We start from the raw sequence: 56,447 nt of genomic DNA, 5'->3' as shown, positions 1-56,447 counted from the left end.
GTCGAGCGGGCGGCCCAGGCGTCCGAGGGCGTACAGGGTCACGGCGGTGGTGTCCGCGTCGGGCAGCAGGCCCGCTCCGGTGGCGGCACCGGCGGGGCCGACCGCGTCGGCCAGGCCCGCGAGGACCGCCTCCGGTGGTCGCACCCGGATGCCGGCCCGGGACAGCCAACTCAGGACCCAGGCACGTTCGAAGACGGTGATCGGCGTAGGGCAGGGCACCGGCCCGCCGCCCTCGCTGATGAGCCGTTCCAGGAAGACGCGGGCCGCAGGCGCGTCGGCGTCCGGACCGGCGGTGGCCAGCCACGCGGCGGTAGCTGCTGGCGAGGCCCCGACAGTGGTCGGCTCGGCGGCGCGCGGCCGCGGCCACCGCCGGGCCGGCCCGTCGAGCAGCTCGCCGAAGTGCGCCAGCTTCGGGTGCAGCTCGGTGCCCGCGGCGTGCGCCGCCCGCACCGCGGTCAACCGTCGACGGTCCGTCCCGGTGGGCAGGCTCAGCGGGTGGTCGACCGACAGGGCGGCGTCCGGCCCGGACGTCCGCGCGTTGATCGAATCCACCAGGGCCGGCACGATGAGGTCGGCGGCGGGCGTGTCCGGCACGGCGGAGCCCGCCGCGAGCAGGGTGGCCAGGGCTCGCAGTCCGCGCCCGGCCGCGGCGGTCGAAGCCGGGCGGGCGTCCGCCGGCAGGCCCTCGTCGGCCAGCGCCGCCAGCAGCGCGTCCGTGGCGCTCAACGTCGGCACCAGCGCGTAGCCCTCCGGGGGTCCCCACGCGCCGTCGGCGCGCTGGTGCCGGAGTAGGAACGCGACCCGTTCGGCGTGCCGGGCGAGCAGGGGCGCGACGGCGACCAGCCGGCCGGTCTCGTAGACGGAGGGAGCAACCTCGCCCCACGGTCTGCGCGCCATCGCGTCGACGAGTTCCCCGGCCAGGCTCCCGCAGTCGTCCGAACCGCGGCCGGTACGCGGCGCGGCTGCCGCGACCGCCCGGGATCCGCCGCGGCTCATCGCGTCCCCCAGAAGTCGGAGACCTGGTAGAAGCCGGCGGTGAAGGAGAGCTGCCGGCGCATGTAGTCGGCCTGCCGGGGATCGCGCTCTGCCAGCAGGTCGAGCAGCCCGTGGCAGCGCTGCGTGAGCTGGGCCAACCGGTCGCGCACGAGGATCGGGTCGGGAACCAGCATGAGCGCGTTGAGGTCGCCCCACTCCACGTCCCGCTGATGGGTGGCCAGATCGTTGATCAGGCGCAGCACCCGTTGCACCTCGCGGCCCACCGTCAGCAGTTCGGCCAGGTGCCGCAGACAGTTCCCGTCGCCCGTGGCGACCCAGTGCGTGACGTTGACGAAGGAACAGGCCAGGTTGTCGGCATTGTCGAGGTACCGATCGAGGGTGGGCAGGGATCCGCCCGGGGCGCCCGACGCGTTCTTCCAGTCCCACTCGCGGGCCACCGCGGTGAACATCCGCTCCAGTTCGTCGCGCCACACCGGCCGGAGCCGGTCGAACGCCGGCACGGTCGCCAGTTCGTCGCGGATGTCGGCCAGCAGCCGGGCCAGGTGTCGCCCCGCCGGCGGATCGGCGCCGTCGGCGACCGCGAGGCACTCCGCCACCAGCGCGCGCACGTCGTCGGCGGACGTCGCGAGGTAGTCGACCTGCCAGTCGGCGGCGAAGACCCAGAGCAGCGTACGGGTGGTGATCCGCAGCTCGTCGGCGCTGTGCCAGGGAGCGGTGAAGGCGATGGCGGTGGCGACGGACCCGAGCATCGCGGAGTCGAACGTGTCGGCGGAGAAGAGTCCAGGGTGCGCGGCGGTGACCTTCTGCAGGTCGCGCACACCTCGCGTGGCCAGGGCGCAGATCCTGCCCTGTTCGGCCACGTCGGCCTGGCCGGCCCTCGACCCCGCGTCCGTTGCGCTCACGGGGCGACCGGGCGCTGCACCGGCGACAGGGTCACCCGCAGCCGTTGCCGGGGCGAGAGCGAGGCGCCCATCCGGGGGGTCAGGTCGGCCGGCGCGGTCGGGCGGAACCGGAAGCGACTCAGCACCGTGCTCACGATGAGCTGCGCCTCCAGGAGGAACAGGTACTGCCCGAGGCACTGGTGCGGGCCCCCGCCGAAGGGGTAGTAGGAGTAGCGGTAGCGGCGACGGGGCCGATCCGGCGAGAAGCGTTCGGGGTCGAAGCGCTCCGGGTCGTCCCAGAACATCGGCATCCGTTGGGTCACGTACGGGCTGATCAGCACCGTCGCGCCCGCCTTGATCCGCACCCCGCCGAGCACGTCGTCGGCGACCGCCGTGCGGGGCACCATCCAGCCGGCGGGATACAGCCGCAACATCTCGTCCAGCACCATGCGCTCGTAGCGCAGTTCGGCGAGGTGCTCCCGCCGGACCCGGCCGCCGCCCACCACCCGGTCCACCTCGGCGTAGAGCCGCTCGGCGACCTCGGGTTGGGTCTCCAGCACCGGCCAGAGCCAGGACAGCAGCGCGATGGTGGTCTCGGTGGCGGTGGAGAACATGGCCACGACATCGCCGCGGATCTGGTACTCGTCCGGCATGCTGCCGTCCGGACGGGGCCGGCAGAGGATGGAGATGATGTCGTCGTCGTCGCCCGGGCGCGCCCGCGCCTCACGGATGATCGGCAGCACGACCTCGTCGATGGTCCGCACGGCCGCCCGGAACGCGCGGTCGCCGGGCATGGGCACCGAGTAGGGCACGAAGGGCACCAGCAGGCGGGCGATCATCGAGGTGGTGACGGTGTCGAGCGCGGCGCTGATCCGCTCGGCCTCCGGCACGGAGATCCGGTCGGCGAAGAGCACCCGCATGGTGGTGCGCAGGACGATCCGGGTCAGCTCGGCGGCCGTGTCGATCGGCCGCCCCTGCCGGGCCGGCTCGTCCCACTCGTCGACCGCCTCGCTGATCACCTCGGCCATCCGGTCCACCAGGGTCTCGACCCGCTTCGCCGTGAACAGGGGTAGCAGGGCGCCACGGCTGGACTCCCACACCTCCCCCTCGGCGACCAGGATGGCCTCCCCGACGACCCGACGGACCGGACGCCACAGCAGCCCCTGACCGTCCCGGATGTAGTTGTCCGCGCGGTCGCGTAGCACGTACTGCAGGTGTTCGGGGTGGCTGACCAGGTACGGGCGGAACGACCCGAGGTTGAGCCGGACGACCTCCCCACCGGATCCCTCCGCGAAGCCGACCAGCGCGCCGAGTGGATCCCGGAGCAGGGCGGGCAGCGCCCGCCGCAGCGGGATCGTGCGCGGGTTCGCGGGGAGGGCGACGCCGTGGCCGTCACGCAAGCTGGACATGCGTACCAGGTCTCCTCGTCGTCTCGACAGTGGTCCCCGGGCGGTCCCACGTGGAACTTCCACCGCCCGAATGCGGAAGCATCTCACCAATGAGGACAGCAGTTCCAGTGTTTGTGCTGCGAAATGTCCCACTGTCAACAGTGGACGGTCAGCGACGAGGCAACTCCCGCAGGTAGCGCCACTCGGCGGCAACCGGCCGGTATCCGAACCACGCGTTGACCGTCCGCATCGTGTCGTTGCCGGCGTCGTTGATCGTGGACGCCCACCGGAGGCCCGCCGACCGGGCCGCCCGCAGCGACGCGTGCTTGACCGCCCGGGCGAGGCCCCGGCCCCGCCACCCGCTGCGGGTGCCCGTCATCCCCGACAGGTAGCGGTCCCGGCGGTCGGTCAGCGCGAGGCTGAACGCCACCACCACACCGTCGGCCGTCGCCACCGTGCTCAGCGCCCGGTCCAGGTCCGGCCGGTCCCAGTATGCGGCCCGCCACTCGTCGAAGCTGATCTCGTCCATCCCGACGTCGCCCGGCTCGTCCGCGGCGGCGGCCAGGTCCGCCTCGTACAGCGGACGCGGGTCGACCAGGTCCGCGACCGTGCCCAGCCGCACCCCGGCCGGCGGGGCGGGCGCGGCCGGCAGCGCCGCCGCCAGGTCCAGGCCCAGGATCACGCTGCGCCGGCCGGGCCGGTAGCCGCGCCGCTCGGCGAAGGCGAGCGCCGCCGGCTCGTCGACGACCCGCGCGTACGCCCGGCGCACCCCGAGCCCGGCGAGTCGCTCCTCGGCGGCGGCGAGCAGCGCCGACCCGACGCCCCGCCCCCGCCCCTCGGGGCGCACGACCAGGTTGACGAAGCCGAGCCCGGGCTCGGCGCTCTCGTACAGCAGCCCCGTCCGGGCGACGCCGGCGATCCCGTCGCCCGTCTCGGCGACGAGCATCCCGAAGCGCTCGGCCGGCTTGCCGGTCGCCTGCCAGGCGAGCAGTTCCGGCGTGACCACCAGGTGGGGCCGGGCGGCGCGGAGCAGGTCGGCGACCGGCGCCAGGTCGCGGGGGCCGGCGGCCCGGAGGGTGGGGACCATGGCTGGGCAACCTACCGCAGCGGCGGGGGGCGGCGGCGGAACCCGGGCCGCGCCCGGCTGGCCTGTGCCAGGCTCAGGGCATGGACGACAAGACCATCCTGAACCGGATTTCCGAGCTGGTCGACGAGGAGCACCGGTTGCGTGCCGACGCGCAGGCCGGCGAGTCGGGCACGGACGACGACGCCCGCACCCGGCTGCGCGAGCTGGAGGAGTCCCTCGACCAGTGCTGGGACCTGCTGCGCCGGCGGCGGGCCGCCCGGCAGACCCACGGCGACCCGGACGCCCAGGGAGCGCGCCCCAAGCCGGCGGTCGAGCGCTACCTCCAGTGACCCGGGGTCCCGGGCGGCCGGTGCCTGGCCGCCCGGGACGTCGAGGTCAGCGGATCCCCGCCTCCCGCAGCAGCAGCGCCGTCAGCGCGGCCGGGTCGGCGTCCGCCGCGGGCAGGCCCCGGGCCGCGAACCAGGTGGCGACCACCCGCACGTCGCGGGCCAGGAACTCCGGCCCCTGCGGGTTGGCCACCACGTCGACCACCTGCGGCAGGTCGATCAGCACCAGCCGCCCCGCGTGCACCAGCAGGTTGTACGGCGACAGGTCGCCGTGCGCGAGGCCGGCGCGGGCGAGCACCACGAGGGCGTCGACGAGCTGCCCCCACAGCTCGCGCAGCTCCCCCGCCTCCGGCCGCAACTGGGCCAGCCGGGGCGCGGCCAGCCCCTCGTCCTGGTCGCCGAGGAACTCCAGCATCAGCTCCGTGCCGCGCAGCTGCACGGGGTAGGGGACGGTGATCGTGCCGTAGCGGGCGCCGACCTCCCAGAGCCGGGCCAGCGCGGCGAACTCGGCCGCCGCCCACTGCCCGGCGATCATCTGCCGGCCGAACGCGGTCCGGCCGGCCATCGCCCGGTTCTCCCGGGACCGGCGGACCCGGCGGCCCTCCAGGTAGCCGGCGTCGCGGTGGAACAGCCGGTGCTGGGCGTCCCGGTACCGCTTGACCGCCAGCAGGCAGGACCGGTAGGTGCCGGGCACCGCCCGACGGACCAGGTGGACGTCCGCCTCCTTGCCGGTCTTGAGCACGCCCAGCTCGGTGTCCTTGGCGGCCAGCTCGGTGATCAGCCAGTCGGGGTGGGGCTCCGGGCCATGCACGGCGTCGTCCCAGGAGGACCAGCGCTCCCCCGTGTCGGGGTCGGGCTCGGCGTCGGGGTCGGCGGGGACGGGCTCGGCGGCCCGGCCACGCTTCAGGAAGAGCTGTTCGTCGTCGTCGAAGCGGCGCTTGCCGCGGGTACGGCGCTCGCGCGCCGGAAGGTCGTGATCGCGCACTGCGGTGGTGATCCCTTGCTCGAGGCTGGTGGGGGCAGGTGGAAGTGACCTGCGAAGACGGCCATGACCGACCCCCTCTCCTCGACCGGGCGCGGACCCGGTTGCACGATGCGCCGACCATGCTCACGGGCCGACGCCACCCCGGTCAACCGAATTACGCCCGGTCCGGCACCCCGCCCGACCCCGGCCCGGCGCAGGAACCCGTGGCCCGGCCACCGCGTCGGCGGTCGGGCGGCGGGCTGCGCTCGTGTCAGCCGGCGAGCACCGTCGCGACGGCGGCGATCACGCCGTCCGCCGTGCGGGTGGGGGCGAACCGGTCGTCGACCCAGCTCCGCCCCCGGTGCAGCCAGACGCTGGGCAGGCCCACCGCGGCGGCGCCGCCGATGTCCACCTCCGGGCCGTCGCCGACCACCCAGGCGCCGCGCAGGGGCAGCCGTACCCGCCGGGCGGCCAGCGCGAAGATCCTCGGGTTGGGCTTGCTGACGCCGACATCCTCGGAGATGACCCAGTCGGCGACGTAGCGGTCCAGCCCGGTACGCCGGATCATGGCCTCCTGCTGGCGTACCCCGCCGTTGCTGACCACCACCGGCGTCCAGCCGGCCTCGTCGGCGATCCGCAGCGCGCACGCGACCAGCGGGTCGAGCCGGATGTTGGCCACCACGCCGTCGTGCAGCTCCTCGACGAGGTCGATGGACGGGATCCGCAGCCCGTACCGGTCACGCACGGCGTCGGCGACGTCCCACCGGTCGGTCAGCCCATCGGCGTCGATGGACAGCAGCCAGTCGATGTCGGTCGGCGGCGCGCCGACACCGGCCAGGAATCGCTCCCCCCAGGCGCGGAACGGACCGGCCCTGTCGAGCAGCGTGTTGTCCAGGTCCAGCAGGAGCAGCGGCACTCGGGCACCCTACGGGAGCACGGCCGCCCGCCGACAGTGCCGGCCCCTCCCGGCGCCGTCAGGCCGGCAGCGCCGAACGGGCGCCGCCCTGATGGGGCAGGCGGTCGAGCAGCATGCAGTGGGCGGCCCGGGTCGCCGCGAGCGCCTCGGGGGCGAGCGCGACGACCAGCACGGCCTCGCCGGTGTCCGCGCCCCGGGCCAGCGGCCGGCCCTCCGGGTCGTAGACCGCCGCGCCGCCGTTGAACCGCCACGGGTCGGCGCCGCCGACGAGGTTGGCGAACACCACGTACATCGTGTTGTCCAGCGCGCGGGCGGCGTAGTAGAGGTCGCGGCGGTGCTCGGAGCCGGCCAGGTAGCCGCTCGGGCAGAGGTAGCCGTGCGCCCCGTCGGCCGCCGCGGCCCGGCCGTGCTCGGGGAAGCAGCCGTCGTAGCAGATGCCGATCCCGAGCCGCCAGTCGTCGACGAGCAGGGTGGCACCCCGGTCGCCGGCGACGAACAGCTCCCGCTCGCCGCTCCACAGCTGCTGCTTGTCGTATCCGACGCGAACCTCGCCGACGCGGTCGACCAGCAGGGCGGAGATCGTCCGCCGGCCGTCCGGGTGCCGGACCGCGGCGCCGACCACCACGGCGCCGCCGCCGTCGCGGGCCGCCTCGCGCAGCGGGTCCAGCCGCGGGTCGGCCACCGCGCCCGCCGCGTCGGCCGCGACGTCGGTGCCGGCCGGATCGGCCGCGAGCGTCGGCAGGTGGTACGCGGGCAGGAAGAGCTCGGGCAGCACGGTCACCCGCGCGCCCCGCTGCGTGGCGTGGCGGACCAGCCGGGCGGCGCTCGCCGAATTGCCGGCCACGTCGCCGGGGACGGGCTCGGCCTGCACGGCCGCGACGGTCAGCGGTGCGGCGGGGACCGCGACGGCGGTGGGGAGTGGCGTCACGGGCCGATCCTAACCGGCGCGCCGCAGACTCATGATCATCTGCACAGCCAAACCAAGCCGTACGTACGGTTTGCACAGCGGGGGGCGAGCTGTCACGATCGACCCGTGCCCAGAGTAAGTCAGGACCAGCTCGACGCGCGCCGGCAGGAGATCCTCGCCGCCGCGCGGGCGTGTTTCGCCCGGCACGGCTACGAGGGCGCCACCGTCCGCAGGCTGGAGGAGGCCACCCGGCTGTCCCGGGGCGCGATCTTCCACCACTTCCGCGACAAGGACTCGCTCTTCCTCGCCGTGGCCGAGGACGACGCCGCGGCCATGGTGGAGACGGTGGCCCGCAACGGCCTGGTCCAGGTCATGCGGGACCTGCTGGCCGGCGCGGTCTCCCCCGACACCACCGGCTGGCTGGGCAGCCAGCTTGAGGTGTCCCGCCGGCTGCGGACCGACCCGGCGTTCGCCAAGCGGTGGGCGGAGCGGTCGGCGGCGATTGCCGAGGCGACCCGCGACCGACTGGCCCGGCAGCGGGAGGCGGGCGTGCTCCGCGAGGACGTGCCGATCGACGTGCTGGCCCAGTTCCTCGAACTCGCCTACGACGGCCTGGTGCTGCACCTGGCGATGGGCCGTCCCGCCGGCGACCTCGGCCCGGTGCTCGACCTGGTCGAGGAGGCCGTCCGCCGCCGCTGACCTGCCCCACCGGCCGCTTTCGCGCCGCTGCGTATCGGTCCGGTAACTCGGTCCACGCGGTGGGTCCACCCTGGCGGGCCTGCTCCACAATTGGGTCGCGATCCCCCTCGCCCGACAGGAGCAGCACATGACCGTCCTCGCCGCACCTGGTGACACCTGGGGCATCCCCGGTCCCGCCTTCCTCGGGGTCTATCTCCTCGCCGCCGTCGTGATCGTCGTCGGCACGGTCGTCCACCGGCTCTCGGTCCTCGCCGGGCCGCAGGTGGGCGACGTGGGTCAGCTCGGCCCGCAGCAGGTCGCCTACCTCAACGGCGGGCAGCAGCTGGCGATCTGGGCCTCGCTCGGCGGGCTGCGCAGCAGCGGGGCCATCGGCGTACGCCCGGACCGGCGGCTCACCACCGGCGGTCCGCTGCCGGTCGGGATCACGCCGCTCGACCAGGCCGTCCACCTGGCCGCCGGACGCAACGCCACCACCCGGGAACTGGCCCGTGACGAGTGGGTCCGCCGGGCGCTCGACCAGCTCAGGACGAGCCTGGAGCAGCGCGGGCTCGCGCTCGCACCGGCCGACCGGGCCGCGCTGCGCCGGGGCGCGTTCCTGCTCTGGGCCCTGCTGCTGGTCGGGGTGCTGCGCATCTTCGCGGGTCTGGGCAACGACCGCCCGGTGGGCTGGCTCGTGCTGAGCCAGGTCCCGCTGATCGTCGTGGCCGTCCTCCTGCACCGGGTGCCGTGGCGCACCCGCGCCGCCACCCGGGCCCTGCGCGACCTGCGGCGTCAGCACACCTACCTCGCGCCCGCCTCGGCCCCCGCCTACGCCACCTACGGCCCGGCGGGCGCCGCGATGGGGGTCGCGTTGTTCGGCACCGCGTCGCTCTACGCCATGGACCCCGGCTTCGCCAGCCAGGCCGAGATCCAGCGCCAGGCGATCAGCGGCTCCGGCGCCTCCTCCTCCGGCGGCGGGGGCAGCTCGTGCAGCGGGGGCAGCTCGTGCGGCGGAGGCGGGGGCTGCGGCGGAGGCGGGTGCGGCGGATGACCGGCCCCGCCGGCGTGGGCATCGGCTGGCGGCCCGAGATCGCCGGGTTCGTCGCCGACCTGCCCGGGCTGCGCTTCGTGGAGGTGGTCGCGGAGAGCGTCGCCGCGACGGGACCCCCGCCCGCCGGGCTGGCCGCGCTGCGCGAGCGCGGCGTGACGGTCGTACCGCACGGCGTGCGGCTCTCCCTCGGCGGCGCGGAACCGGTCGACCCGGCGCGCGTCGCCCACCTGGGCGCGGTGGCGGAGCTGGTCGGGGCGCCGCTGGTCAGCGAGCACATCGCCTTCGTCCGGGCCGGCGGCGTCGAGGCCGGTCACCTGCTGCCGCTGCCCCGCAGCCGGGAGGCGGTCGACGCGGTCTGCGCCAACGTCGCCCGCGCGCAGGCCGCACTGCCGGTGCCGCTCGCGCTGGAACCGATCGCGGCCCTGTTCGACTGGCCCGACGACGAGCTGGACGAGGCCGACTTCCTCACCGAGATCCTGGACCGCACCGGCGCGTTCCTGCTGCTCGACGTCGCCAACGTGTACGCCAACGCCCGCAACCGGGGCACCGACCCGCTCGCCCTGCTCGACCGGCTGCCGCTGGAGCGGGTCTCCTACGCGCACGTGGCGGGCGGCGCCGACCACGGCGGCTACTACCACGACACGCACACCGACCCGGTGCCCCCGGCGGTGCTCGACCTGCTGCGCGAGCTGTGCGCCCGCCGCCGGCCGCCGGCCCTCCTGCTGGAGCGCGACGGGCACTACCCGCCCGCCCCGGTGCTCCGCGCCGAGCTGGACGCCCTCGCCGCCGCGTCCGGCTTCCCGGTGGTGACGTGAGCGGCGACCTGGCCGAGCGGCAGGCGGCGCTGGTGGCGGCGCTGGTCGCCGGCGGCCCGGTGCCGGCCGGCTTCGACCCGGCGGCGGTCGCCGCCGCCGGGGCCGCGCTGCTACGCAAGCGCGCCGGGGAGGTGGCCCGGCACTGGCCGCTGCTCGCCGCCGGGCTCGGCCCCCGGTGGCCGGATACCTTCGCCCGGTGGGCGGCGGGGCGGCCGACCGGCGGCTCGCTGCGCGACGGCTGGGACCTGGCCCGCGACCTGCGCGACCGGGGCGCGCTGCCGCCGCTCGGCGCGGAGGAGCTGGCCGCGCGCGAGGCCGCCCACCGCTACGACGGGCAGGCAGCGCCGCGCCCGCGTCGGCTGCCGGCGTGGGGGCGCGCCGGCGGCGCCGTCGCGGTCCAGGTCGCCGGTCGGGTACGCCTGCTGCGTCCCGCCCGCCGCTGACCGCCCGCCACGCACCGGCCCGAGGGCCCCGCTGGCGGATCCGGCCGGGTGCGGCAGGATCGACGACATGGATCTCGGACTGACCGATCGGGTGTACGTACTGACCGGCGCCTCCCGGGGGCTGGGCTTCGCCACCGCGCAGTGCCTCGTCGCCGACGGCGCCCGCGTGGTGCTCTCCGCCCGCGACGCCGACGCGGTGGCCGCCGCCGCGCAGCGCCTCGGCGGGCCGGAGCGGGCGGTCGGGCTCACCGCCGACCTGGCCGACGCCCAGACGCCGGAGCGCCTCGTGGCGGCGGCCCGCGAGCACTTCGGACGGCTCGACGGGGCGCTGGTCTCGGTCGGCGGGCCGCCGCCGGGCAGCGCCGCCTCGGTCACCGACGAGCAGTGGCGCCGCTCCTTCGAGACGGTCTTCCTCGGCACCGTACGCATGGTCCGCACCGTCGCCGAGAACCTGGCCGGAGGCGACGGCGGGGCGGTCGGGCTGGTGCTGTCGACCTCGGCGCGCGGGCCGGTGCCCGGCCTGGGCATCTCCAACGGCCTGCGGCCCGGCCTGGCGGGCATGGCCAAGGACGTCGCCGACGAGTACGGGCCCCGGGGCGTGCGGGTGGTCGGCCTGCTGCCCGGGCGGATCATGACCGACCGCAACGTGGAGCTTTTCGCCGCCACCGGCGACCCCGAACGGGCCCGCGCGGAGGCCGAGGCGGCCATCCCGCTGCGCCGCATCGGCGCGCCGGCCGAGTTCGGTCGGGTAGCCGCGTTCGTGCTCTCCCCCGCCGCGAGCTACCTGACCGGCGTCACCGTGCCGGTCGACGGCGGCGTGCTGCGGGGCCTGTGATGGCCGACTCCGCCGGCAGGCCGGGTTCCGGCTCCCCCGCCCGGCGGCGGGGGCGGGCGGCGGAGGCCGGGCGGTATCCGCGGCCCACACGGGAGGAACTCGCCGCGGCGGCCGAGCGCACCATCCCCGACGTCATCGCCCCCGGCCTGGACGTGCTCTTCGTGGGCATCAATCCGGGCCTGTGGTCGGCCGCGACCGGGTGGCACTTCGCCCGGCCGGGCAACCGGTTCTGGCCCGCGCTGCACCGGGGCGGCTTCACGCCCCGGCTGCTGCATCCCAGCGAGCAGGACGAGCTGCCCGGGTACGGGCTGGGCATCAGCAACATGGTCGCGCGGGCCAGCGCCCGCGCCGACGAGCTGACCCCGGCCGAGCTGGTCGAGGGGGCGGAGATCCTCACCGGCAAGGTCGAGCGTCACCGCCCCCGGTGGGTGGCCGTGGTCGGGGTGACCGCGTACCGGATCGGGTTCGCCCGGCCGAAGGCCGCCTTCGGGCCGCAGGCGCAGCGGCTGGCCGCCGCCCGGCTCTGGGTGCTGCCCAACCCCAGCGGCCTGAACGCGCACTTCACCCCCGAGACGCTCGGCGCCGCCTTCGGGGAGTTGCGGGCGGCGGTCGCCGCCAGCTGAGACGCGCGTCAGTCGGCCGCGCGGTAGCCGGCAGTCGGCCGCGTCAGCGTCAGCGTCAGCGTCAGTTGGCCGCGGTTGGCGGCAGCGCCTCGTCGGCGAGGTAGGGCCGCAGCGGCGGCACGGCCACCGGCTCGGGCCCGGTCGCGTCGGCGTACGGGGTGGGCGAGTCGGCGACCGCGAACTGGGTGCGGTAGAGCTCGGCGTAGAGCCCGCCCACGGCCACCAGTTCCTCGTGCCGCCCCCGCTCGACGATCCGCCCGTCGTCGAGCACCAGGATCTGGTCGGCGTCGCGGACGGTCGAGAGCCGGTGCGCGATCACCAGCGCGGTACGCCCGGTCAGCGCCACCGACAGCGCCCGCTGCACGGCGGCCTCGCTCTCCGAGTCGAGGTGCGCCGTCGCCTCGTCGAGGATCACGATCGACGGGGCCTTGAGCAGCAGCCGGGCGATGGCGATGCGCTGCTTCTCGCCTCCCGAGAAGCGGTAGCCGCGCTCGCCGACGAGGGTCTCCAGCCCCTCCGGCAGCGACCGGACCAGGTCGGCGACCTGCGCCCCGGCCAGGGCCGCCCAGATCTCGTCGTCGGTGGCGTCGGGCCTGGCGTAGCGCAGGTTCTCGGCGATGGTCTCGTGGAAGAGGTGCGAATCCTGGGTGACCACGCCGATCTCGTCGCGCAGCGAGGCGAGGGTGGCGTCGCGGACGTCGACCCCGCCGACCAGCACCTGCCCGTCGGTGACGTCGTAGATGCGGGAGATCAGCATCGACAGCGTCGACTTGCCGGCGCCGGAGGGGCCGACCAGCGCCACCATCTGCCCCGGCTCCACCGCGAACGAGACGCCCTTGAGCACGGGCTCGTTGACCGTACGGTCGAGGGCGGCGACCTCCTCCAGGGAAGCGAGCGAGATCTCGGCGGCGCTGGGGTAGCGGAACCGGACGTCGCGGAACTCGACGCGGCCGCTGGCCCGGGGCACCGGCACGGCGTCGGGCTTCTCCTCAATCGTCGGCTTCAGGTCCAGCACCTCGAAGACCCGGTCGAAGGAGACCAGCGCGCTCATCACGTCGACCCGGACGTTGGACAGCGCGGTCAGCGGGCCGTAGAGGCGGGTGAGCAGCAGGGCGAGGGTCACGACGGTGCCGGCGCTGACGTTGCCGGTGACCGCCAGCCAGCCGCCGAGGCCGTAGGTGAGCGCCTGGGCCAGCGAGGCGACCAGCAGCATCGCCACGAAGAAGGTCCGGGAGTACATCGCGGACTGGATGCCGATGTCGCGCACCCGCTCGGCCCGCCCGGCGAACCGGCGGGCCTCCACCTCGGGCTGGCCGAAGAGCTTCACCAGCAACGCGCCCGAGACGCCGAACCGCTCGGTCATCGTCGCGTTCATCTTCGCGTCGAGGTTGTAGGACTCCCGGGTGATCTCGGCGAGCCGCTTGCCGACCCGGCGGGCCGGGATGATGAAGACCGGCAGCAGCACCAGCGAGAGCGCGGTGATCTGCCAGGAGAGGGTGAACATCACCGCGGCCGTGAGCACGAGCTGGATGACGTTGCTGACCACCCCGGACAGGGTCGAGGTGAACGCCCGCTGCGCGCCGAGCACGTCATTGTTGAGCCGGCTGACCAGCGCGCCGGTCTGCGTGCGGGTGAAGAACTGCAGCGGCATCCGCTGGACGTGGTCGTAGACCCGGGTGCGCAGGTCGAGGATGATGCCCTCGCCGATGCGGGCCGAATACCACCGCTGGGCGAGGGAGAGCAGCGCGTCGGCCACCGCGAGCCCGGCGATGACGAGGGCCAGCCGGACCACCGCGTTGCCGGCGTCGGTGCCGCCCCGGGTGATCGTGTCGATCACGTCGCCGGCGAGCACCGGGGTGGCGACGCCGATGACCGCTGCCAGCACCACCGTGACCAGGAAGACGACGATGTCCCGCCGGTAGGGACCGGCGAAGGCCACGATCCGGCGGGCCACCCCGCGCTTGAGCCGGTGGGTCGAGATCTCGTCGCGGTTGCGCATCGACCGGAGCATGCTCCAACCGGCCATGCCGCCGCCCGACATCGAGTTGGACACGTTCACCTCCGGGTCGTCGGGCTGACCGCACCGTCAGGTCAATTCTCCCGACGACTCTGACAACCTCGGCCGTAACCCCGATCTTCCCGAACGGTCCTTACTGCTTACTCTCCCCGCCCGGCGAGATCACGCAGCCGGCGGGTCTGCGCCTCCCGCTCGGCCCGCTGCTGGTCCGCGGCGGACCGACCGGTCGCGCCGGCCAGCAGGGCCTTGATCTCCACCACGGCGTTGCGGTCGTTGGCCAGCAGCCCGGCGGTCAGGTCACGCACCGCGGCGTCCAGCTCGGCGTTCGGCACCACCAGGGTGGCCAGGCCGATCCGGTCCGCCTCGGCGGCGTCCATCCGCCGGCCGGTCGCGCAGATCTCCAGCGCACGGCTGTAGCCGACCAGGTCGACCAGGCGGCCGGTGCCGGCGAGATCCGGGACCAGGCCGAGCGTCACCTCGGCCATGGAGAGCTTCGCGTCCTCGGCGAGCACGCGCAGGTCGCAGGCGAGCGCCAGCTGGAAGCCGGCGCCGATCGCGTGCCCCTGCACGGCGGCGACGGAGACGACGTCGGGACGGTGCAGCCAGGTGAAGCCGCCCTGGTACTCCGCGATCCGGTCGGCGCACTCCTGCTCGGGCAGGGTGGCCAGCTCGGCGAACGAGCCCGGGCCGGAGGCTCCGGCCACCGACAGGTCGAGGCCGGCGGAGAACGCCCGCCCCTCGCCGCGTACGACCACGACGCGGACGTCGCCGGGAAGGTCCCGCGAGAAGTCACTCATCGCGCGCCACATCGCCGGGGTCTGCGCGTTGAGCACGTCGGGCCGGCACAACGTGACCGTCGCGACCGGCCCGTCGCATTCCAGCCGGACCCCGGTCGTCTCGGCGGTCACCGGACGACCCGGGGAGCGGCGCTGATGGACGACGCTGGTGGGCGGGTCACGCCTTCTTGCGGCGTCGGGCGCCGCCACGCTGCCGCAGCTGAACCCCGGACTCGGTGAGCACCCGGTGGATGAACCCGTAGGAACGGCCGGTCGAGGCCGCGAGCGCGCGGATGCTCTCACCCGAGGTGTACCGCTTTACCAGGTCCTTGGCGAGCGTCTGACGCTCGGCTCCGACGATCCGGCGACCCTTCTCAGTGCTGGTGGCTGTGCCAGTGGCTGCCATGCTGTGTCCTCACGTCCCAGACTGTGCGGTTCGGATACGGTCCCACCTATTAGACCGCCTCGAACGATCATGCGCCAGATATCAACTCTTCGCCAACCGACACGCTATGCAATGTCAGCTTCCCGATAGCGTGATGCTTCCGACCTCCGGAACGCCCGCCCCGACACGCGCGGCGGACCCGGCCTGCGCGGCCGACTCGGCGGGCGCGGCGGGGCGGCCCGCCCGTACCCTGCTGGCGTGACCGACCTGTTGGGCACCGCCGCCGGCGCCGCCGTGGTGTTCGCCGCCACCGACATCGACGACATCGTCGTCCTGACGCTGCTCTTCGTCGCCGCCCGCACCACCGGCCGCCCCCGGCCCTGGCAGATCGTCGCCGGGCAGTACCTGGGCATCGGCGCCCTCTCCCTGGCCAGCGCCGTGGTCGCGGCCGGGCTCCTGGTGGTACCCGACCCCTGGACGGGGCTGCTCGGCCTGTTGCCTGTCGCTCTCGGCGTCCGCGCGCTGCTCGACCGCGACGCCGACGAGACACCCGCGGTGGTGGGCTCCACCGTCGGCGTCGCCGGGGTGACGATCGCCAACGGCGCCGACAACATCGCCGTCTACGTGCCGGTGTTCCGGGCGCTCGGCCCGGCGGACAGCGCGGTCTTCCTGCTGGTCTTCGTGGTGCTCATCGCGCTGTGGTGCGCGGCCGGCGCCTGGCTCGGCAACCACCCCCGGGTGACGGGGCTGGTCGGGCGCGCGGGCCACTGGCTCGTTCCGGCGATCTTCATCGCCATCGGCGTGGTCATCCTGGCCACCTCGGGCATCCTGCCCCACCTACGCGACCTCCTGCGCTGACGGCACGACCCCCTCTGACCCACCCCCCACCGGGGGCGGGTCAGAGGGGGTGGGTCACGCCAGTTCGACGAGTTCGAGCAGGTCGTCGCTCCAGGCGTCCTCGTCGCCGTCGGGCAGCAGGATGGCACGGTCGGGCTTCAGCGCCATGACCGCGCCGGGGTCGTGGGTGACCAGCACGATCGCGCCCGGGTAGCGGGCGATGGCGTCGAGCACCTGCTCCCGGCTGACCGGGTCGAGGTTGTTCGTCGGCTCGTCGAGCAGCAGCACGTTCGCCCCGGAGCAGACCAGGGTGGCCAGCGCGAGCCGGGTCTTCTCGCCACCGGAGAGCACCCCGGCCGGCTTGTCCACGTCGTCGCCGGAGAACAGGAACGCCCCGAGGATCTTGCGCAGGTCGGTGTCGGTCTGCTCGATGGCGGCGCTGCGCATGTGCTCCAGCACCGTACGGTCCACGTCGAGCGTCTCGTGCTCCTGCGCGTAGTAGCCGAGCCGCAGGCCGTGGCCGGCGTGCACCTCGCCGGTGTCCGGCTCCAGCAGGCCGCCGAGCATCCGCAGCAAGGTGGTCTTGCCGGCGCCGTTGAGCCCCAGGATGGCCACCCGGGAGCCCCGGTCGACCGCCACGTTCACGTCGGTGAAGATCTCCAGCGAGCCGTACGACTTCGACAGGCCGGTCGCGGTGAGCGGGGTCTTGCCGCACGGGGCCGGGCTCGGGAAGCGCACCTTCGCCACCTTGTCGGCGACGCGCACCTCCTCCAGGCCGGAGATGAGCTTCTCGGCCCGCCGGGCCATGTTCTGCGCGGCGACGGTCTTGGTGGCCTTGGCCCGCATCTTGTCGGCCTGCGCCATCAGCGCGCCGGCCTTCTTCTCGGCGTTGGCCCGCTCCCGGCGGCGGCGCCGCTCGTCGGTCTCGCGGGCCTCCAGGTACGCCTTCCAGCCCAGGTTGTAGACGTCGACCACGGAGCGGGTGGCGTCGAGGAACCACACCTTGTTGACCACCGACTCCAGCAGCGAGCCGTCGTGGGAGATCACGATCAGGCCGCCCTTGTGGTTGGCGAGGAAGCTGCGCAGCCAGGTGATCGAGTCGGCGTCGAGGTGGTTGGTCGGCTCGTCGAGCAGCAGGATGCCGCCGCCGTTCTCGCCCGCGTCGCGGAACAGGATCCGGGCCAGCTCGATGCGGCGGCGCTGACCGCCGGAGAGCGTGCCGATGGTCTGGGCCAGCGCGCGGTCCGGCAGGCCGAGGTTGGCGCAGATCCGGGCGGCCTCGGCCTCGGCGGCGTACCCGCCGAGGGAGGCGAACTGGTCCTCCAGCGCGCCGTAGCGGCGGACCAGCTTGTCGTCGGCGCCGTCGGCGAGCCTGGCCTCGATCTCCTTCATCTGGGCCATCAGCACGTCCAGGCCCCGGGCGGAGAGCACCCGGTCGCGGCCGGTGACCTCCAGGTCGCCGGTCCGGGGGTCCTGCGGGAGATAGCCGATGGCGCTGCGCCGGTCGATCTGACCGGCGTACGGCTGGCCCTCGCCGGCGAGCACCTTCAGCGTGGTGGTCTTGCCGGCGCCGTTGCGGCCGACCAGGCCGATCCGGTCACCCGGCTGCACCCGCAGCGTGGTGTCGGACAGCAGGATGCGGGCGCCGGCGCGCAGCTCCAGGCCGGTGGCAGTGATCATGTCGGAGGACTCGCTCTCGGGGTCTGGAAGGGCTGGCTCAGGGCACGCGAAAGCGCCGGCGAGCACGAGGCCCGTCGGCGCGGGGCGGTTCAGCCTTCGCAGAGCAGCACGGGGCAAGTGTACCGGGCGTCGCCGGGCCGCCCCGCCGGATTACCGATCAAGATCATCGGGTACCGGAACGCCGTCCGGACCCGGTCCGGTACCGCAACCACCAAAACGGATCAAATCGGTGATCGGGGTTGACATGGAGCTGAACGAGAACGCGCGGATCGACACCAGCCAGGTGGACGACCGGCGAGGATCCGGCGGGGGCGGCGGGCTGGGCGGCATCCCCATTCCGATCGGCGGCGGCCGGGGCGGCATCGTCGGCCTCGTCATCGCGGTGCTCGTCGCGCTCGTCGGCGGCGGCTTCGGCCTGAACGCGGCCACCAACGGCGGCGACGAGCCGCAGGGCGACAACACGTCGCTGGAGCAGAAGTGCTCGGCCGAGGACGCGCTCCAGAAGCTCGACTGCCGCAACGCCCTCTACGTCAACTCCATCCAGGCGTACTGGCAGAAGGCCCTGCCCGAGGCGTTCGGCGAGCAGTACCGCCCGTCGAAGACGGTGTTCTTCAGCCAGGGCGTCAACACCGCCTGCGGGCAGGCCGACTCCGGCGTCGGCCCGTTCTACTGCCCCGCCGACGACCAGGTCTACATCGACCTCACCTTCTACCAGGTGCTCGCCCAGCAGCTCGGCGCTTCCGGCGAGTTCGCCCAGCCGTACGTGCTCGCCCACGAGTACGGCCACCACGTGCAGGACCTGCTCGGCACCGAGGCCCAGATGCGCCGCCAGCAGCAGCGCGACCCGGACAGCGCCAACGCGCTCTCGGTGAAGCTGGAGTTGCAGGCCGACTGCTACGCGGGCGCCTGGGCGAAGAACGCCACCGGCACCGCCGACGCGAGCGGCCAGAAGATCTTCACCAGCATCAGCGAGCAGGACATCCAGCAGGCCGTCGACGCCGCCGAGAAGATCGGCGACGACGCCATCTCGGAGCGGGCGAACCGGCCGGTCAACCCCGACGAGTTCACCCACGGCTCCTCCGCCCAGCGCAAGGAGTGGTTCACCCGGGGCTACTCCACCGGCGACCCGAAGTCCTGCGACACCTTCCGCGGCAGCCTCTGAGCACGCAGGACACCGTCCCTGACGGACGACGCCACGGGCCCGGTCGGTGACCGGGCCCGTGGCGTACGCGTGCGGAGCGGCGGCGGTCAGACCCGCTGCCAGAGCGCCGGCACGTTCGGCGGCTCCCAGCCCGGCTGGGCGGTGTGTCCCTGCAGGCAGCGGTACGACTGGCCCGCGTAGCTCACCGTCGCGCCGGCGGCGTACCCGGTGCCGACCTGCCAGGTCGTGCCGCCGGGCGGGTTGCCGGTCGAGGTCGGGGTGGGGGTCGGGCCGGGGCCGCCGGCGGTGACGAGGGTCAGCCCGTACGCCGCGAGGATCGCGTTGACCGGCTGGAAGTACATCGTCCCGCCGGTGGTGCAGTTGCCGGAGCCGCCCGAGGTGACCCCCTGGGCCTGGTCGCCGGAGAGCCACGAGCCGCCGGAGTCGCCCGGCTCGGCGCAGGCGTTGCTCCGGGTCAGCCCGGTGACCGTGCCCTCCGGATAGGTCACCGAGGCGTTCTTCTGCTGGATGGTGCCGCAGCGCCAGCCGGTGGTGGAGCCGGACCGGCAGACCGCCGCCCCCACGGCTGCCTCGACGCTGCCCGCCACCGGGACCGTGCCGCCGCGGTAGTCGTTCACCAGCCCGCGCGGGGTGTTCCCGGCGTCCACCTGCACCCAGGCGTAGTCACGACCCGGGAAGGTGGAGCCGCGGACGGTGCCACCGGGTTGGGAGGTGCGGGCGCCGGTCCGGCCGCAGTGCCCGGCGGTGACGAACCCGCCGTTGACGGAGAACCCGACCGAGCACCGGCTGCTGCCGGTGTAGTAGGCGTTGCCACCGATCACGTCGGCGTACGGCCTCGGGTTCTCGGAGCTGGCCTGGACCCGCACCGCGCCGGCCGGCACACCCGCCGCGGCGGCGAAGGACCGGGCCGCGGCCGAGCCGCCGTCGCGGGCCAGCACCACGACGGAGTTGCCGGGAAGGTCGGCGTACCAGCCGACCACGGTGGCCGGCGCGGCGGCGGCCCGGCGGTTCAGCCGGTCGACCGCCGCGTGCAGGGTGTCCTCGCCGTAGGTGACCGGGACCGGGACAGCGCCGAGGGCGCGGACGGGACCGGCGTCGGCGGCGGGGGTGACGCCGACCGCCACGGCGGCACCTCCGGCGGTGACCCAGGTGCCGCCGTAGCCGGCGCCGAGTGTGCTCCGCAGCACCTGCTGCGCGCGGCTGGCGCGATCGTCGACCGCCAGGCGGGCGCGGGCCTGGTCCGGGGTCAGCCGGAGGTCCCGTTGCAGGGCGGCGAACATCTCCGGCGCGACGTTGCCGGAACCGGCGGCCGGCGTGGTCGAGGTGGGGGTGGTGTCGGCGCCGGCCTGGGTGGCCAGGGCCATGGTCAGCACCAGAGCGGCAGCACTCAGGGTAGTTGCCGCCACGGTGGCTGGACGTCGGAGCATGGGGGTCTCCTCGCGGTCAGGACGATGTGGAGGGTCGGTTCAGGCCCGCCTGATCAGGCACGGAAGTGCCGGACAGCGGGATCGCGCGGTGCGCTACAGACGGAACAACAAATGTTGTTAACTGTGTTGCGCTCACCGTAGGTTAGACATCCGACGCCGTCAATACAGGCAGCGATCGATCGCCATCCGTCCCTCCACTGCGAACGGAGCCGCCCGTGTCCCCGCCGCGCCCGTACGACCGCCAGACCCGGACCGTCCCGGCACGACCCACCCCCGGGCCGGCCACCCCCTCCCCGGCGCCCAGCTCCGTGACCGGCCCGGCACCGGCGCTGCCCCGGCACGACCTGGCGGTACCCGCCCCGGACGAGCTGCCCTTCGCCGTCGGGTCCTTCGAGGAGATCGGCCCGCTCTCCCGCGCCGACTTCCCGCACCGGCACGTCTTCTACGAGCTGGTGTACGTGACCCACGGGCGGGCCACGCACGTCATCGACCTCGACGCCCACCCCGTCCGGCCGCCACACCTGTTCGTCGTCACGCCCGGCCAGGTGCACCACTGGCAGGACCAGCGCGACCTACGCGGGCACGTGCTGCTCTGCGCCGCCGAGTTCCTGCTGACCTTTTCGGCCGACCGCGACGCGCTGCACCGCTCGAGGCACCGCTCCTGGCGCCCGCGCGACGACGCGCAGGCGAGACGGATCGCCACCCTGATGCGCTGGACGACGGCCGAGTACCGCCGGGGCGGGCCCGGCCGGGCGAGCACCCTGCGCGCCTACCTGCACCTGCTGCTCACCGAGGTGCACCGGTCCCGACCCACGGGTCCGCCCCCCGGCCCGCCGCCCGAGCCGGGGACCCGCAACCAGCGCGCCGTCGCGATCGCCCGCCGCTTCGAGGAGCTGCTCGGCGAACCGGACCTCGTCGGCGAGCCTCCCCGCGCGTACGCCCGTCGCATCGGCGTGTCGGTGCGCCACCTCAACGACGCGGTCCCACTGGCCACCGGCGCCACCCCCGCCCGGCTGATCCGCCGGGCCCGGGTCCTGGAGGCGAAGCGCCTGCTGACCCGCACCGACCTCACCGTGGCCGCGATCGCCGACCGGCTCGGCTTCGCCGACCCCGCCTACTTCTGCCGGTTCTTCCGCAGGGAGGCCGGCGACTCCCCCGGCGCGTTCCGCCGGCACGGCGGAAAACACCACGATCCCGCCGGCTGACACATCGACGCACCCCGACGTCCGTCAATAGCGTCGGGTCGCCGGCCGTGCCGGCCCGCCCGGGTGTGCCGGGAGTTCCCGGGCCGGCCGGGCCCCGACACCCGTTGCCCACGAGAGGAACGCCATGAACGGTGCAGCCAGCGACGCACGGGAGCCAGACGATGCCCGCCCCCACGGCGGCGTGACGCGCAAGAGCGTGCTGCGGGCGGCGGCACTCGCCCTGCCCGCCCCGTTCCTCGTCGCCGGCGCCTCCCGGGCGATGGGCGCGAGGACGGCCGACCCCGCGTCGGCGCCGCCCCTCACCCCGTACTGCGACGACGGCGACGACCCGACGCCGGCGCAGATGGAGGGTCCCTACTTCAAGCCGAACTCACCACGGCGCGCCTCGCTGGTCGAGGCCGGCACGGTCGGCACCCGACTCACCGTCACCGGTCACGTCTTCGGACTCGACTGCCGGCCGCTGCCCGACGTGCTGCTGGACTTCTGGCAGGCCGACACCAACGGCGGCTACGACAACGTCGGCTACCGGCTGCGCGGCCACCAGTTCACCGACGCGTCGGGCGCGTACCGGCTCAGCACGATCGTGCCGGGCCTCTATCCCGGGCGGACGCGGCACATCCACGTCAAGGCGCAGGCGCCGAACCGGCCGGTGCTCACCACCCAGCTGTACTTCCCCGGCGAGCCCCGCAACAGCACGGACACGCTCTTCGACCCCGCGCTGCTGATGACGGTACGCACGGTGAACGGCGTCCGGGAGGCGAGTTTCGACTTCGTCCTCAACGTGACCTCCGGTCCCACTCCCACCCCGACCGGCACCGCCCCCGGCGGCACGTGGGCGGCCGGCACCGCGTACCCGGCCGGGGCCCGGGTCACCTACGGCGGCGTCGGTTACCGCTGTCTGCAGGCGCACACCGCCCAGCCCGGCTGGGAGCCGCCGAACGCGCCGGCGCTCTGGGCCCGGGACTGACGCACGAACGTGGACCGGTCGCCCGCCCGCCGAGGGGATGACGAACGGGCGGCGACCGGCCCGCAGACGGGCCGGCCCGGCGGCCCGGCGGAAGGGCCCCCGGCGGCGTACCCGTCGCCGGGGGCTCAGGCCGTGGCGCGCGGCACCGCGACCCGCTCGCCGAGCTGCTCCACCTGGTGCAGCCCCTCGCGGAGCAGGTCGAGCGCGTCGTCGGGGCGGCCCCACGCCTGCATCCGGTCGGCCAGCAGCAGGACCACCGACGCCAGCTCCCGGCGCCGCCCGGCCGCCCGGTAGCCGGCGAGCGCCGCCCGCAGGTGCCGCTCGGCACCCGCCCGGTCGCTGTCGTCGTCGCGCAGCAGGCCGCGCACCCGGTCGGCGCGGGCCGCCACCACCGGGTCGCCGCCGAGGTCGACGGCGTCGCGCAACAGGGCCTCGGCCCGCGCCGGCTGGCCCAGCGCGTGGTAGACCTCCGCCAGCTCCACCCCGACCTCGCAGGCCAGCGCCGGCTGCCCGGCGTCCGTCAGCACCGCGTGCGCCCGCGCCAGGTCGGCGAGGGCACCGGCCAGGTCGCCGGCCGCCCGGCGCCCCTGCCCCCGCGCCCGGTGACAGCACGCCAGCAGCCACCGCATGGCGACCTGCCGGGCCGCCTGGCGGGCCTGCTCGGCGGCGACGGCCGCCTCCGCCGTCCATCCCGACGCGAGCAACGAGGACGCGACGCTCAGGTGCAGACCGGCGACCGGGGCCGGCGCGGGAAGCACCGCCAGGGCGAGGGCCCGCGTGGCGGCCTCCGCCGCCGCCCCCTCGTCGCCGAGCGCGACGTGGCAGCGCACCAGCTCGGCGTGCAGGACCAGCAGGACCGACGGATCCGGGTACCCGGCGCGCAGCAGCGCGTCCCGCGCCTCGGTGAGCAGGTAGCGGGCGTAGCGCGGGTCACCGGCCTGGTAGGCCAGCCCGGCCCGGCCTACCGCCGCCTCGGCGCGCACGTGCGGGGGCGCCCCCGCCAGGAGAGCCTCCGCACGGTCGAGCTGGGCCGACGCGGCACCGCGTTCGTCGCGGCGCAGTGCCACGCCCGCCAGGCCGAGCCGCGCCCGGGCTTCCAGCACCGGCTCGGCCAGCTCGGCGGCGGCCCCGGCCACCTCGCGGCAGACGGCGGCCGTCTCCTCGACCGACCCGGCCAGGTCGGCCTCGGCCAGCCGCAGCCGCAGGCGCACCACCTCCGCCGGCGAGCGGCCGGTGGCCAGGTCCGAGGACGTGACGCCGAGCCGCTCGGCGAAGTGGGCGACGGCCTCGGCGGAGGGCACCCGGCGACCGCTCTCCACGGCGGAGACGTAGGCCGCGGTGTAGCGGGGCTCGGCCAGGGCGCGCTGCGTGAGCCCCCGTTCCGCGCGCAGCCGCTGCACCCGCGCGCCCAGCCCGCTCGCCGCCGCACCCGCCACGACGGGCTCCGGCCGGCTCACGACAGCCGCTCCGCCGCGCGCAGGCCGCGGCGCAGCACCGCCGCCGCCTCGTCCCGCTCCGCCCGGGCCAGCAACAGCTCCGCGAGATGGCGGCAGGTGATCACCACGTCGCCCATCAGTCCTGCCCGCTCGTACCGGTCGACGGCCCGCAGCAGCAGCCGCCGGGCCTGGTCGCCGTCGCCCTGGGCGGCCCGCACCAGCCCGCGTACCCGGTCGGCCTCGGCCATGATCTCGCGGTGGTCGCTGGCGGTCGCCGCCCGGGCCGCCTCCTCGGCCAGGTCGGCCGCCTCGTCCAGCGCGCCCTCGCGCCGGCGCGCTTCGGCCAGCTCCAGCGTCGCCCCGGCGTGGTCGAGCACCGCGCCGACGTCGCCCAGCGTCTCCCGGGCGCGCCGCAGCTGCGCCCCCGCCTCCCCCGGCCGCCCGGCCCGCAGCAGGACGTAGCCACGGGCCCAGTGACACAGGCCGATCTCCCGGGTGAGCCCCAGTTCGGTGTAGCGGCGGACGGCCTCCCGCAGGTGCCGGTCCGCCTCGTCCAGCTCGCCGTCGCGACGCAACTGCCCGGCGACGGCGTGGAACTGCGCCACCCACTCCCGGTTGGTCGCCCGGGTGAGCAGGGGCGTCACCTCCCGCTCCAACCGCCGGGCCCGCTCCCGCCAGCTCAGCTCGAGGAACGTGTACATCAACGCGTTGGTCAACCGCAGTTCGGCGTCGGCGTCCACCGGCGGCGCCGCCCGCAGGGCCCGCAGGCCGCCCTCCAGGAGCGCCACCGCCCGCGGCGCGTCCCCGGCGACCAGCAGGCAGTACGCCTGCCGGGCCAGCACCGCCGCGCGCAGCGCCGGGCAGTCGTCGGGCAGTTGGTCGGCAAGCTCGTCGTACCGGGTGGCGGCGTCCTCGGTGCGCCCCCGGTGCAGTTGGGCCTCCGCCAGGTGGTATCCGGCCCAACCGGCCAGCTCGGACAGTCGGTAGCGCTCCGCGCGGCGGCGTATCCCGGTCAACGTCCGCTCGGCGGCGTCCAACCTGCCGGCGGAGAGCTCTCGGCGGGCCGCCGCCTGCTCGGCGGCGAGCTGGGCGGCCGCGTTGGCCGGCCGACCGTGGCGCAGGTCGTCCACCGCCAACCCGAGGCGGTCGGCGAAGTGGGCCAGCGCCTCGGGGCTGGGCATCCGGGCCCCCGACTCCACGGCGCCCAGGTAGGCGCGGGTGTAGCGGGAGCCGACGACCTGTTGCTGGGTGAGGCCACGGGCCAGGCGCAGCCGTCTGATCCGGTCACCCAGGCTCTCCCCGACCGCGTCGTCGCGGGAGTCGACGTCCCCGGCTGCGGCGTCGTGGGGGTCGGCGCTGCCGACCACGGCGACGTCGGCCGCCGTCTCCGCCATCCTGGCCCCCTCCCCGACCGTCACGCCCAGCCTAGTGCGCCGGGTCAGGACGGTGCGGGGTCGCGCACCAGGATCCGGACCGCCCGGGCCGCGGGGATCGCGTCGACGAGCACGGCGTGGCGGGGCTCGGGCACGTCGAGCAGCCGCTCGGCCCGCAGCGCCGCCAGCGGGGCGAGGCGCCGGTCGGTCAGCACGGTGTCGACGGCCCGCCGGTCGCCGCCGCAGACCAGCGCACTGAGCGACGCGGCCTCCGGCAGCAGCAGTCGTACGGCCAGGTCGGCGGCGTCGCCCAGCGCCGCCTTCGCCTGGTTGTCGCGCCGCCGGGCGAAGCGCTGCTGGGACCAGCCCCCGGCGGCGGTGCGCCCCTGCACGTAGCGGGTGTCCACCTTGGAGACGGTCAGCTTCTCCCCCGCCGCCACGCCGACCGCCACCGCGCCCTTGCGGGCCAGCAGCAGGCCGAGCCGCCGGGGCGCGGTCGCGGCAACCACGAAGCCCGGCAGGTCGGCGGCGGCGGGCGCGCCGGGCGGGATGTGCAGCTCGGCGGTCGCGCCGTCGGCGGCGGCGAGCAGCAGCCCGTACGCCTGGACGGTGGTGGTGGGCGGGCCGTGCCGGTCGGCGAAGCCCTCGACCCAGCGGGCGACCCGGGCCGGGTCGACCTCGACCCAGCGGCCGCCTCCGGCTGCGGGTCGGCTGCTCATACGCCGAACCTACGGCACGGCAACGCCGGTCCACCGCCGTGGGTGGGCTCGCGGCGGCGGGCCGCCGCCCGGCCGGGCGGCGGCGACCGACCCGGGCTCAGCCGGGCAGCAGCATCGCCACGGCCAGGGCGGCGATGATCGCGCTGGAGAGCAGCGCCGTCACGAGCCGACCGCGCGGGCCGGTGAGCACCCGGCCGACCAGGGAGCCCCCGCCGGCGACCAGCAGCTGCCAGCTCGCCGAGGCGACGAACGCGCCGAGCACGAAGAGACCGGCGGCGAGCGGATCCGCCCCGGCGCGGTCGGTGCGGCCCAGCACGAGCGCGGCGAAGTAGACCACGGTCGTGGGGTTCAGCAGGGTCAGCGCGAGCACGCCGGTGAAGGCGCGGACCGGGGTGTCCATGCCCCGGCGGACGCCGGCGGCACCGGTCGCGGCGCGGGGACGCAGCGCGCGCCAGGCGCCGTGGCCGGCGAGAAGGAGCAGCACCAGCGCGGCGGCCAGCCGCAGCGGCCCGGCGACCGGGGCGATGAACCCGGCGACGGCGGCCCCGCCGAGGGCCGCCACGGCGGCGTAGAGCCCGTCGGCGGTGGCCACCCCGAACGCGGCGGCGGCGCCGACCCGGAACGACGTGCGGGCGCTGAGCCCGAGGATGAGGACGGCGATCGCGCCGACCGGGATGGCGACGCCGTAGCCGGCGACCAGGCCGGCCAGGAACGCGCCGGTCACGACGGTCGGCTGCGGACCGGGACGCGGCCGGACGACGTCCGCTGTCGGCGCGCGGCGGTGGCCGCGGCGACGGGGAGGTTGTGCACCGGGTACGTCTCGATCACGCGCCGATCCTGCTTCACCGCCCCGCCCGCCGCCACCGGTTTCCCGGCGTTCGCCGGCTACGACGGGTGCCGGCGGTGGGCGTTCAGGCCAGCTGGTGCGTCGCGACCGCGCTCGAGCAGTCGGCGATGGTGGTGGGCTCCGAGACGTTCAGGGCGTCCAGCCGGGACCATCCGTTGACCCCGGTGGTGGTGTTACGGAGGAAGATCCAGAGCGCGTTGGTGTAGGTGGCGCAGTGGACGTCGATCCCCTGGCTCGGGTAACCGAGTCCGCGACTGCCGCAGTCGACGTGCGGATAGGCGCGGATGTTGGTTCCGTTTCCGAACGAGATGGCACCCCCGCTGTACAGATCCGGGTGGGTGCCGTGCCCGCTGCAGTGCGCACTGGCCGGGCCGGCCGGCAGCAACGCCAGCGCCGAGCCACCCGTGACGAGCGCCAGCGCGGACGCGACGGAGATCAACCGAGATCGCATGTGCCGTCTCCTCAACATGAACGGTGACAACTGTCGATTGAGAATGTCACGCGGATCACACCTGGTGTCGGCTCCGCCCGAACACGCAACGTGGAAGAAACGTCGTCCCCGCACACGCCGGGTCATCTGCGGCAGTGGGACACCCTCGTCGTCATCGGCGAAGTGGCCGCAGTCGTCGGTCGGCAGAAGCGCGTCGAGCGCGCCGCCCCTGGAAGGGGACGGCGCGCTCGACGGGTACCGGCTCGGGGCCGGTCAGACGTTGAAGCCGAGGGAGCGGAGCTGGTCGCGCCCCTCGTCGGTGATCTTGTCCGGCCCCCACGGCGGGAGCCACACCCAGTTGATCCGGATGTCGTCGACCAGGCCGCCGCCCGGTCCGGTGGTCAGCGCCTGCCGGGCCTGGTCCTCGATCACGTCGGTCAGCGGGCACGCCGCCGAGGTCAGCGTCATGTCCAGGGTGGCGACGTTGTCGTCGCCGATGTGCACGCCGTACACCAGGCCGAGGTCGACCACGTTGATGCCCAGCTCGGGGTCGACGACGTCCTTCATCGCCTCCTCGACGTCGGCGACAGCGGCCTTGCCCTTGGCCGCCGACGCGGCGGCCTCCCCGACCGGGGCGCCCGCGCCCTCGGTCGCCGGGGTCGCCGCGGTGGCGGTGTCCTCGCTGCTCATGCCTCAACCTCCGTCGGGCTCACGCCCACACCGGCGCGTGCCGCGGCGTCCTTGAACGCCATCCACGGCAACAGCGCGCACTTGACCCGGGCGGGGTAGCGGGCGACGCCCGCGAACGCGACCCCGTCACCGAGCACGTCCTCGTCCGGCGTGACCTGGCCACGGCCGGACATCAACTCGACGAACGCCTCGTGCACCCGGAACGCGTCGCCCGCGCCCCGGCCCACCAGCAGCTCGTGCAGCACGCTCGCCGACGCCTGGCTGATCGAGCAGCCCATGCCGTCGTACGAGACGTCGTGCAGCACGTCACCGTCGGTCGCCACCCGGACGGTGACCTCGTCACCGCAGGTCGGGTTGACGTGGTGCGCCTCGGCGACCCGGGCGTCCGGGGCGTCCGCATCGCGCAGGCCGCGACCGTGCGGGTGCTTGTAGTGGTCCAGGATGATCTCCTGGTAAAGAGATTCAAGCTGCATCAGGCTGAACTCCCGTCGATCCGCGGGCTCCTGCGTCGCCGCTCACTCGAACACCTTCCGCACCTGCTCCAGGCCCGCCACCAAGGCGTCGATCTCCCCGGTGGTGGTGTAGAGGTAGAACGAGGCCCGCGTCATGGCCGGCACGCCGAACCGGGTGCAGACCGGCTTGGCGCAGTGGTGGCCGACGCGCACCTGCACGCCGAGCGAGTCGAGCACCTGCCCGACGTCGTGCGGGTGGATGTCGCCGAGGGCGAACGAGATGGTGCCGCCCCGGCCCACCGGCACGGCCGGCCCGAAGATCCGCAGGCCGGGCACCGTGGCGAGGGCGTCCAGCGCGTACGCCGTCAGCTCCTTCTCGTGCCACTGGATGGCCCGCATCCCGATGCCGGCGAGATAGTCGACGGCCGCGCCGAGCGCGACCGCCTCGGCGATCGGCGGGGTGCCCGCCTCGAACCGGGCCGGCGGCGCGGCGAACGTCGAGCGGGCCATGGTGACCGTCTCGATCATCGACCCGCCGCCCAGCACCGGCGGCATCGCCGCCAGCAGCTCCGCCCGGCCCCAGAGCACGCCGATGCCGGTCGGGCCGCACATCTTGTGGCCGGTGAAGACGATGAAGTCGGCGTCGTAGTCGACCACGTCCATCGGCATGTGCGGCACCGACTGGGAGCAGTCGAGCAGCAGCAGCGCGCCCACCTCGCGCACCCGCGCGGTGATCCGCGAGGTGGCGTTGACCGTGCCGAGGATGTTGGACGTGTGCACCAGCGAGACGATCTTCGTCCGCTCGGTGACCAGGTCCTCCAGCCCCGACTCGTCCAGGCGCCCCTGGTCGGTGACCGGGAACCAGCGCAGGGTCGCGCCGGTGCGCTCGCAGAGCAGCTGCCACGGCACGATGTTCGAGTGGTGCTCCATCTCGGAGATCACCACCTCGTCGCCGGGGCCCAGCCGGAACCGGGGGTCGGCGTCGGGCCGCAGCGACGCGTTGGAGAACGCGTACGCCACGATGTTGATCGCCTCGGTGGAGTTCTTGGTGAACACCACCTCGTCCACGCTCGGCGCGTTGATGAACGCGGCGATCTTCGCCCGCGCGCCCTCGTACGCCTCGGTGGCCTCGGTGCCCAGGGTGTGCACCGAGCGGGACACGTTGGCGTTGTGCATCGCGTAGTGCTCGCCGAGCACGTCGAGCACCTGCCGCGGCTTGTGCGAGGTGTTGGCGCTGTCGAGGTAGACCAGCCGGTGCCCGTTGATCTCCCGGTCGAGGATCGGGAAGTCGGCGCGCACCTTCGCCACGTCGTAACGCGGCACGTCGTCGTACTGCGGCATCCCCGACGGGATCGCGATGGAAGTCATGTCGACCGGCCCACCCATTCTTTCGAGAGGACTCAGGCCCGCGCCGCGCCGGCTCCGGCGGCGTACCGCTCGTAGCCCTCTTCCTCGAGCTTGTCGGCCAGCTCCGGGCCACCCTGCTCGACGATCCGGCCGGCGACGAAGACGTGCACGAAGTCCGGCTTGATGTAGCGCAGGATCCGGGTGTAGTGGGTGATCAGCAGCATCCCGGTGTCGCCGTTGTCGCGCACGCGGTTCACGCCCTCGCTGACCACGCGCAGCGCGTCCACGTCGAGGCCGGAGTCGGTCTCGTCGAGGATCGCGATCTTCGGCTTGAGCAGCTCCAGCTGCACGATCTCGTGTCGCTTCTTCTCACCGCCGGAGAAGCCCTCGTTGACGTTGCGCTGCGCGAACGCCGGGTCCATCTGGAGACGCTCCATGGCCCCGCGCAGCTCGCCGCCCCAGGTGCGCAGCTTGGGCGCCTGGCCATCGATGGCGGTCTTGGCGGTACGCAGGAAGTTCGCCACCGAGACGCCGGGGACCTCGACCGGGTACTGCATGGCCAGGAAGAGGCCGGCGCGCGCCCGCTCGTCCACGGAAAGGGCCAGCACGTCCTCGCCGTCGAGGGTCACCGAGCCGCCGGTGATCTCGTACTTGGGGTGGCCGGCGATCGAGTAGGCCAGGGTGGACTTGCCGGAGCCGTTCGGGCCCATGATCGCGTGGGTCTCGCCCGAGCGGACGGTCAGGTCGACACCGGCCAGGATCGGCTTGAGCTCACCCTCGGGCAGCTTGACCGACACCTTCAGGTCGCGGATCTCCAGGGTGCTCATTATCGGGTCACTCCATTGCTCGGCGTGAGACTGACGTAGATGTCGCCGTCTCGGACTTCGACGGGATAGACGGGAACGGGTTCGGTGGCGGGCAGCCCGGTCGGCTCGCCGGTCCTCAGGTCGAAACGGGATCCGTGCAGCCAGCATTCCAGCGTGCAGCCGGAGACCTCCCCCTCGGAGAGGGCGACCGCGGCGTGCGAGCACTCGTCGTAGGCGGCGTAGAAGACGCCGTCCTCGCCGTGCACCAGCGCGATCGGGGTGCCGTCGACGTCCGCGCTGACCACCGTGCCCTTCGGCACGTCCTCGGTGGAGCAGAGGCGGATCATCAGGCGCCGGCCTTGCTGAGCCGGGCCTCGATGGCGTCCCCCAGGCGCTCACGCAGCGACTCGACCGGGATCTTGTTGATCAGCTCGGCGAAGAAGCCGCGCACCACCAGGCGCCGCGCCTCGGACTCCGGGATGCCCCGGGCCATCAGGTAGAACAGCTGCTCGTCGTCGAAGCGGCCGGTCGCGCTCGCGTGACCGGCGCCGGCGATCTCGCCGGTCTCGATCTCCAGATTGGGTACGGAGTCCGCCCGCGCGCCGTCGGTCAGCAGCAGGTTCCGGTTGATCTCGTACGTGTCGGTGCCGGTCGCCTCGGCGCGGATCAGCACGTCGCCCACCCAGACGGTGCGCGCGCTCTCGCCCTGCAGGGCGCCCCGGTAGCCGACGTAGCTGCGGCAGTCCGGCACGGTGTGGTCGACCAGCTGGCGGTGCTCCAGGTGCTGCCCCGAGTCGGCGAAGTAGAGGCCGTACAGCTCGGCCTCGCCGCCCCGGTCGGTGTATTCCACCGAGGTGTACTGCCGGACCAGGTCGCCGCCGAGGGAGACCTGGACGTGCACCACCTTCGCGTCGCGGCCCAGCCGGACCCGCAGGTGCTGGGCCTGGACGGCGTCGTCGGCCCAGTCGGCGACGGTGACCAGGGTCAGCTTCGCCCCGTCGGCCACGGCCACCTCGACGTTGTCGGCCAGCGTGGCCGAACCGACGTGCTCCACCACCAGGGTCACCTCGGCGAACCGGCCCACCTCGACGAAGGTGTGCCCGAAGGCCAGGCCCTCGGCGCTCTCGCCGACCACCCGCAGGCTCACCGGCTCGGCGACCACGGCGTCGCGGGCGACCTGGACCAGCAGGGCCTGACCGGCCCCGCCGTAGGCCAGCGCGCTGACCCGGTCGACCGGGGTGAGCACGCTGCCCACCCGGGGGTCGTCGGAGCCGATTCGCCCGACGGTCACGCCCTCGGGCAGGTCGCCGTGCTCGTGGCGGACCGTGCCGGTGGCGGCCTGCGCCGCGCCAACCAGCCCGCGCAGGCGCTTGAGCGGGGTGAAGCGCCACTCCTCCTCCAGGCCCGTGAGGGCCGGGAAGTCGGCGACGTCGTACGAGCGGAGCGCCTGCGACTTGGTGCTGGGCGGCGCGGAAGCCTGGGTAGTCATCTCTTCCTTGGTCTGTTCTGCGACGACGGTGTCCTGAACTGGGCCGGGCCGGCGTCAGCCGACCGCGCCCTCCATCTGGAGCTCGATCAGGCGGTTGAGTTCCAGGGCGTACTCCATCGGGAGCTCCTTGGCGATCGGCTCGATGAAGCCGCGAACGATCATCGCCATCGCCTCGTCCTCGCTCAGGCCCCGGCTCATCAGGTAGAAGAGCTGGTCGTCACTGATCTTGGAGACGGTCGCCTCGTGCCCCATCGACACGTCGTCCTCGCGGATGTCGACGTACGGGTAGGTGTCCGAGCGGGAGATGGTGTCGACCAGCAGCGCGTCGCACTTGACCGTGCTCCGGCTGCTGTGCGAGCCCTCCAGCACCTGCACCAGGCCCCGGTACGACGTGCGGCCGCCGCCGCGGGCGATCGACTTCGAGATGATGGTCGAGGAGGTGTGCGGCGCGGCGTGCACCATCTTGGCGCCCGCGTCCTGGTGCTGCCCCTCGCCGGCCATGGCCACCGAGAGCACCTCGCCCTTGGCGTGCTCGCCGGTCATGTAGACCGCCGGGTACTTCATGGTGACCTTGGAGCCGATGTTGCCGTCGACCCACTCCATGGTCGCGCCCTCGTGGCAGACGGCACGCTTGGTGACCAGGTTGTAGACGTTGTTCGACCAGTTCTGGATGGTCGTGTAGCGGCACCGGGCGTTCTTCTTGACGATGATCTCCACGACCGCGCTGTGCAGCGAGTCGGAGGAGTACAGCGGCGCGGTGCAGCCCTCGACGTAGTGCACGTACGCGCCCTCGTCGACGATGATCAGCGTCCGCTCGAACTGGCCCATGTTCTCCGTGTTGATCCGGAAGTAGGCCTGCAGCGGGATCTCCACGTGCACGCCCTTCGGCACGTAGATGAACGAGCCGCCGGACCACACGGAGGTGTTCAGCGCGGCGAACTTGTTGTCGCCGACCGGGATCACCGTGCCGAAGTACTCCTTGAAGACGTCCTCGTGCTCGCGCAGCGCGGTGTCGGTGTCGAGGAAGACGACGCCCTGCTCCTCGAGGTCCTCGCGGATCTTGTGGTAGACGACCTCGGACTCGTACTGCGCCGCGACACCGGCGACCAGCCGCTGCTTCTCCGCCTCGGGGATGCCCAGCCGGTCGTAGGTGTTCTTGATGTCCTCGGGCAGGTCCTCCCAGCTGGTGGCCTGCTTCTCCGTGGACCGCACGAAGTACTTGATGTTGTCGAAGTCGATCCCGGTGAGGTCGGCGCCCCAGGCCGGCATCGGCTTGCGGCCGAACAGCCGCAGGCCCTTGAGCCGCAGGTCGAGCATCCAGGCCGGCTCGTTCTTCTTGGCCGAGATGTCCCGCACCACCGCCTCGTTGAGGCCGCGCTGGGCGACCGCCCCGGCGACGTCGGGGTCGGACCAGCCGTACTCGTAGCGACCCAGGGCGGCGAGCTGCTCTTCCTGCGTCAGGGGCTGGACGATCTGCTCGGTCATCTATCTGTCCTCACAGTGGTGACGGTCTTACCGGAACGGGCACGCCCCGGCTGGGTGGGAATGTGCGTGGTGCACACTCCGTCGCCGTGCGCGATGGTGGCCAGGCGCTGCACGTGGGTGCCGACCAGGCGGGAGATCACCGCGGTCTCGGCCTCGCACAGCTGGGGGAACTCGGCGGCCACGTGCGCCACCGGGCAGTGGTGCTGACAGAGCTGGCCGCCGGTGGCGATCGTGGACGCGTTCGCAGCGTAACCCTCGGCGGTCAGCGCTCCGGCGAGTGCCTCGGCCCGCGCGAGCGGGTCGTCGCCGGCGTCCTCCATGGCGGCCCGGCAGCGGCTCTCCAGCGCGGCGACCTGGTCGGTCGCGAACGCCTCGACCGCCGCGGCGCCGCCGTTGCGGGCGATCCAGCGCAGCGCGGCGGTGGCCATGTTGTCGTAGTGGTGGGTGCCGCAACGCACCCGGGCCGCGTCGGTCAGCACGAACACCTTCGCCGGGCGGCCCCGGCCGCGGTGGCCCCGGACGGTCTGCTCGCGGGCGACGACGTCGCCGTCGGCGAGCATCGCGTCGAGGTGCCGGCGGATCGCGGCCGGGCTGAGCCCGAGGGCCGAGCCGAGCTGCGCGGCGGTGGTCGCGCCCCGCTCCAGCAGCAGCTGGGTGACCCGGTCACGGGTGGAGAGGTCCGCGACGGACGCGGGCTGACCGGCGGTCGGAGCGACCGCCGGCTGGTGCCCGGAGAGCTCCGCCGCGTTTTTCACAACGCCAACGTTACGTAATTCGTCCGGGGCCCGCAAACCCGGGCCCCGGTGATCCGAACCACCGCACGGACGGAGTCACCCGATCGCGCTCCACTACGATGCGTAGGATTTGCGCCGTGAAGCGACCCGTCCGGTTCCCGGTCTCCACCACACTGCTGCGCCGTCTCGCGCTCGCCTCGATCATCGCGAACGTGGGCATCGTCGTCACCGGCGGGGCCGTCCGGCTCACCGCGTCCGGCCTCGGCTGCCCCACGTGGCCCCGGTGCACCGACGACTCGTACGTGGCGACCGCCGAGATGGGCATCAACGGGGCGATCGAGTTCGGCAACCGCCTGCTCACCTTCGCGGTCGGCGTCATCGCGCTGGCGGTGCTGGTGGCCGTGCTGCTGCACCGCCCCCGGCGCCGGGAGCTGATCCCGCTCGCGGTCGCCGTGCTCTTCGGCATCCCGGCCCAGGCGGTCGTCGGCGGCATCACCGTGCTCACCGACCTCAACCCGTGGGTGGTCGGCCTGCACTTCCTCGCCTCGATGCTGGTGATCGCCGCCGCGTACGCGCTGTGGCAGCGGATCAAGGACCCGGCGGGCCCGGCGGTGGCCGTCGTGCCGGCCCCGCTGCGGACCCTGGCCACGCTCACCACCGTGGTCAGCGCGACCGTGCTGGTGATCGGCACCTGGGTGACCGGCAGCGGTCCGCACGCGGGCGACCACGGCGCCGCCCGCAACGGGCTCGACCCGGAGACGATCTCCCAGGTGCACGCCGACAGCGTCTTCCTGCTGATCGGCCTGTCCGTGGCGCTGGTCTTCGCCTTCCGCGCGGTCGGCGCGCAGCGCGCGGCGCGGGCCGCCGTGGTGCTGGTCGCGGTCGAACTGGGCCAGGGCGTGATCGGCTTCGTGCAGTACTTCACGAACCTGCCGGCGCTGCTGGTGGGCGCGCACATGCTGGGGTCCTGCCTGGTGCTGCTGGCCACCCTCTCGGTGCAGTGGTCCACCCGCGAGCGCCGCCCGGTCGGGCCGACCCCGGCCCCGGACGCCGCCGACCGGGCCGTCCCGGTCGCCGCCTGACCGCGCCCCTCCCCGCCCCAGCGCGGGAACCCGTCCGCCACGGGAGCCCCGGGAACCGCAGCCGCCGTCGTCCCGCCGGTCCGGCGGCGCGGCCCCGACCCCCCGGACGTCGGCGGCCCGGGGGCCGGTCAGCCGGCGGCGCGGCCCAGCAGGGTCAGGATCGCGTCGGCCAGGCGGTCGGCGGCGCCATCGGCGTGGCCGAGGAACAGCGACGGCTCGGTGAGCTCCAGCTCCACCAGGACCGGCGCGCCGTCCGGGCCCGGGATCAGGTCCACCCGGGCGTAGAGCAGCCGTCCCGGCCCACCGGGCACCGCCGCGAGGGCCCTGGTCGCCACCGCCAGCTGTTCCGGGGTGGCGGTGCGGGCGGTGATCTCCTCGGGCCGGTACAGCCCGTCGACGCCGAGATCCGGGCCGGTCAGCATCGGGCCCTTGCGCACGGCGTGGCTGAACGCCGGGCCGTCCGACCCGGCCAGGAACATCAGCGCCGTCTCGCCGGCCGTGTCGACCGCGTCGAGGTACGGCTGCACCATGGCCAGCCGGCCCGCGTCCGACAACCGCCGCACGTGCGCCACGGCCAGTTCCCGGTGCTGCGGATCGGCCAGGTCGTAGCGGCCGGTGTCCCGGCTGCCCGCGCCGACGGCCGGCTTCACGACGTACTCGCCGCGGGCGGCCGGTGGTCGCCAGCTCTCCCCCGGCGCGACCCAGGACGTCGGCACGGTGGGCACCCCGGCCGCGGACAGCTCGGCCAGGTACCGCTTGTCGGTGTTCCAGCGCACCACGTCGGCCGGGTTGGCCAGGGCGGGCACCCGCGACGCCCAGGCGAGGAACTCGTCGCGGCGCAGCACGTAGTCCCACGGCGAGCGGAGCACCGCCAGGTCGTACGCCGGCCAGTCGGCGGAAGGGTCGGCCCAGTCCAGCGCCTCGGCGGTCACGCCGCGACGCGCCAGCGGTTCGAGCAGCAGCCGGTCGTCGGGGTCGAGGTCGGGCAGTTCGGCACAGGTGACGAGAGCGACCCGGGGTTCCCCCCGGGTCGGCTGGTGGTGATCGGTCAAGTTATGTCAACGGGCCATCGTGCGCCGGGCCATCGACCGCCAGAGGTCGTTGCTCGGACGCATCTGGTCCATCAGTTCACGCTCCCAGGCGTTCTCGACGGTGACTCCCGCCTTCGCGCAGGCCTGCCGCGCCACGACGGTGTCGTCGGCGAACTGGTCGCCCCACACCCCGTCCTCGCCCACGAGGACGATGCGCGCGCCACGCTTGCCGACGTACTCGATGACCGCCTTCGCCCCGCCGTGACCGGCGGCGAACGACTTGATGCCCGCGACCAGGCCCTGCGGGGCCTGCCCGGGGGTCTGCTCGGCCGTCAGCGTCGTATCGGAACCTTCTGCCATGACGGGAAGCGTAAGCAGACTTCCACCCGGGCGGGCGAGAACCATGAACCTTTTGTGATGCCAATTACCCGCAGGTTTAAGGAGAAGCACAGGCGATATGCCCGGCCTTGTCCGGACTTATCCCTTCAAAACTCCGCCCCAATCCGGGCCGGCCCGGGGCATCCGAGTGGTTCCGGACCCATACCGACGGCGTCACCGATGTGACAAGAAACCCGGACAAGCCATACACCATGATGATTTTCCGGTACGGCCTCCGGCCGCGCGGACCGGGTGGAGGCGCAGGCAGGGACCGGCTCGACGCGGCGGCCCGTCCGGATCGGCGGGCGCCGCCCGGTCAGATCAGCGCGTCGAGCGCGACGGCGGCGAAGAGGATGGTCAGGTAGGTCGTCGACCAGTGGAACAGCCGCATCGGCTTGACGGCCTGCCCCCGCGCCACCCGCCGGGCGAGCTTGTGCGCCTCCACCACGAAGATGGCGCCGACCACCACGGCGGGCACGCCGTAGATGAGGCTCATCCCCAGCGGCCACACGGCCAGCGAGGACGCCACGGTCAGCCAGGCGAAGCCGATGATCTCGGCGTTGACCCGCCGCGTGGAGGCCACCACCGGCAGCATCGGGATGCCGGCCCGGGCGTAGTCGTCCTTGTACTTCATCGCCAGCGGGTAGAAGTGCGGCATCTGCCAGAAGAAGACCACCGCGAACAGCGCCCACGCGGCCGGGGCGAGCGTCCCGGTCACCGCCGCCCAGCCGATCAGCACCGGCGCCGCCCCGCAGGCCCCGCCCCAGAACGTGTTGGCCGTCGTGGTCCGCTTCAGCCAGAGGGTGTAGACGACGTCGTAGTAGACGATCGCGGCCAGCGTGAGCCCGGCGGCCAGCAGGTTGGTGAACGCCGCCATCATCGCGACCGACACCGCCGCCAGCACCAGCCCGAAGATCAACGCGTTACGCGGCGTCACGGTGTGCGCCGGCAGCGGGCGACGCTTGGTGCGCCGCATCAGCTGGTCGATGTCCCGGTCGATGTAGCAGTTGATGACGCTGGCCGCGCCCGCGGCGAGCGATCCGCCGACCAGCACCACCGCCACCAGCCAGAGCGACGGCAGGCCGCCGTCCGCGAGCATCATCGCGGGCACCGTGGTGACGAGGAGCAGCTCCACGATCCGCGGCTTGGTCAGCGTCACGTAGGCCGCGACCACCGCGCGGACGTCCCGGCGGGCCACCGCCGACCCCTCCGCCGCAGTCCGCACCGGCTGCCCGGCAGAGTTGCTGACGGGGCGCTCGGTGATCATGCTCACGGATTGCCACCTTCCGGCGTCGGCAGGGGAGGTCGGATCGGCCGGACCCGACTGGGGCCACACGCCGCACCACAGACTACGCGTCGTCGTTTTGGCTGCCCGGGCGACCCGACAACGGTGCGGGCCGTCACACCGTCGTGGCGGGACCGCGACCCGCGCGGACCAGTACAGACCGGCATGCAGAGATCCCTGGGCGGACGTTTAGGACCGCTCGATAGGGTCATCACTGAGGGTTCCGCCCATCTGCCGAGGAGCACAACCATCGTGGCTGCCAACCGACCCGAGCACCCCGCACTCAACTGGTCCGACCTCGACCGCCGGGCCGTCGACACCGTCCGCGTGCTGGCCATGGACGCCGTGGAGAAATCCGGCAACGGCCACCCGGGCACCGCGATGAGCCTCGCGCCCGCGGCCTACCTGCTCTTCAACCGGGTCATGCGGCACAACCCGGCCGACCCGAACTGGCCCGGCCGGGACCGCTTCGTGCTCTCCGCGGGCCACTCCAGCCTCACCCTCTACATCCAGCTCTTCCTCTCCGGCTACCCGCTGGCCCTGCAGGACCTGGAGTCGCTGCGGCAGTGGGGCTCGCTGACCCCGGGGCACCCCGAGCACGGGCACACCCCCGGCGTGGAGACCACCACCGGGCCGCTCGGGCAGGGCCTCGGCAACGCGGTCGGCATGGCGATGGCCGCCCGCCGCGAGCGCGGCCTGTTCGACCCGGAGGCCGAGCCGGGCCGGTCGGTCTTCGACCACGACATCTGGTGCATCGTCTCCGACGGCGACATCGAGGAGGGCATCAGCCACGAGGCCAGCGCGCTCGCCGGGCACCAGCAGCTCGGCAACCTCACGGTGATCTACGACGACAACGAGATCTCCATCGAGGACGACACCCGGATCGCCAAGAGCGAGGACGTCGCGGCCCGCTACGAGGCGTACGGCTGGCACGTGCAGACCGTCGACTGGCGCGCCGGCGACGCCGACCAGGGCGACTACCACGAGGACGTCGAGGCCCTGCACCGGGCGCTGCTGGCGGCGAAGGCCGAGACCGGCCGCCCCTCCTTCATCGCGCTGCGTACCATCATCGGCTGGCCCGCGCCCAACAAGAAGAACACCGGCAAGATCCACGGTTCGGCGCTGGGCGCCGACGAGGTGGCCGCCACCAAGCAGCTCCTCGGCTTCGACCCGGCGCGGACGTTCGAGGTCGACGAGGAGGTGCTCGGGCACGCCCGCACGGTGATGGAGCGCGGCGCCCGGGCCCAGCAGGAGTGGACCACGGCGTTCGACGGCTGGGCGAAGGCCAACCCGGAGCGCCACGCCCTCTACGACCGGATGGCCGGGCGGATCCTGCCGAGCGGCTGGACCGAGGCGCTGCCGGAGTTCCCGGCCGACGCCAAGGGCATCGCCACCCGGGCCGCCTCCGGCAAGGTCCTGGAGGCGCTCGCCGGAGTGCTGCCGGAGCTGTGGGGCGGCTCGGCCGACCTGGCGGAGAGCAACAACACCACCATGAAGGGCGAGCCGTCGTTCGTCCCGGCCGTCCACGCCACCAAGGACTTCCCCGGCCACGAGTACGGCCGCACGCTGCACTTCGGCATCCGCGAGCACGCCATGGGCGCGATCCTCAACGGCATCGCCCTGCACGGTGGCACCCGCCCGTACGGCGGCACCTTCCTGGTCTTCAGCGACTACATGCGCCCGTCGGTGCGGCTCGCCGCGCTGATGAAGCTGCCGGTGGTCTACGTCTGGACGCACGACTCGATCGGCCTCGGCGAGGACGGCCCCACGCACCAGCCGGTGGAGCACCTGAGCGCGCTGCGCGCCATCCCCGGCCTGGACGTGGTCCGGCCGGCCGACGCCAACGAGACGGCCTGGGCCTGGCGGCAGGCCCTGGAGCACACCGACCGGCCGACCGCGCTCGCGCTGAGCCGGCAGGCGCTGCCGACGCTGGACCGGTCGGCCCTGGCCGGCGCCGAGGGCGTGGCGAAGGGCGGCTACGTGCTGGCCGAGGCGTCCAACGGCAAGCCGCAGGTGATCCTCATCGGCACCGGCTCCGAGGTGCAGCTCTGCCTGACCGCCCGCGACCGGCTGGAGGCCGACGGCACCCCGACCCGGGTCGTCTCGATGCCCTGCCAGGAGTGGTTCTTCGAGCAGGACGAGGCGTACCGGGAGTCGGTGCTGCCGCGCGGGGTAAAGGCACGGGTGAGCGTGGAGGCGGGCATCAGCATGTCCTGGCACGGCATCGTCGGCGACTGCGGCGAGAGCGTCAGCCTGGAGCACTACGGCGCGAGCGCGCCGCACTCCGTGCTCTTCGAGCAGTTCGGCTTCACGCCCGACCGGATCGTGGCCGCCGCGCACGCGGCGCTGACCCGGATGGGTGACATCACCGGTTTCACCACCGGCAACTGAGGGGAGCGTGGACGGTATGACGGACAGGCTGAGTGAACTCACCGCCGCAGGCGTGGCGGTCTGGCTCGACGACCTTTCCCGGGTACGGCTGTCCTCCGGCGGGCTGGACCAGCTCCGCCGGGAGAAGCACGTGGCCGGGGTGACCACCAACCCGACGATCTTCGCCAAGGCGCTGAGCGACGCCGACGAGTACGACTGGCAGCTGCGCGACCTCGCCACCCGTGGGGTGGAGGTCGAGGAGGCCGTGCGGATGCTCACCACCTACGACGTGCGGTGGGCGTGCGACGTGATGCGCCCGTCGTACGAGGGCAGCGCCGGGGTCGACGGCCGGGTCTCCATCGAGGTGGACCCCCGGCTGGCCCACGAGACCGACAAGACCGTCGCCGAGGCCAAGGCGCTGTGGTGGCTCGTCGACCGGCCGAACCTCTTCATCAAGATCCCGGCCACCGAGGCCGGGCTGCCGGCGATCACCGCCACCCTGGCGGAGGGGATCAGCGTCAACGTCACCCTGATCTTCGGGCTGGACCGCTACTCGCAGGTGATGGAGGCGTTCCTGGCCGGCCTGGAGCAGGCGAAGGCGAACGGGCACGACCTGTCGAAGATCGGGTCGGTCGCGTCGTTCTTCGTCTCCCGCGTCGACAGCGAGGTCGACAAGCGACTGCAGAAGCTCGGCTCCGACGATGCCAAGGCGCTGCGCGGCAAGGCCGCCGTCGCCAACGCCAAGCTGGCGTACGAGCGCTACGGCGAGGTGTTCTCCTCGGACCGCTGGCAGGCCCTCGCCGACGCCGGCGCCCACCCGCAGCGGCCGCTGTGGGCCTCCACCTCGACCAAGAACCCGGACTACCGGGACGTCATCTACGTGGAGGAGCTGATCGCCCCCGGCACGGTCAACACCATGCCGGAGCCGGTCGTGCACGCGTACGCCGACCACGGCGAGACCCGCGGCGACACCATCACCGGTTCGTACGACGAGGCCCGCAAGGTCTTCGCGGACCTGGAGTCGGTCGGGATCGACATGGCCGACGTCATCGAGACCCTGGAGCGCGAGGGCGTGGAGAAGTTCGAGACGAGCTGGCAGGAACTGCTCGACGGCGTCCGCAAGTCGCTGTCGGCCGCGGGCCGGGGCGCAGGCCACCCGGGCGACGCCGCGAAGGACAACGCGCAGGCCGCGCAGCAGGCGGGAGGAAACGCGTGAGCGAGCGTAGCGAGCGAACCATCAGGCTCAGCAGTGCGGCGCCTCGCGCCGCCGCCGAGCGGAGCGAGGTGGCGGCGTGAGTGATCTGCTCGCCGGGGCGGTCGAGGCCGCCGCCGGGCTCTCCGTGCACGGGGCCGACGCGGTCGACAGGTCGGCCCCCGCCTCCACCCGGGACGCGCTGGTGAGCGCCGGCACCCCGGGCAAGCTGGCCGCGAAGGACCCGACCCTGTGGGGTCCGGACGCCGAGGCCGAGGCGAAGATCCGCCTCGGCTGGGTGGACACCCACCTGCGCAGCCGGGAGCTGCTGCCCCAGCTGGCCGAGCTGAAGGCGGAGCTGGCCGACCTGGACCACGTGGTGCTCGCCGGGATGGGCGGCTCGTCGCTGGCCCCCGAGGTCATCGCCCGTACCCTCGGCAAGCAGCTCACGGTGCTCGACACGACCGACCCGGGGCAGGTCCGGGCGGCGCTGGCCGACCGGCTGGAGCGCACCGTGGTCGTGGTGGCCAGCAAGTCCGGTTCGACCGTCGAGACCGACAGCCACCGCCGGGCGTACTGGCAGGCGTTCCTCGACGCGGGGATGACCGAGGCGGAGGCCGGCCGGCACTTCGTCGTCGTCACCGACCCCGGCTCGCCGCTGGAGGCCACCGCCGCCGAGATGGGCGCCTTCACCGTGCTCGCCGACCCGAACGTGGGCGGCCGCTACTCGGCGCTGACCGCGTTCGGGCTGGTCCCGTCGGCGCTGGCCGGCGTCGAGGTGGCCGAGCTGCTCGACGAGGCCGACGAGCTGGCGCGGTCGCTGGGCGGGGACCGCGACAACCCGGGCCTGGCGCTCGGCGCGGCGCTCGGCGCGGCGGCCACCATGGGCCGGGACAAGGTCGCCCTGATCTCCGACGGCACCGGCATCGAGGGCCTCGGCGACTGGGCCGAGCAGCTGATCGCCGAGTCCACCGGCAAGGCCGGGGTCGGCATCCTGCCGGTCGTCGTGGAGTCGCCGCAGAGCCCCGGCGCCACCGGCGACGACGTGCTCACCGTGACCTACGGCGGCGCGCTGCCCGCCGGCGCGGTCCCCGGCGGCGGCGCCGACGCCGACGTGGCCGTCAACGGCCCGCTCGGCGCGCAGTTCCTCGCCTGGGAGTACGCCACCGCGATCGCCGGCGTGGTGCTCGGCATCGACCCGTTCAACCAGCCCAACGTCACCGAGTCCAAGGAGAACACGAACCGGATCCTCGCCTCCGGTCCGCCGACGGAGACGCCGTCGTTCACCGAGGGCGCGATCGAGGTGTACGCGCCGCAGGGCGCCCCGGGCGACCTGGCCGGCGTGCTCCGCCAGCTGGTCGACGCGACGGGCGACGACGGCTACCTCGCGGTGATGGCGTACCTCGACCGGTTCGCCGACGCCGACGCGGCCGGGCTGCGGCCGCTGCTGGCCGGTGCCGCCGGACGGCCGGTCACCTTCGGTTGGGGGCCGCGGTTCCTGCACTCCACCGGCCAGTACCACAAGGGCGGCCCGCAGGTCGGCAGCTACCTCCAGCTCACCGGCGCGGTCGCCGACGACCTGCCGGTGCCGGGCCGGCCGTACACCTTCGGGGAGTTGCAGGCGGCGCAGGCCGCCGGCGACCGGCAGGCCCTGGCCGAGCGGAAGCGCCCGCTGGTCCGGCTGCACCTGACCGACCGGTCGGCGGGCGTGGCCCAGCTGCTCGATGTGGCCGGGGCGTTGCGGGCGTGACGATGGGGACCATGGATGACGCGGAGCGAGGAGGCGGCGTGAACCCGCTGCGCGACCCGCAGGACCGCCGGCTGCCGAGGATCCCGGAGCCGTGCGCTCTGGTGATCTTCGGCGTCACCGGTGACCTGGCCCGCAAGAAGCTCCTGCCGGCCGTGTACGACCTGGCGAACCGGGGGCTGCTGCCCCCGGGCTTCGCCGTGCTCGGCTTCGCCCGCCGGGACTGGGGCGACGGGGACTTCGAGTCGCTCGCCCACGAGGCCGCCAAGAAGCACGCCCGCACCCCCTGGCGGGAGGAGGTGTGGGCGCGGCTGGTGGGCAACATCAAGTTCGTCGGCGGCTCGTTCGACGACGACGCCGCGTTCGACCACCTCTCCGAGATGCTGGACGAGCTGCGCCAGACGCACGGGATCCCGGGCAACGCCGCCTTCTACTTCTCCATCCCCCCGGCGGCGTTCCCCGTGGTCCTCAAGCAGCTGGCCCGCACCGGGATGGCCGACAACGCCAAGTCTGGCGGCTGGCGCCGGGTGGTGGTGGAGAAGCCCTTCGGGCACGACCTGCCCTCGGCGAAGGCGCTCAACGACCTGGTCGACGACGTCTTCACCCGCAAGGACGTCTTCCGCATCGACCACTACCTGGGCAAGGAGACCGTCCAGAACATCCTCGCCCTGCGGTTCGCCAACAACCTGTTCGAGCCGCTGTGGAACTCCAAGTACGTCGACTCGGTGCAGATCACCATGGCCGAGGACGTCGGCATCGGCACCCGCGCCGGCTTCTACGACTCGGCCGGCGCGGCCCGTGACGTGTTCCAGAACCACCTGCTCCAGCTGTTGGCGCTGGTGGCGATGGAGGAGCCGACGAGCTTCGACGCCGACGAGATCCGCACGGAGAAGCTCAAGGTGCTCCGGGCGATCACCCTGCCGAAGGACGTGGCCGAGGGCACCGTACGCGGCCAGTACCTGCCCGGCTGGGTGGGCGGCCAGCGTGCGGTCGGGTACCTGGAGGAGGAGGGCGTCCCGGAGGACTCGACCACGGAGACCTACGTGGCCGTCCGGCTCGGCATCCAGAACCGCCGCTGGGCGGAGGTGCCGTTCTACATCCGGGCCGGCAAGCGGCTGCCGCGGCGGGTCACCGAGGTCGCCATCATGTTCAAGCGGGCGCCGCACCTGCCGTTCAACGAAGCCGACATGGAGTCGCTGGGCAACAACCAGCTCGTGATCCGGGTGCAGCCGGACGAGGGCGTCGTGCTCAAGTTCGGCTCCAAGGTGCCCGGCACCACGATGGAGGTCCGCGACATCGCGATGGACTTCCAGTACGGCGAGGCGTTCACCGAGGCCAGCCCCGAGGCGTACGAGCGGCTCGTGCTGGACGTGCTGATCGGCGACCGCACCCTCTTCCCGGACGCCGCCGAGGTCGAGCAGAGCTGGCAGGTGGTGGACCCGCTGGAGCACGCGTGGGCGGGCACCAGACCGGAGCCGTACCGGGCCGGCGAGTGGGGCCCCCGGGCCGCCGACGAGATGCTGGCCCGCGAGGGCCGGGCATGGCGGCGGGCGTGAACGCGAGGAGTGAGCCGGTTCTGCGAGCCCCGCAGTCGCGAACGAAGGCAGGTGCCGTGAGCAGCCGCAGCGAGCAGACCAGGAGGCTCCATTGATCGGCCTGTGGGACACCACCGGCAACGAGGTGGTCAAGGCGCTGGCCGCCGAGCGGCGCAGCGCCGGCGGGGTGGCCAGCGGCATGGCGCTCACCCTGATCGTGGTGGTGGATGAGAAGCGGGTCCGCGAGGCGGAGGCGGCGGCGACCATAGCCGCCGCCGCCCACCCCTGCCGGCTGCTGGTGGTGGTCCGCACCGACGTGGAGCGCGAACGCAACCGGCTGGACGCGGAGATCGTCGTCGGCGGCCGGCTCGGCCCGTGCGAGGCGGTGGTCACCCGGATGTACGGGCGGCTGGCCCTGCACGCCGAATCGGTGGTGATGCCGCTGCTGGTGCCGGACGTGCCGGTCGTGACGTGGTGGCACGGCGAGCCGCCGGCCGAGATCGCCACGGACTTCCTCGGCGTGGTGGCCGACCGGCGGATCACCGACTGCGCGCAGGCCGCCGACCCGATCGAGGCGCTGCGCCAGCGGGCCCGGGACTACGCTCCCGGCGACACGGACCTGGCGTGGACCCGGATCACCCCTTGGCGCACGCTCGTGGCGGGGGCGTTCGACACCACCCAGGCCAGGGTGACCGAGGCGACCGTGGTGGCCCCGCCGACCGACCCGACCGCCGCCCTGATGCAGGGCTGGCTGGCCGCGCGGCTGGGCATCGAGCCGGTGTGGGAGCACACCGACGCGTCGCCCCGGATGCGGGAGGTGCAGCTGCGCTGCGCCAACGGCGACACGCTGACGCTGTCCCGGGACGACAGCGTGGCGACGTTCCGGCGTACCGGCCAGGAGGACCGGCAGCTGCCGCTCGTCCGCCGGCCGCTGGGCGACGAACTGGCCGAGGAGCTGCGCCGGCTCGACGCCGACCAGGTGTACGCGGAGGCGCTGGGCACGGCGGCCGGGCTGGCCGACCTCGACCAGCGCCCGCCGCAGCGGGTGCACGTCTGGAAGGACCCGGCCACGGCCCAGCGGGCCGAGGCGGGGGTCACCGCGCACGTGGGAACGAGCGCCGAGCACTGAGCGCCCGACTGTCCGGGGCACCACGGAGGACCGGCCACGCGGCGGCCGGAGAAACGAAGGCACACAGATGAGTGAGGCGAGTGTCGCCGTCCACGCCGACGCCGACCTGCTGGCCCAGGCGGTGGCCGCCCGGTTGGTGGTCAAGCTGCTCGACGCGCAGGCCGAGCGGGGCCAGGCGTCGGTGGTGCTGACCGGCGGGCGGATCGCCGCGGCGGTGCACCGGGCGGTGGCCGCGCTGCCGGCCCGGGACGCCGTGGACTGGTCCCGGGTCGACGTCTGGTGGGGCGACGAGCGGTTCCTGCCCGCCGGCGACCCGGAGCGCAACGAGACCCAGGCCCGGGCCACGCTGCTGGACGCGGTGCCGCTCGACCCGGCCCGGGTCCACCCGATGCCGGCCTCCGACGGTCCGGCCGGGCCCGACCCGGAGGAGGCGGCGGCCCGCTACGCCGAGGAGCTGGCCCGCTCGGCGCGTCCGGGGCACGCCGCGCTCCCCCACTTCGACGTGCTGATGCTGGGCGTCGGCGAGGACGGGCACGTCGCCTCGGTCTTCCCCGAGCATCCGGTGCACCACGACAGCCGGCCGGTCAGCGCGGTGCGGGGCAGCCCGAAGCCCCCGCCGGTGCGGACCACGCTGACCCTTCCGACGATCAACACGGCCGAGGAGGTCTGGCTGGTGGCCAGCGGGTCCGACAAGGCCCGGGCGGTCGGCATGGCGCTGGCCGGGGCGGGGCCGGTGCAACTGCCGGCGGCCGGCGTGCAGGGCACCGGTCGTACCCTCTGGCTGCTGGACCGGGCGGCGGCGGCCGACGTCCCGGCCCGCCTGCGCAGTCTGCGCTGACGTGACAGGGGCCCCTCGTCGACGGCGACCGTCGACGAGGGGCCCCTTGCTGTCCGCCGTGGGCGGGAACGCCGCCTAACCGGCGGGACGGCCACGCCGGCGGCGCAGGTCGGCGAGGGCCTCGGCCAGGATGGCCTCCCCCTCCGCCGCGGTGCGCCGCTCCTTCACGTACGCCAGGTGGGTCTTGTAGGGCTCGGGCCGGGCGCGGCCCGGCGGGTTCTGCGCGTCCCGGCCGGCGGGAAGGCCGCAACGCGGGCAGTCCCACAACTCCGGCACCTCGACCTCGGCGGCGAGCCGGATCTCGTTGCGGTGGTCGTTGCGGCACCAGTAGGTGACCGTCCGGCACGGGGCCGGCTGGTGGCGTTCGGGCGCGGATCCGACCCGGGTGCCCGGGATGACGTTGCCGATGGGCACGGCTGCTCGCTCCTGTCGTCGGAGGGGAACCGCCGCGGAGGGGGCGGCGGGCGACGCGGTGCAGCGGGTGGAACGAACTGCGCGCGGCCCGTCGTCGACGGGCCGCGCGCAGATTGTACGACTTGGCGGGCTCAGACCGTGCCGCTGGCCATCTGGAGGCGGAGCCAGAGCCCCAGCCCGACGATGCAGGCGAACCAGACGATGCCCACCAGGACGGTGTAGCGGTCGAGGTTCTTCTCCGCCACGGAGGAACCGGCGAGGCTGGAGCTGACGCCACCGCCGAACATGCTCGACAGACCGCCGCCCTTACCGCGGTGCAGCAGGATCAGCATCGTCAGCAGGATGCTCGTGATGACCAGCAACACGATCAACGTGTATGCGAACCAGATCGGCATGGCTGGGGTCAGTCCTCTCGTTACGATCCTCGCCCGGGCAGATCGGGCACGGTGGCACCGACCGACGGACGGGCGGAGTCAAGGATAGCGAGCGATCAGCGGGAGATGTGCTCCGGGAACCGGCAGATCTTCGCGAACTCCTCGGCGTCCAGGCTCGCGCCGCCCACGAGCGCCCCGTCGACGTCCGGCTGGGCCATGATCGCCGCGACGTTCGAGGACTTGACCGACCCGCCGTAGAGGACCCGGACCTTGTCGGCGGTGTCCTGACCGAAGGACTCGGCCAGGCGCTGACGGACCGCGCCGCACACCTCCTGGGCGTCCTCCGGGGTGGCCGTCTTGCCCGTGCCGATCGCCCAGACCGGCTCGTACGCCACCACGACCTTCTGCACCTGCTCGGCGGTGAGCCCTTTCAGGGCGCCGTCGAGCTGGTCGCTGCAGTGCGCCACGTGGGTGCCCTTGTCCCGCACGTCCAGCCCCTCCCCCACGCAGAGGATCGGGGTGAGCCCGTGGGTCAGCGCCGCCTGCACCTTGGCGTTGACGATCGCGTCGTCCTCGTGGTGGTAGGCCCGTCGCTCCGAGTGCCCGATCACCACGTAGGTGCAGCCGAGCTTCGCCAGCATCGGGCCGGAGATGTCCCCGGTGTAGGCCCCCGACGCGTGCGGCGAGAGGTCCTGCGCGCCGTAGCCGATGAGCAGCTTGTCGCCGTCGACGGCGGTCTGCACCGTACGCAGGTCGGTGAACGGCGGCAGGACCACCGTCTCGACGTCGGTGAGCTGCTTCTCGGTGAGGCTGGCCGCCAGCTTCTGCACCAGCAGGTTGGCCTCGAGGTGGTTGCAGTTCATCTTCCAGTTGCCGGCCATCAGGGGCCGGCGGGTGACGCTCGCCATCAGTTCTCCAGGGCCGCGATGCCGGGGAGGGTCTTGCCCTCCAGGTATTCCAGGGAGGCGCCACCGCCGGTGGAGATGTGCCCGAAGGACGACTCGTCCAGCCCGAGCGCCCGTACGGCGGCGGCGGAGTCACCGCCACCGACGACGGTGAACGCGTCGGTCTTCGCGATCGTCTCGGCGATCCCGCGGGTGCCGTGGGCGAACGCCGGCATCTCGAACACGCCCATCGGGCCGTTCCAGAAGATCGTCCGCGCGCCCTTGAGGGCGGCGGCGAACCCGGCGACCGTCTCCGGCCCGATGTCGAGCCCGACCCGCTTGCTGGGGATGCCGTCGGCCGGCACGGTGTCGTGCGCGGCGTCCGGGGCGAACGCGTCCGCGGCCACCACGTCGACCGGGAGCATGATCTTGCCCTCGGAGCGCTCCAACAGGTTGCGGCAGGTCTCGACCATCTCCTCCTCCAGCAGCGAGGAGCCCACCTCGTGGCCCTGCGCCTTGAGGAAGGTGAAGCACATGCCGCCGCCGATGAGCAGCCGGTCGACCGACGGCAGCAGCGCCTCGATCACCGCCAGCTTGTCGGAGACCTTCGAGCCGCCGAGCACCACCACGTACGGGCGCTCCGGCTCGCCGGTCAGCCGGGACAGGACCTCCACCTCGCGCAGCACCAGCCGGCCGGCGACGTGCGGCAGCCGGGCCGGCACGTCGTGCACGCTGGCGTGCTTGCGGTGCACCGCGCCGAACGCGTCGTCGACGTAGGCGTCGCCGAACGCGGCGAGCTGGTCGGCGAAGGCGCCCCGCTCGGCGTCGTCCTTGCTGGTCTCACCGGCGTTGAAGCGCAGGTTCTCCAGCAGCGCGACCTCGCCGTCGGCGAGCGCGTCCACGGTGGAGCGGGCGGACTCGCCCACGGTGTCGGTGGCGAAGTGCACCCGCGCGCCGAGCAGCTCACCGAGGCGCCCGGCGACCGGGTTGAGGCTGAACTGCGGGTCCGGGGCGCCCTTCGGGCGGCCCAGGTGCGAGCAGACGACCACCTTGGCGCCGGCTCCGGTGAGCGCGCTCAGCGTGGGCAGCACGGCCCGGATGCGGCCGTCATCGGTGATGTCACCGGACTGCTTGTCGAGCGGGACGTTCAGGTCGGCGCGCACCAGCACGCGCCGACCCGACACCCCCTCGGCGAGCAGGTCGTCGAGGGTACGGATGCTCACTTAGGCCAGGCCTCCGTTCGTGACTGCGGGGCTCGCAGGCTCACTCCTCGCACTCACAGGGACTGGCCGACCAGCTTGACCAGGTCGACCAGGCGGTTCGAGTAGCCCCACTCGTTGTCGTACCAGCCGACGACCTTGACCTGGTTGCCGACGACCTTGGTCAGCGGCGCGTCGAAGATGCACGACGCCGGGTCGGTGACGATGTCCGAGGAGACGATCGGGTCCTCGTTGTAGACCAGGATGCCCTTGAGCGGGCCGTCGGCGGCGGCCTTCAGCGCGGCGTTGACCTCGTCCACCGTGGTCTCACGGTTGACGTCGACCGTGAGGTCGGTGGCCGAGCCGGTCGGGATCGGCACCCGCAGCGCGTAGCCGTCCAGCTTGCCCTTCAGCTCCGGCAGCACCAGGCCGATCGCCTTCGCCGCGCCGGTCGAGGTCGGCACGATGTTCAGCGCGGCGGCGCGGGCCCGACGCAGGTCCTTGTGCGGCGCGTCCTGGAGGTTCTGGTCCTGGGTGTACGCGTGGATCGTCGTCATCAGGCCGTGCTGGATGCCGAACGTGTCGTGCAGGACCTTCGCCATGGGCGCGAGGCAGTTGGTGGTGCAGGAGGCGTTCGAGATGATGGTGTGCTTGGCCGGGTCGTACTGGTCGTGGTTGACGCCCATGACGACCGTGACGTCCTCGTTCTTCGCCGGGGCGGAGATGATGACCTTCTTGGCCCCGCCGTCGACGTGCGCCTTCGCCTTGGTGGCGTCGGTGAAGAAGCCGGTGGACTCGATGACCACGTCCGCGCCGACCTCGCCCCACGGCAGCTTCGCCGGGTCCTTCTCGGCGAACGCCTTGATGGTCTTGCCGCCCACGGTGATCTCGTCGGCGGTGGCCTTCACCTCGTGCGGCAGGCGGCCCAGGATGCTGTCGTACTTGAGCAGGTGGGCGAGCGTCGCGTTGTCGGTCAGGTCGTTGACCGCCACGACCTCGACGTCAGCGCCGGATGCCAGCACTGCCCGGAAGAAGTTGCGGCCGATCCGGCCGAAGCCGTTGATGCCAACCCGGATGGTCACAGGTCCCATCTCCTTGCGTTCTGGTCCGCCGGCGTAAGACCCGGGCCGGCGGAGGTGTGTGCGCCGACCGTTGGAGCCGGCCGTTGACGGTTCATCTCGGCCACCCCGCCGCGGTCTCGAAGGACCTGACCGCCCGAGGCGGTGTGCACGGCGAGGAGTGCCTGTGCCGGCCCCCTTGCCGTACGCAGCGACCTTATCCGAGCGTGCGACGCAGTGCAGCGCCGGGTGGTGGTCCCACCGGCACCGCCGACCCGCACCGTCCTATCAGACCACGAGCATGTCGGGCGTGACGGCTGCTTCCGTATCCGGGATGCCCAGGTCCCGGGCCCGCTTGTCGGCCAGCGCCAGCAGCCGGCGGATCCGGCCGGCGATGGCGTCCTTGGTCAACGGCGGGTCGGCCAGCGCGCCCAGCTCCTCCAACGAGGCCTGCCGGTGCTCCAGGCGCAGCCGGCCGGCGGAGGTGAGGTGGTTGGGCGCGTCCTCGGCGAGGATCTCCAGCGCCCGGGTCACCCGGGCGGCGGCGGCGACCGCGGCCCGCGCCGAGCGGCGCAGGTTGGCGTCGTCGAAGTTGGCCAGCCGGTTCGCCGTGGCCCGCACCTCGCGGCGCACCCGCCGCTCCTCCCAGGCCAGCACGCTGGAGTGGGCGCCGATCCGGGTGAGCAGCGCGGCGATCGCGTCGCCGTCCTTGACCACCACCCGGTCCACGCCGCGCACCTCACGGTTCTTGGCGGTGATGCCGATCCGGCGGGCCGCGCCCACCAGGGCCAGCGCGGACTCCGGGCCGGGGCAGGTGATCTCCAGCGCGCTGGAGCGGCCCGGCTCGGTCAGCGAGCCGTGCGCCATGAACGCGCCGCGCCAGGCCGACACCGCGCAGCAGACGTTCGCGGCGACGACGTGCGGCGGCAGCCCCCGCACCGGGCGTCCCCGCACGTCGAGCAGCCCGGTCTGCCGCGCGAGGGCCTCACCGTCCTTGACCACCCGCACGATGAAGTGGCTGCCCTTGCGCAGGCCACCGGACGCGAGCACGTGGATCTCACTCGGATAGCCGTAGACCTCCGCGATCTCCCGTCGCAGCCGTCGGGCCACCGCCCCCGTGTCGAGTTCGGCCTCCACCACGACCCGACCGGAGACGATGTGCAGCCCGCCGGCGAAGCGCAGCAGCGCCGCCATCTCCGCCCTCCGGCAGCAGGGCTTGGGCACGTCGACCCGACTCAGCTCGTCCTTGACCGCAGCCGTCATCGCCATTGTGCGTCCCCTCACGGACCTGTTCCGGCGTGTCGCCGGAGATTACGTACGTGTCTAACGATCGGCGCCCAGGACAGGCACCAGTGCGGCGCCCAGGGCGGCCGGATCATGACGGGGAGTGCCGTCGGTGACCGCGACGGGAGCGAGGACCAGGCGGGCACCCAGCGATTCTGCCGCACGTTCGACCGGTTCGGGGTCACCCGCCGCCTTGGAATCGGCGACCACACGGTCGACCCTCAGCTCCGGCAGGTACGCGCGCAGCGCGGCCAGGTGGTCGGCCTGGGAGAGCCCGGAGGTCTCCTTCTCGGCGGCGAGGTTCAGCGTGACGAGCCGCCGCGCCGGGCTGGCGACGATCGCGGCGGCGAGCTGCGGCACCAGCAGGTGCGGCAGCACGCTCGTGTACCAGCTGCCCGGCCCGAAGATCAGCCAGTCGGCCGCGCCGATCGCGGCGACCGCCTGCGGGCAGGCCTCCGGCGCGGCCGGGGTGAGCCGCAACGACTCCACCCGGCCGGTGGTCACCGCGACCTGGTGCTGGCCCGTGATCGTGCGCACCTCGTCCGGCCGGCGCGGGTCGGCGCCGCGTACCCGCGCCTCGATCCCCACCGGCTCGCACGACATCGGCAGCACCCGGCCGACCGAGCCGAGCATCGCGCCGGCGTGTTCCAGGGCGGCCACCGGGTCGCCGAGCAGCTCCATCAGCCCGCAGAGCACCAGGTTGCCCACCGCGTGCCCGGCCAGCCCGCCGGCGCCGTCACCCGCCCGCCCGGCCGCACCGGCACCCGCCCGTCCTCCGGCGACCCCGCCGGCCGTCCCTCCGGCGACCCCGGCCGGCTGCGGGCCGGAAGGGGCCCGTCCGGTACCGGAGACCGGAAGGCGTCCCGCCGACAGGTCCCCGGCGGGAGCCGGGCCGTCGGCGGGCGGCGGCACCTCGGCGAAGCGGTGCTGGAAGAGCTTGGCACTGCGCCGGGTGGCCGGGTGGTCCCCCGCCAGCGCGACCAGCGCCTGCCGCAGGTCGCCCGGGGGCAGGCCGCCCCGCTCGGCCCGCAGCCGGCCGCTGGAGCCGCCGTCGTCGCCGACGGTGACGACCGCCGTGATGTCGAGGTCCAGCTCGGGGGCGCAGCGGCGCAGGGCACGCAGCGAGGCGGACAGGCCGTGCCCGCCGCCGAAGGCGACCACGCGCGTCGCCGTCACTCGCGCCCCAGGTCGCGGTGCTGGGCGTTGGCGGCCAGGCCGGAGTGGCGCAGCCGGGCGGCCAGCTCCTCGGCGATGGCCACGCTGCGGTGCTTGCCGCCGGTGCAGCCGACCGCCACGGTCAGGTAGCGCTTGCCCTCCCGCTCGAAGCCGACGGTGGTGGCGTTGACCAGGTCGGCGTACGACCCGACGAAGGCGTCCGCGCCCTCCTGCCCCAGCACATACGAGCTGACCGCCTCCTCCCGGCCGGTGTGCTCGCGCAGCTCCGGCACCCAGTACGGGTTGGGCAGGAACCGGGCGTCGAGCACGAAGTCGGCGTCCGGCGGCAGGCCGTACTTGAAGCCGAAGGAGAGCACGGTGACGCGCAGCCGGCGGGCGTCCTCGCCCCCGAAGAGCTCCTCGACGCGGCGGCGCAGCTGGTTGACGTTCAGATGGCTGGTGTCGATGATCACGTCGGCCTGGTCGCGGGCCTCCTCCAGCAGGCCGCGCTCGACGGCGATGCCGTCGGCGAGCCGCCCGTCGCCCTGCAACGGATGCGAGCGCCGGACGCTCTCGAAGCGCCGGATCAGCACCTCGTCGTCGGCGTCGACGAAGACCACCCGGGGCGAGAAGCCGCGCTCCTTCAGCTCCCGGATCGCCCCCGCCAGGTCGGTGGAGAAGGCGCGCGAGCGCACGTCCAGCACCATCGCCGTACGCCGGGCCGCCCCGCCCGCCTTGAACGCCAGCTCGGCCATGTCGAGCATGAGCGCCTGCGGCAGGTTGTCCACCACGTAGAACCCGACGTTCTCCAGCGCCCTCGCCACCGTGCTGCGGCCGCCGCCGGAGAGCCCGGTGACCACCACCAGGGTCGTGTCCGACTCCGCCGGTGTCTGCTGCCCGGTCACTGTCGTGCCCCGTTCCTCGGCCGTACGCGCCTCGCTCACCCACTACCCCCAAGCCGTGGCGCCACGGCCGGCACCCCCGGCCGCGCGTGGTCAATCAGCGACTCTATCCCGCACCCCCCGCACGTTGCCGGCACGTCCCGGGCCGCCGTGGCGGCGACCGCCCGGCGCGGCCCCCGGCTGGTCCGCGGGGCACCCGGTCGGCGACCGGGGTGGCGCCCGCCTCCGGCGGCACCGGCGGGCGGCGGGCGTCCCGTCCTCGCCCCGGTCGCCGTACCGCCGGATCGTCCCCCGGCGCGACCCGCCCGCTCGGGTCCGCCGGCTGTCGGAGGAGGTTCGTAGAATCCCCGGATGGCTTCCCCCACCGACCTGCGCTCCGCCGACGCCCTGGAGGTGCTGCGCCGGGTCTTCGGCTACGACGCCTTCCGCGGCTTCCAGCAGGAGGTGATCGACCACGTGGTGGCCGGCGGCGACGCGCTGGTGCTGATGCCGACCGGCGGCGGCAAGTCGCTGTGCTACCAGATCCCCGCGCTGGTCCGCGACGGCGTGGCGGTGGTCGTCTCCCCGCTGATCGCGCTCATGCAGGACCAGGTCGACGCGCTGACGGCGGTCGGCGTCCGGGCCGGCTTCCTCAACTCGACCCAGGATCTCGACGCCCGCCGGGTGGTGGAACGGGCCTTCGTCGGCGGCGAGCTGGACCTGCTCTACCTCGCCCCGGAGGCGTTGGGCACCCGCGGGGTGCAGCAGCTGCTCGACCGGGGCCGGATCGCCCTGTTCGCCATCGACGAGGCGCACTGCGTGTCGCAGTGGGGGCACGACTTCCGCCCCGACTACCTCGCCCTGTCGATGCTGCACGAGCGCTGGCCCGACGTGCCCCGCATCGCGCTCACCGCCACCGCGACCAGCGCGACCCGCGACGAGATCGCGACCCGGCTCAAGCTCACCGACGCCCGGCACTTCGTGGCCAGCTTCGACCGGCCCAACATCCAGTACCGGATCGTGCCCAAGCGCGAGCCGCGCAAGCAGCTGCTGAGCCTGCTGCGCGACGAGCACCCCGGCGACGCGGGCATCGTCTACTGCCTGTCGCGCGCCTCGGTGGAGAAGACGGCGGAGTTCCTCACCGCCAACGGCGTCGCCGCGCTGCCCTACCACGCCGGCCTGGACGCGGCGACCCGCGCGCGCAACCAGCAGCGCTTCCTGCGCGAGGACGGCCTGGTGATGGTGGCGACCATCGCGTTCGGCATGGGCATCGACAAGCCCGACGTCCGCTTCGTCGCCCACCTGGACCTGCCGAAGTCGGTCGAGGGCTACTACCAGGAGACCGGTCGCGCCGGGCGCGACGGGCTGCCGTCGACCGCCTGGCTGGCGTACGGGCTCCAGGACGTGGTGCAGCAGCGCAAGATGATCGAGACTTCCGACGGGGACCTCGCCCACCGGCGCAACCTCGCCGCCCACCTCGACGCGATGCTCGCCCTCTGCGAGACGGTCCGCTGCCGGCGCGGCCAACTGCTCGACTACTTCGGCGAGAAGGCGGCCGCCGCCTGCGGCAACTGCGACACCTGCCTCAGCCCGCCGGAGTCCTGGGACGGCACCGTCGCGGCGCAGAAGCTGCTCTCCACGGTCTTCCGGCTCGACCGGGAACGCAACCAGCGCTTCGGCGCGGGGCACTGCGTCGACATCCTGCTCGGCCGCACGACCGACAAGGTCACCCAGTACGGCCACGACTCGCTGACCGTCTTCGGCATCGGCACCGAGCTGCGCGAGGCCGAGTGGCGCGGCGTGGTGCGGCAGCTGCTGGCCGAGGGCCTGCTGGCCGTCGAGGGCGACTACGGCACGCTGGCCCTCACCGAGGCCAGCGCCGAGGTGCTGGGCCGTCGCCGCACGGTCATGATGCGCCGCGAGCCGGAGAAGGTCGCCTCCTCGCGGGCGGCCAAGCCGCGCGGGGCGGCCACCGTCGTCGCCGAACTCTCCCCCACCGCCGCCGGGGTCTTCGAGCGGTTGCGGGCCTGGCGGGGAGCCACCGCCAAGGAGCAGGGCGTCCCGGCGTACGTGGTCTTCCACGACGCCACGCTGCGGCAGATCGCCACCGACGCGCCCACGTCGCTGGCCGAGCTGTCCGCGGTCAGCGGCGTCGGCGAGAACAAGCTCGCGAAGTACGGCGAGCAGATCCTGGCCGTCCTGGCCGAGTGACTGCCCGGCCGGCCGCGCCACCCGGCCAGGCGTCGGCGCGCGGGCCGACGCGCCGCCGACGGCGGCGTGGTCACTCCCCGGCCGGGGTCTTCGCCTCGCCGCCCAGCGCGGCGAGGATCGCCTCGGCGGTGCGCCGGCCCACGCCGGGCACCTCGGTGATCTCCTCCACGGTGGCCGCGGAGAGCCGCTTGAGCGAGCCGAAGTGCCGCAGCAGCGCCTTGCGCCG

The 56,447-nt window shown here is 73.8% G+C and carries 56 protein-coding genes (2 of these 56 cut by a window edge); 19 read left to right on the top strand and 37 right to left on the bottom strand.

Going from position 1 to position 56,447, the window contains the following annotated elements:
* The 4 genes from AB0883_RS17845 to AB0883_RS17830 form a co-directional block, all read right to left on the bottom strand.
* Positions 1-996, bottom strand: the 5' portion of a protein-coding gene (locus AB0883_RS17845; RefSeq protein WP_366642220.1) for a prenyltransferase/squalene oxidase repeat-containing protein. 645 nt of this gene lie to the left of the window's left edge; only the first 996 of its 1,641 coding nucleotides appear in the window; its start codon is at positions 994-996; the stop codon falls past the left edge of the window.
* Positions 993-1,898 (bottom strand): terpene synthase family protein, encoded by a 906-nt coding sequence (locus AB0883_RS17840; RefSeq protein WP_366642218.1) that lies wholly within the window; start codon positions 1,896-1,898, stop codon positions 993-995. The genes AB0883_RS17845 and AB0883_RS17840 overlap by 4 nt, the downstream gene beginning before the upstream one ends.
* Entirely contained in the window at positions 1,895-3,286 is a 1,392-nt protein-coding gene (locus AB0883_RS17835; protein ID WP_366642217.1) for a cytochrome P450, read from the bottom strand. Before AB0883_RS17835 ends, AB0883_RS17840 begins: the two co-directional genes overlap by 4 nt.
* A gap of 148 nt (positions 3,287-3,434) precedes the next feature.
* The gene (locus AB0883_RS17830; RefSeq protein WP_366642215.1) at positions 3,435-4,352 is read right to left on the bottom strand and encodes a GNAT family N-acetyltransferase; all 918 of its coding nucleotides are present in this window, start codon (positions 4,350-4,352) and stop codon (positions 3,435-3,437) included.
* An 80-nt stretch (positions 4,353-4,432) separates the two neighbouring features.
* Between AB0883_RS17830 and AB0883_RS17825 the strand changes: the two genes are divergently transcribed.
* Positions 4,433-4,681 carry a DUF2630 family protein gene (locus AB0883_RS17825; protein WP_366642214.1) on the top strand — a complete coding sequence of 83 codons (249 nt, stop codon included), beginning with the start codon at positions 4,433-4,435 and terminating at the stop codon, positions 4,679-4,681.
* Between the two features lie 46 nt (positions 4,682-4,727).
* Here the strand turns inward: AB0883_RS17825 and AB0883_RS17820 are convergent, their stop codons facing one another.
* From AB0883_RS17820 to AB0883_RS17810, 3 genes are all read right to left on the bottom strand, one after another.
* Positions 4,728-5,663 carry an RIO1 family regulatory kinase/ATPase gene (locus AB0883_RS17820; protein WP_366642213.1) on the bottom strand — a complete coding sequence of 312 codons (936 nt, stop codon included), beginning with the start codon at positions 5,661-5,663 and terminating at the stop codon, positions 4,728-4,730.
* Positions 5,664-5,913: 250 nt separating this feature from the next.
* Entirely contained in the window at positions 5,914-6,558 is a 645-nt protein-coding gene (locus AB0883_RS17815) for an HAD-IA family hydrolase (RefSeq protein WP_366642212.1), read from the bottom strand.
* A 58-nt stretch (positions 6,559-6,616) separates the two neighbouring features.
* Positions 6,617-7,486, bottom strand: coding sequence for a carbon-nitrogen hydrolase family protein (locus tag AB0883_RS17810; RefSeq protein ID WP_366642211.1), 870 nt, complete (start codon positions 7,484-7,486; stop codon positions 6,617-6,619).
* 105 nt (positions 7,487-7,591) lie between these two features.
* On the opposite strand from AB0883_RS17810, the gene AB0883_RS17805 reads away from it, so the two are divergent.
* From AB0883_RS17805 to mug, 6 genes are all read left to right on the top strand, one after another.
* Positions 7,592-8,164, top strand: coding sequence for a TetR/AcrR family transcriptional regulator (locus tag AB0883_RS17805; RefSeq protein ID WP_121400709.1), 573 nt, complete (start codon positions 7,592-7,594; stop codon positions 8,162-8,164).
* A 127-nt stretch (positions 8,165-8,291) separates the two neighbouring features.
* The gene (locus AB0883_RS17800; RefSeq protein WP_366642210.1) at positions 8,292-9,194 is read left to right on the top strand and encodes a TIGR04222 domain-containing membrane protein; all 903 of its coding nucleotides are present in this window, start codon (positions 8,292-8,294) and stop codon (positions 9,192-9,194) included.
* Positions 9,191-10,009 (top strand): DUF692 domain-containing protein, encoded by an 819-nt coding sequence (locus tag AB0883_RS17795; RefSeq protein ID WP_366642209.1) that lies wholly within the window; start codon positions 9,191-9,193, stop codon positions 10,007-10,009. Before AB0883_RS17800 ends, AB0883_RS17795 begins: the two co-directional genes overlap by 4 nt.
* Positions 10,006-10,452 carry a hypothetical protein gene (locus AB0883_RS17790; RefSeq protein WP_366642208.1) on the top strand — a complete coding sequence of 149 codons (447 nt, stop codon included), beginning with the start codon at positions 10,006-10,008 and terminating at the stop codon, positions 10,450-10,452. The genes AB0883_RS17795 and AB0883_RS17790 overlap by 4 nt, the downstream gene beginning before the upstream one ends.
* Positions 10,453-10,519: 67 nt before the next feature.
* Positions 10,520-11,287: an SDR family oxidoreductase gene (locus AB0883_RS17785; protein ID WP_366642207.1), complete on the top strand. Its 768-nt coding sequence runs from the start codon at positions 10,520-10,522 to the stop codon at positions 11,285-11,287.
* Entirely contained in the window at positions 11,287-11,910 is a 624-nt protein-coding gene (gene mug / locus AB0883_RS17780; protein WP_366642206.1) for a G/U mismatch-specific DNA glycosylase, read from the top strand. The genes AB0883_RS17785 and mug overlap by 1 nt, the downstream gene beginning before the upstream one ends.
* Before the next feature lie 61 nt (positions 11,911-11,971).
* On the opposite strand, the gene AB0883_RS17775 is transcribed toward mug, so the two are convergent.
* The 3 genes from AB0883_RS17775 to AB0883_RS17765 all read right to left on the bottom strand — a co-directional run bounded on the left by AB0883_RS17775 (position 11,972) and on the right by AB0883_RS17765 (position 15,109).
* Positions 11,972-13,951, bottom strand: a complete 1,980-nt coding sequence (locus AB0883_RS17775; protein ID WP_366642259.1) for an ABC transporter ATP-binding protein — start codon at positions 13,949-13,951, stop codon at positions 11,972-11,974.
* A 116-nt stretch (positions 13,952-14,067) separates the two neighbouring features.
* Positions 14,068-14,835: an enoyl-CoA hydratase/isomerase family protein gene (locus AB0883_RS17770; protein ID WP_151457493.1), complete on the bottom strand. Its 768-nt coding sequence runs from the start codon at positions 14,833-14,835 to the stop codon at positions 14,068-14,070.
* A gap of 46 nt (positions 14,836-14,881) precedes the next feature.
* Positions 14,882-15,109 (bottom strand): helix-turn-helix domain-containing protein, encoded by a 228-nt coding sequence (locus AB0883_RS17765; protein WP_007462679.1) that lies wholly within the window; start codon positions 15,107-15,109, stop codon positions 14,882-14,884.
* Positions 15,110-15,346: 237 nt separating this feature from the next.
* On the opposite strand from AB0883_RS17765, the gene AB0883_RS17760 reads away from it, so the two are divergent.
* On the top strand, positions 15,347-15,946 hold the full coding sequence (locus tag AB0883_RS17760; protein WP_366642205.1) for a cadmium resistance transporter: 600 nt from the start codon (positions 15,347-15,349) through the stop codon (positions 15,944-15,946).
* A 54-nt stretch (positions 15,947-16,000) separates the two neighbouring features.
* Here the strand turns inward: AB0883_RS17760 and AB0883_RS17755 are convergent, their stop codons facing one another.
* Positions 16,001-17,605 (bottom strand): ABC-F family ATP-binding cassette domain-containing protein, encoded by a 1,605-nt coding sequence (locus AB0883_RS17755; RefSeq protein ID WP_366642204.1) that lies wholly within the window; start codon positions 17,603-17,605, stop codon positions 16,001-16,003.
* A 244-nt stretch (positions 17,606-17,849) separates the two neighbouring features.
* Here AB0883_RS17755 and AB0883_RS17750 point away from each other — a divergent pair, with 244 nt between their 5' ends.
* The gene (locus tag AB0883_RS17750) at positions 17,850-18,767 is read left to right on the top strand and encodes a neutral zinc metallopeptidase (RefSeq protein WP_366642258.1); all 918 of its coding nucleotides are present in this window, start codon (positions 17,850-17,852) and stop codon (positions 18,765-18,767) included.
* 86 nt (positions 18,768-18,853) lie between these two features.
* Here the strand turns inward: AB0883_RS17750 and AB0883_RS17745 are convergent, their stop codons facing one another.
* Complete coding sequence (locus tag AB0883_RS17745; RefSeq protein WP_366642203.1) at positions 18,854-20,194, bottom strand: carbohydrate-binding protein; 1,341 nt, start codon at positions 20,192-20,194, stop codon at positions 18,854-18,856.
* Positions 20,195-20,409: 215 nt separating this feature from the next.
* Here AB0883_RS17745 and AB0883_RS17740 point away from each other — a divergent pair, with 215 nt between their 5' ends.
* Positions 20,410-21,399 (top strand): helix-turn-helix domain-containing protein, encoded by a 990-nt coding sequence (locus AB0883_RS17740; protein WP_366642201.1) that lies wholly within the window; start codon positions 20,410-20,412, stop codon positions 21,397-21,399.
* Between the two features lie 181 nt (positions 21,400-21,580).
* The gene (locus AB0883_RS17735; protein WP_366642200.1) at positions 21,581-22,366 is read left to right on the top strand and encodes a carbohydrate-binding protein; all 786 of its coding nucleotides are present in this window, start codon (positions 21,581-21,583) and stop codon (positions 22,364-22,366) included.
* A gap of 125 nt (positions 22,367-22,491) precedes the next feature.
* Here the strand turns inward: AB0883_RS17735 and AB0883_RS17730 are convergent, their stop codons facing one another.
* From AB0883_RS17730 to AB0883_RS17670, 13 genes are all read right to left on the bottom strand, one after another.
* On the bottom strand, positions 22,492-23,823 hold the full coding sequence (locus tag AB0883_RS17730) for a helix-turn-helix transcriptional regulator (protein ID WP_366642199.1): 1,332 nt from the start codon (positions 23,821-23,823) through the stop codon (positions 22,492-22,494).
* Complete coding sequence (locus AB0883_RS17725) at positions 23,820-25,196, bottom strand: helix-turn-helix transcriptional regulator (protein ID WP_366642198.1); 1,377 nt, start codon at positions 25,194-25,196, stop codon at positions 23,820-23,822. Before AB0883_RS17725 ends, AB0883_RS17730 begins: the two co-directional genes overlap by 4 nt.
* Before the next feature lie 44 nt (positions 25,197-25,240).
* Complete coding sequence (locus AB0883_RS17720; RefSeq protein WP_366642197.1) at positions 25,241-25,894, bottom strand: acVLRF1 family peptidyl-tRNA hydrolase; 654 nt, start codon at positions 25,892-25,894, stop codon at positions 25,241-25,243.
* Positions 25,895-25,991: 97 nt separating this feature from the next.
* The gene (locus AB0883_RS17715; RefSeq protein WP_366642196.1) at positions 25,992-26,618 is read right to left on the bottom strand and encodes a LysE family transporter; all 627 of its coding nucleotides are present in this window, start codon (positions 26,616-26,618) and stop codon (positions 25,992-25,994) included.
* A gap of 187 nt (positions 26,619-26,805) precedes the next feature.
* Positions 26,806-27,192, bottom strand: coding sequence for a hypothetical protein (locus tag AB0883_RS17710; protein WP_366642195.1), 387 nt, complete (start codon positions 27,190-27,192; stop codon positions 26,806-26,808).
* Positions 27,193-27,444: 252 nt separating this feature from the next.
* Positions 27,445-27,861, bottom strand: coding sequence for a metal-sulfur cluster assembly factor (locus tag AB0883_RS17705; protein ID WP_366642194.1), 417 nt, complete (start codon positions 27,859-27,861; stop codon positions 27,445-27,447).
* A complete protein-coding gene (gene sufU / locus AB0883_RS17700; protein ID WP_366642193.1) occupies positions 27,858-28,334 on the bottom strand; it encodes a Fe-S cluster assembly sulfur transfer protein SufU in 477 nt (158 codons plus the stop codon). Before sufU ends, AB0883_RS17705 begins: the two co-directional genes overlap by 4 nt.
* A 42-nt stretch (positions 28,335-28,376) precedes the next feature.
* On the bottom strand, positions 28,377-29,681 hold the full coding sequence (locus AB0883_RS17695; protein ID WP_366642192.1) for a cysteine desulfurase: 1,305 nt from the start codon (positions 29,679-29,681) through the stop codon (positions 28,377-28,379).
* A gap of 32 nt (positions 29,682-29,713) precedes the next feature.
* Complete coding sequence (gene sufC, locus AB0883_RS17690) at positions 29,714-30,487, bottom strand: Fe-S cluster assembly ATPase SufC (protein WP_088999375.1); 774 nt, start codon at positions 30,485-30,487, stop codon at positions 29,714-29,716.
* The gene (locus AB0883_RS17685; protein ID WP_358090412.1) at positions 30,487-30,813 is read right to left on the bottom strand and encodes a non-heme iron oxygenase ferredoxin subunit; all 327 of its coding nucleotides are present in this window, start codon (positions 30,811-30,813) and stop codon (positions 30,487-30,489) included. Before AB0883_RS17685 ends, sufC begins: the two co-directional genes overlap by 1 nt.
* Positions 30,813-31,955 (bottom strand): Fe-S cluster assembly protein SufD, encoded by a 1,143-nt coding sequence (sufD, locus tag AB0883_RS17680; RefSeq protein WP_366642191.1) that lies wholly within the window; start codon positions 31,953-31,955, stop codon positions 30,813-30,815. Before sufD ends, AB0883_RS17685 begins: the two co-directional genes overlap by 1 nt.
* Positions 31,956-32,009: 54 nt before the next feature.
* A complete protein-coding gene (sufB, locus tag AB0883_RS17675; protein WP_366642189.1) occupies positions 32,010-33,440 on the bottom strand; it encodes a Fe-S cluster assembly protein SufB in 1,431 nt (476 codons plus the stop codon).
* Positions 33,437-34,195, bottom strand: coding sequence for an HTH domain-containing protein (locus tag AB0883_RS17670; RefSeq protein ID WP_366642188.1), 759 nt, complete (start codon positions 34,193-34,195; stop codon positions 33,437-33,439). Before AB0883_RS17670 ends, sufB begins: the two co-directional genes overlap by 4 nt.
* A 98-nt stretch (positions 34,196-34,293) precedes the next feature.
* On the opposite strand from AB0883_RS17670, the gene AB0883_RS17665 reads away from it, so the two are divergent.
* Entirely contained in the window at positions 34,294-35,256 is a 963-nt protein-coding gene (locus AB0883_RS17665; protein WP_366642187.1) for a COX15/CtaA family protein, read from the top strand.
* 128 nt (positions 35,257-35,384) lie between these two features.
* On the opposite strand, the gene AB0883_RS17660 is transcribed toward AB0883_RS17665, so the two are convergent.
* From AB0883_RS17660 to AB0883_RS17650, 3 genes are all read right to left on the bottom strand, one after another.
* The gene (locus tag AB0883_RS17660; protein ID WP_366642186.1) at positions 35,385-36,308 is read right to left on the bottom strand and encodes a hypothetical protein; all 924 of its coding nucleotides are present in this window, start codon (positions 36,306-36,308) and stop codon (positions 35,385-35,387) included.
* A gap of 6 nt (positions 36,309-36,314) precedes the next feature.
* Positions 36,315-36,647, bottom strand: a complete 333-nt coding sequence (locus tag AB0883_RS17655) for a hypothetical protein (protein ID WP_366642184.1) — start codon at positions 36,645-36,647, stop codon at positions 36,315-36,317.
* A 334-nt stretch (positions 36,648-36,981) separates the two neighbouring features.
* Positions 36,982-37,938, bottom strand: coding sequence for a heme o synthase (locus tag AB0883_RS17650; protein WP_366642183.1), 957 nt, complete (start codon positions 37,936-37,938; stop codon positions 36,982-36,984).
* Positions 37,939-38,202: 264 nt separating this feature from the next.
* Here AB0883_RS17650 and tkt point away from each other — a divergent pair, with 264 nt between their 5' ends.
* The 6 genes from tkt to pgl all read left to right on the top strand — a co-directional run bounded on the left by tkt (position 38,203) and on the right by pgl (position 46,761).
* Positions 38,203-40,341 (top strand): transketolase, encoded by a 2,139-nt coding sequence (gene tkt, locus AB0883_RS17645; protein WP_366642182.1) that lies wholly within the window; start codon positions 38,203-38,205, stop codon positions 40,339-40,341.
* A 16-nt stretch (positions 40,342-40,357) separates the two neighbouring features.
* Positions 40,358-41,536 carry a transaldolase gene (gene tal / locus AB0883_RS17640; RefSeq protein ID WP_366642181.1) on the top strand — a complete coding sequence of 393 codons (1,179 nt, stop codon included), beginning with the start codon at positions 40,358-40,360 and terminating at the stop codon, positions 41,534-41,536.
* A 76-nt stretch (positions 41,537-41,612) separates the two neighbouring features.
* On the top strand, positions 41,613-43,262 hold the full coding sequence (locus tag AB0883_RS17635) for a glucose-6-phosphate isomerase (protein ID WP_366642180.1): 1,650 nt from the start codon (positions 41,613-41,615) through the stop codon (positions 43,260-43,262).
* A gap of 2 nt (positions 43,263-43,264) precedes the next feature.
* Positions 43,265-44,815, top strand: coding sequence for a glucose-6-phosphate dehydrogenase (gene zwf, locus AB0883_RS17630; protein WP_366642179.1), 1,551 nt, complete (start codon positions 43,265-43,267; stop codon positions 44,813-44,815).
* Between the two features lie 91 nt (positions 44,816-44,906).
* A complete protein-coding gene (locus AB0883_RS17625; protein ID WP_366642178.1) occupies positions 44,907-45,923 on the top strand; it encodes a glucose-6-phosphate dehydrogenase assembly protein OpcA in 1,017 nt (338 codons plus the stop codon).
* Positions 45,924-45,990: 67 nt separating this feature from the next.
* Positions 45,991-46,761, top strand: coding sequence for a 6-phosphogluconolactonase (pgl, locus tag AB0883_RS17620; RefSeq protein WP_366642177.1), 771 nt, complete (start codon positions 45,991-45,993; stop codon positions 46,759-46,761).
* A gap of 75 nt (positions 46,762-46,836) precedes the next feature.
* On the opposite strand, the gene AB0883_RS17615 is transcribed toward pgl, so the two are convergent.
* The 8 genes from AB0883_RS17615 to rapZ all read right to left on the bottom strand — a co-directional run bounded on the left by AB0883_RS17615 (position 46,837) and on the right by rapZ (position 54,034).
* Positions 46,837-47,175: an RNA polymerase-binding protein RbpA gene (locus AB0883_RS17615; RefSeq protein WP_366642176.1), complete on the bottom strand. Its 339-nt coding sequence runs from the start codon at positions 47,173-47,175 to the stop codon at positions 46,837-46,839.
* Between the two features lie 131 nt (positions 47,176-47,306).
* Entirely contained in the window at positions 47,307-47,570 is a 264-nt protein-coding gene (gene secG / locus AB0883_RS17610; RefSeq protein ID WP_121400676.1) for a preprotein translocase subunit SecG, read from the bottom strand.
* Positions 47,571-47,665: 95 nt separating this feature from the next.
* The gene (gene tpiA, locus AB0883_RS17605) at positions 47,666-48,457 is read right to left on the bottom strand and encodes a triose-phosphate isomerase (protein WP_366642175.1); all 792 of its coding nucleotides are present in this window, start codon (positions 48,455-48,457) and stop codon (positions 47,666-47,668) included.
* Positions 48,457-49,656: a phosphoglycerate kinase gene (locus tag AB0883_RS17600; RefSeq protein WP_366642174.1), complete on the bottom strand. Its 1,200-nt coding sequence runs from the start codon at positions 49,654-49,656 to the stop codon at positions 48,457-48,459. The genes tpiA and AB0883_RS17600 overlap by 1 nt, the downstream gene beginning before the upstream one ends.
* Before the next feature lie 53 nt (positions 49,657-49,709).
* The gene (gene gap / locus AB0883_RS17595; RefSeq protein ID WP_366642173.1) at positions 49,710-50,714 is read right to left on the bottom strand and encodes a type I glyceraldehyde-3-phosphate dehydrogenase; all 1,005 of its coding nucleotides are present in this window, start codon (positions 50,712-50,714) and stop codon (positions 49,710-49,712) included.
* A gap of 264 nt (positions 50,715-50,978) precedes the next feature.
* Positions 50,979-51,959, bottom strand: coding sequence for a DNA-binding protein WhiA (whiA, locus tag AB0883_RS17590; protein ID WP_088999356.1), 981 nt, complete (start codon positions 51,957-51,959; stop codon positions 50,979-50,981).
* 54 nt (positions 51,960-52,013) lie between these two features.
* A complete protein-coding gene (locus tag AB0883_RS17585; protein ID WP_366642172.1) occupies positions 52,014-53,150 on the bottom strand; it encodes a 2-phospho-L-lactate transferase CofD family protein in 1,137 nt (378 codons plus the stop codon).
* Complete coding sequence (gene rapZ / locus AB0883_RS17580; RefSeq protein ID WP_151453375.1) at positions 53,147-54,034, bottom strand: RNase adapter RapZ; 888 nt, start codon at positions 54,032-54,034, stop codon at positions 53,147-53,149. Before rapZ ends, AB0883_RS17585 begins: the two co-directional genes overlap by 4 nt.
* Before the next feature lie 348 nt (positions 54,035-54,382).
* On the opposite strand from rapZ, the gene recQ reads away from it, so the two are divergent.
* Positions 54,383-56,221: a DNA helicase RecQ gene (gene recQ / locus AB0883_RS17575; RefSeq protein WP_366642171.1), complete on the top strand. Its 1,839-nt coding sequence runs from the start codon at positions 54,383-54,385 to the stop codon at positions 56,219-56,221.
* A gap of 70 nt (positions 56,222-56,291) precedes the next feature.
* Here the strand turns inward: recQ and uvrC are convergent, their stop codons facing one another.
* Positions 56,292-56,447, bottom strand: partial view of an excinuclease ABC subunit UvrC gene (uvrC, locus tag AB0883_RS17570; protein WP_366642170.1) — the 3' portion only. It continues 1,851 nt past the right edge of the window; only the last 156 of its 2,007 coding nucleotides appear in the window; the start codon falls outside the window, past its right edge; the stop codon is at positions 56,292-56,294.

The sequence above is a fragment of the Micromonospora sp. NPDC047812 genome (genome assembly GCF_040704175.1).
Lineage (GTDB): Bacteria > Actinomycetota > Actinomycetes > Mycobacteriales > Micromonosporaceae > Micromonospora.
The sequence above is the reverse complement of the archived record's forward strand: the minus strand, read 5'-3'. Positions and strand labels throughout refer to the sequence as shown.

Coding starts and splice junctions, on each gene's coding strand:
- AB0883_RS17725 (WP_366642198.1), bottom strand. CDS start 25,196: ATGGCGGAGACGGCGGCCGACGTCGCCGTGGTCGGCAGCGCCGACCCC.
- pgl (WP_366642177.1), top strand. CDS start 45,991: ATGAGTGAGGCGAGTGTCGCCGTCCACGCCGACGCCGACCTGCTGGCC.
- AB0883_RS17795 (WP_366642209.1), top strand. CDS start 9,191: ATGACCGGCCCCGCCGGCGTGGGCATCGGCTGGCGGCCCGAGATCGCC.
- AB0883_RS17720 (WP_366642197.1), bottom strand. CDS start 25,894: ATGAGCAGCCGACCCGCAGCCGGAGGCGGCCGCTGGGTCGAGGTCGAC.
- tpiA (WP_366642175.1), bottom strand. CDS start 48,457: ATGGCGAGCGTCACCCGCCGGCCCCTGATGGCCGGCAACTGGAAGATG.
- sufD (WP_366642191.1), bottom strand. CDS start 31,955: ATGACTACCCAGGCTTCCGCGCCGCCCAGCACCAAGTCGCAGGCGCTC.
- recQ (WP_366642171.1), top strand. CDS start 54,383: ATGGCTTCCCCCACCGACCTGCGCTCCGCCGACGCCCTGGAGGTGCTG.
- AB0883_RS17830 (WP_366642215.1), bottom strand. CDS start 4,352: ATGGTCCCCACCCTCCGGGCCGCCGGCCCCCGCGACCTGGCGCCGGTC.
- AB0883_RS17835 (WP_366642217.1), bottom strand. CDS start 3,286: ATGTCCAGCTTGCGTGACGGCCACGGCGTCGCCCTCCCCGCGAACCCG.
- zwf (WP_366642179.1), top strand. CDS start 43,265: ATGGGGACCATGGATGACGCGGAGCGAGGAGGCGGCGTGAACCCGCTG.
- tal (WP_366642181.1), top strand. CDS start 40,358: ATGACGGACAGGCTGAGTGAACTCACCGCCGCAGGCGTGGCGGTCTGG.
- AB0883_RS17665 (WP_366642187.1), top strand. CDS start 34,294: ATGCGTAGGATTTGCGCCGTGAAGCGACCCGTCCGGTTCCCGGTCTCC.
- sufU (WP_366642193.1), bottom strand. CDS start 28,334: ATGCAGCTTGAATCTCTTTACCAGGAGATCATCCTGGACCACTACAAG.
- AB0883_RS17785 (WP_366642207.1), top strand. CDS start 10,520: ATGGATCTCGGACTGACCGATCGGGTGTACGTACTGACCGGCGCCTCC.
- AB0883_RS17745 (WP_366642203.1), bottom strand. CDS start 20,194: ATGCTCCGACGTCCAGCCACCGTGGCGGCAACTACCCTGAGTGCTGCC.
- AB0883_RS17755 (WP_366642204.1), bottom strand. CDS start 17,605: ATGATCACTGCCACCGGCCTGGAGCTGCGCGCCGGCGCCCGCATCCTG.
- AB0883_RS17825 (WP_366642214.1), top strand. CDS start 4,433: ATGGACGACAAGACCATCCTGAACCGGATTTCCGAGCTGGTCGACGAG.
- AB0883_RS17800 (WP_366642210.1), top strand. CDS start 8,292: ATGACCGTCCTCGCCGCACCTGGTGACACCTGGGGCATCCCCGGTCCC.
- AB0883_RS17655 (WP_366642184.1), bottom strand. CDS start 36,647: ATGGCAGAAGGTTCCGATACGACGCTGACGGCCGAGCAGACCCCCGGG.
- AB0883_RS17710 (WP_366642195.1), bottom strand. CDS start 27,192: ATGCGATCTCGGTTGATCTCCGTCGCGTCCGCGCTGGCGCTCGTCACG.
- AB0883_RS17765 (WP_007462679.1), bottom strand. CDS start 15,109: ATGGCAGCCACTGGCACAGCCACCAGCACTGAGAAGGGTCGCCGGATC.
- AB0883_RS17705 (WP_366642194.1), bottom strand. CDS start 27,861: ATGAGCAGCGAGGACACCGCCACCGCGGCGACCCCGGCGACCGAGGGC.
- AB0883_RS17750 (WP_366642258.1), top strand. CDS start 17,850: ATGGAGCTGAACGAGAACGCGCGGATCGACACCAGCCAGGTGGACGAC.
- sufB (WP_366642189.1), bottom strand. CDS start 33,440: ATGACCGAGCAGATCGTCCAGCCCCTGACGCAGGAAGAGCAGCTCGCC.
- AB0883_RS17695 (WP_366642192.1), bottom strand. CDS start 29,681: ATGACTTCCATCGCGATCCCGTCGGGGATGCCGCAGTACGACGACGTG.
- AB0883_RS17685 (WP_358090412.1), bottom strand. CDS start 30,813: ATGATCCGCCTCTGCTCCACCGAGGACGTGCCGAAGGGCACGGTGGTC.
- secG (WP_121400676.1), bottom strand. CDS start 47,570: ATGCCGATCTGGTTCGCATACACGTTGATCGTGTTGCTGGTCATCACG.
- mug (WP_366642206.1), top strand. CDS start 11,287: ATGGCCGACTCCGCCGGCAGGCCGGGTTCCGGCTCCCCCGCCCGGCGG.
- whiA (WP_088999356.1), bottom strand. CDS start 51,959: ATGGCGATGACGGCTGCGGTCAAGGACGAGCTGAGTCGGGTCGACGTG.
- AB0883_RS17775 (WP_366642259.1), bottom strand. CDS start 13,951: ATGTCGGGCGGCGGCATGGCCGGTTGGAGCATGCTCCGGTCGATGCGC.
- sufC (WP_088999375.1), bottom strand. CDS start 30,487: ATGAGCACCCTGGAGATCCGCGACCTGAAGGTGTCGGTCAAGCTGCCC.